52 protein-coding genes and 1 riboswitch (2 of these 53 running past the window's edge) are annotated in these 57,671 nt (G+C 70.9%); of the genes, 37 read left to right on the forward strand and 15 right to left on the reverse strand.

What is annotated here, in order from left to right; genetic code table 11:
• The 3 genes from glyA to gcvT all read right to left on the reverse strand — a co-directional run.
• Window positions 1-377, reverse strand: the 5' portion of a protein-coding gene (glyA, locus tag OO67_RS08665; protein ID WP_033298488.1) for a serine hydroxymethyltransferase. Its footprint begins 883 nt before the window's first position; the window shows 377 of its 1,260 coding nt (coding positions 1-377); the start codon lies at window positions 375-377; its stop codon lies beyond the left edge, outside the window.
• 18 nt (window positions 378-395) lie between these two features.
• On the reverse strand, window positions 396-773 hold the full coding sequence (gcvH, locus tag OO67_RS08670; protein WP_033298489.1) for a glycine cleavage system protein GcvH: 378 nt from the start codon (window positions 771-773) through the stop codon (window positions 396-398).
• Between the two features lie 90 nt (window positions 774-863).
• Window positions 864-1,991 (reverse strand): glycine cleavage system aminomethyltransferase GcvT, encoded by a 1,128-nt coding sequence (gene gcvT, locus OO67_RS08675; protein WP_033298817.1) that lies wholly within the window; start codon window positions 1,989-1,991, stop codon window positions 864-866.
• 165 nt (window positions 1,992-2,156) lie between these two features.
• Window positions 2,157-2,254, reverse strand: a riboswitch (glycine riboswitch).
• A 173-nt stretch (window positions 2,255-2,427) separates the two neighbouring features.
• Here gcvT and OO67_RS08680 point away from each other — a divergent pair.
• The 10 genes from OO67_RS08680 to OO67_RS08725 all read left to right on the forward strand — a co-directional run bounded on the left by OO67_RS08680 (window position 2,428) and on the right by OO67_RS08725 (window position 13,419).
• Window positions 2,428-3,117: an AAA family ATPase gene (locus OO67_RS08680; RefSeq protein ID WP_033298490.1), complete on the forward strand. Its 690-nt coding sequence runs from the start codon at window positions 2,428-2,430 to the stop codon at window positions 3,115-3,117.
• A gap of 225 nt (window positions 3,118-3,342) precedes the next feature.
• A complete protein-coding gene (locus OO67_RS08685) occupies window positions 3,343-4,119 on the forward strand; it encodes an enhanced serine sensitivity protein SseB (protein WP_033298492.1) in 777 nt (258 codons plus the stop codon).
• 168 nt (window positions 4,120-4,287) lie between these two features.
• Window positions 4,288-5,196 (forward strand): enhanced serine sensitivity protein SseB C-terminal domain-containing protein, encoded by a 909-nt coding sequence (locus OO67_RS08690; RefSeq protein ID WP_244300098.1) that lies wholly within the window; start codon window positions 4,288-4,290, stop codon window positions 5,194-5,196.
• 353 nt (window positions 5,197-5,549) lie between these two features.
• Window positions 5,550-6,542 (forward strand): ABC transporter permease, encoded by a 993-nt coding sequence (locus tag OO67_RS08695; RefSeq protein ID WP_033298496.1) that lies wholly within the window; start codon window positions 5,550-5,552, stop codon window positions 6,540-6,542.
• Window positions 6,543-6,586: 44 nt separating this feature from the next.
• A complete protein-coding gene (locus OO67_RS08700) occupies window positions 6,587-8,347 on the forward strand; it encodes an ABC transporter substrate-binding protein (RefSeq protein WP_033298498.1) in 1,761 nt (586 codons plus the stop codon).
• A gap of 90 nt (window positions 8,348-8,437) precedes the next feature.
• On the forward strand, window positions 8,438-9,427 hold the full coding sequence (locus OO67_RS08705; protein WP_033298499.1) for an ABC transporter permease: 990 nt from the start codon (window positions 8,438-8,440) through the stop codon (window positions 9,425-9,427).
• Window positions 9,424-10,512, forward strand: a complete 1,089-nt coding sequence (locus OO67_RS08710) for an ABC transporter ATP-binding protein (RefSeq protein ID WP_033298500.1) — start codon at window positions 9,424-9,426, stop codon at window positions 10,510-10,512. Before OO67_RS08705 ends, OO67_RS08710 begins: the two co-directional genes overlap by 4 nt.
• On the forward strand, window positions 10,509-11,801 hold the full coding sequence (locus OO67_RS08715) for an ABC transporter ATP-binding protein (RefSeq protein WP_033298501.1): 1,293 nt from the start codon (window positions 10,509-10,511) through the stop codon (window positions 11,799-11,801). The genes OO67_RS08710 and OO67_RS08715 overlap by 4 nt, the downstream gene beginning before the upstream one ends.
• Before the next feature lie 18 nt (window positions 11,802-11,819).
• Window positions 11,820-12,491, forward strand: a complete 672-nt coding sequence (locus OO67_RS08720) for a trimeric intracellular cation channel family protein (RefSeq protein WP_033298502.1) — start codon at window positions 11,820-11,822, stop codon at window positions 12,489-12,491.
• A 61-nt stretch (window positions 12,492-12,552) separates the two neighbouring features.
• The gene (locus OO67_RS08725) at window positions 12,553-13,419 is read left to right on the forward strand and encodes a thioesterase family protein (protein WP_033298503.1); all 867 of its coding nucleotides are present in this window, start codon (window positions 12,553-12,555) and stop codon (window positions 13,417-13,419) included.
• Between the two features lie 135 nt (window positions 13,420-13,554).
• Here the strand turns inward: OO67_RS08725 and OO67_RS08730 are convergent, their stop codons facing one another.
• Both OO67_RS08730 and OO67_RS08735 read right to left on the reverse strand, forming a co-directional pair.
• A complete protein-coding gene (locus OO67_RS08730) occupies window positions 13,555-14,388 on the reverse strand; it encodes an alpha/beta fold hydrolase (protein WP_033298504.1) in 834 nt (277 codons plus the stop codon).
• A gap of 10 nt (window positions 14,389-14,398) precedes the next feature.
• Window positions 14,399-15,022, reverse strand: a complete 624-nt coding sequence (locus OO67_RS08735) for a TetR family transcriptional regulator (protein WP_033298508.1) — start codon at window positions 15,020-15,022, stop codon at window positions 14,399-14,401.
• Window positions 15,023-15,126: 104 nt separating this feature from the next.
• Between OO67_RS08735 and OO67_RS38930 the strand changes: the two genes are divergently transcribed.
• Together OO67_RS38930 and OO67_RS08745 are read left to right on the forward strand one after the other, a co-directional pair.
• Window positions 15,127-15,282, forward strand: coding sequence for a hypothetical protein (locus tag OO67_RS38930; protein WP_033298509.1), 156 nt, complete (start codon window positions 15,127-15,129; stop codon window positions 15,280-15,282).
• Between the two features lie 15 nt (window positions 15,283-15,297).
• A complete protein-coding gene (locus OO67_RS08745; protein WP_033298510.1) occupies window positions 15,298-15,630 on the forward strand; it encodes a hypothetical protein in 333 nt (110 codons plus the stop codon).
• Between the two features lie 22 nt (window positions 15,631-15,652).
• Here OO67_RS08745 and OO67_RS08750 read toward each other — a convergent pair whose 3' ends face one another.
• Window positions 15,653-16,246: a TetR/AcrR family transcriptional regulator gene (locus OO67_RS08750; protein WP_033298511.1), complete on the reverse strand. Its 594-nt coding sequence runs from the start codon at window positions 16,244-16,246 to the stop codon at window positions 15,653-15,655.
• Between the two features lie 147 nt (window positions 16,247-16,393).
• On the opposite strand from OO67_RS08750, the gene OO67_RS08755 reads away from it, so the two are divergent.
• Both OO67_RS08755 and OO67_RS08760 read left to right on the forward strand, forming a co-directional pair.
• Window positions 16,394-18,211, forward strand: a complete 1,818-nt coding sequence (locus OO67_RS08755) for a serine/threonine-protein kinase (RefSeq protein ID WP_033298512.1) — start codon at window positions 16,394-16,396, stop codon at window positions 18,209-18,211.
• Between the two features lie 141 nt (window positions 18,212-18,352).
• Window positions 18,353-19,522: a cysteine desulfurase family protein gene (locus OO67_RS08760; RefSeq protein WP_033298514.1), complete on the forward strand. Its 1,170-nt coding sequence runs from the start codon at window positions 18,353-18,355 to the stop codon at window positions 19,520-19,522.
• On the opposite strand, the gene OO67_RS08765 is transcribed toward OO67_RS08760, so the two are convergent.
• A complete protein-coding gene (locus OO67_RS08765) occupies window positions 19,515-20,231 on the reverse strand; it encodes an N-acetylmuramoyl-L-alanine amidase (protein WP_033298516.1) in 717 nt (238 codons plus the stop codon). The genes OO67_RS08760 and OO67_RS08765 overlap by 8 nt on opposite strands.
• 61 nt (window positions 20,232-20,292) lie before the next feature.
• Here OO67_RS08765 and mnmA point away from each other — a divergent pair, with 61 nt between their 5' ends.
• Complete coding sequence (gene mnmA, locus OO67_RS08770) at window positions 20,293-21,426, forward strand: tRNA 2-thiouridine(34) synthase MnmA (protein WP_033298517.1); 1,134 nt, start codon at window positions 20,293-20,295, stop codon at window positions 21,424-21,426.
• Between the two features lie 119 nt (window positions 21,427-21,545).
• On the opposite strand, the gene OO67_RS08775 is transcribed toward mnmA, so the two are convergent.
• Window positions 21,546-22,376 carry an MBL fold metallo-hydrolase gene (locus tag OO67_RS08775; protein WP_033298518.1) on the reverse strand — a complete coding sequence of 277 codons (831 nt, stop codon included), beginning with the start codon at window positions 22,374-22,376 and terminating at the stop codon, window positions 21,546-21,548.
• 200 nt (window positions 22,377-22,576) lie between these two features.
• Here OO67_RS08775 and OO67_RS08780 point away from each other — a divergent pair, with 200 nt between their 5' ends.
• A complete protein-coding gene (locus OO67_RS08780) occupies window positions 22,577-22,873 on the forward strand; it encodes a hypothetical protein (protein WP_033298519.1) in 297 nt (98 codons plus the stop codon).
• Between the two features lie 58 nt (window positions 22,874-22,931).
• On the opposite strand, the gene OO67_RS08785 is transcribed toward OO67_RS08780, so the two are convergent.
• Both OO67_RS08785 and OO67_RS08790 read right to left on the reverse strand, forming a co-directional pair.
• Window positions 22,932-23,732: an alpha/beta fold hydrolase gene (locus tag OO67_RS08785; RefSeq protein WP_033298520.1), complete on the reverse strand. Its 801-nt coding sequence runs from the start codon at window positions 23,730-23,732 to the stop codon at window positions 22,932-22,934.
• 62 nt (window positions 23,733-23,794) lie between these two features.
• A complete protein-coding gene (locus OO67_RS08790; protein WP_033298521.1) occupies window positions 23,795-24,130 on the reverse strand; it encodes a DUF427 domain-containing protein in 336 nt (111 codons plus the stop codon).
• A 65-nt stretch (window positions 24,131-24,195) separates the two neighbouring features.
• On the opposite strand from OO67_RS08790, the gene OO67_RS08795 reads away from it, so the two are divergent.
• From OO67_RS08795 to OO67_RS08860, 15 genes are all read left to right on the forward strand, one after another.
• Entirely contained in the window at window positions 24,196-24,735 is a 540-nt protein-coding gene (locus OO67_RS08795; RefSeq protein ID WP_033298523.1) for an LOG family protein, read from the forward strand.
• 15 nt (window positions 24,736-24,750) lie between these two features.
• A complete protein-coding gene (locus OO67_RS08800) occupies window positions 24,751-25,440 on the forward strand; it encodes an SDR family oxidoreductase (RefSeq protein ID WP_033298525.1) in 690 nt (229 codons plus the stop codon).
• Window positions 25,441-25,472: 32 nt separating this feature from the next.
• The gene (locus OO67_RS08805) at window positions 25,473-26,498 is read left to right on the forward strand and encodes a methionine synthase (protein WP_033298526.1); all 1,026 of its coding nucleotides are present in this window, start codon (window positions 25,473-25,475) and stop codon (window positions 26,496-26,498) included.
• 47 nt (window positions 26,499-26,545) lie between these two features.
• Complete coding sequence (ligA, locus tag OO67_RS08810; protein WP_033298528.1) at window positions 26,546-28,744, forward strand: NAD-dependent DNA ligase LigA; 2,199 nt, start codon at window positions 26,546-26,548, stop codon at window positions 28,742-28,744.
• 313 nt (window positions 28,745-29,057) lie between these two features.
• Entirely contained in the window at window positions 29,058-31,202 is a 2,145-nt protein-coding gene (locus OO67_RS08815; RefSeq protein WP_033298530.1) for a putative bifunctional diguanylate cyclase/phosphodiesterase, read from the forward strand.
• A 201-nt stretch (window positions 31,203-31,403) separates the two neighbouring features.
• Window positions 31,404-31,700, forward strand: coding sequence for an Asp-tRNA(Asn)/Glu-tRNA(Gln) amidotransferase subunit GatC (gatC, locus tag OO67_RS08820; protein WP_014153935.1), 297 nt, complete (start codon window positions 31,404-31,406; stop codon window positions 31,698-31,700).
• 5 nt (window positions 31,701-31,705) lie between these two features.
• Window positions 31,706-33,208: an Asp-tRNA(Asn)/Glu-tRNA(Gln) amidotransferase subunit GatA gene (gene gatA, locus OO67_RS08825; RefSeq protein WP_033298531.1), complete on the forward strand. Its 1,503-nt coding sequence runs from the start codon at window positions 31,706-31,708 to the stop codon at window positions 33,206-33,208.
• A complete protein-coding gene (locus tag OO67_RS08830) occupies window positions 33,205-33,447 on the forward strand; it encodes a hypothetical protein (protein WP_033298532.1) in 243 nt (80 codons plus the stop codon). Before gatA ends, OO67_RS08830 begins: the two co-directional genes overlap by 4 nt.
• Before the next feature lie 16 nt (window positions 33,448-33,463).
• Window positions 33,464-34,972: an Asp-tRNA(Asn)/Glu-tRNA(Gln) amidotransferase subunit GatB gene (gatB, locus tag OO67_RS08835; protein ID WP_033298533.1), complete on the forward strand. Its 1,509-nt coding sequence runs from the start codon at window positions 33,464-33,466 to the stop codon at window positions 34,970-34,972.
• A 184-nt stretch (window positions 34,973-35,156) separates the two neighbouring features.
• Window positions 35,157-37,265 (forward strand): phosphocholine-specific phospholipase C, encoded by a 2,109-nt coding sequence (locus tag OO67_RS08840; RefSeq protein WP_033298534.1) that lies wholly within the window; start codon window positions 35,157-35,159, stop codon window positions 37,263-37,265.
• Window positions 37,266-37,553: 288 nt separating this feature from the next.
• Complete coding sequence (locus tag OO67_RS08845; RefSeq protein ID WP_033298535.1) at window positions 37,554-39,773, forward strand: MMPL family transporter; 2,220 nt, start codon at window positions 37,554-37,556, stop codon at window positions 39,771-39,773.
• Between the two features lie 28 nt (window positions 39,774-39,801).
• Window positions 39,802-40,356: a GNAT family N-acetyltransferase gene (locus OO67_RS08850; protein ID WP_033298536.1), complete on the forward strand. Its 555-nt coding sequence runs from the start codon at window positions 39,802-39,804 to the stop codon at window positions 40,354-40,356.
• A gap of 50 nt (window positions 40,357-40,406) precedes the next feature.
• On the forward strand, window positions 40,407-41,066 hold the full coding sequence (locus OO67_RS08855) for a hypothetical protein (RefSeq protein ID WP_033298537.1): 660 nt from the start codon (window positions 40,407-40,409) through the stop codon (window positions 41,064-41,066).
• A gap of 126 nt (window positions 41,067-41,192) precedes the next feature.
• Complete coding sequence (locus OO67_RS38535) at window positions 41,193-41,402, forward strand: hypothetical protein (protein WP_157841657.1); 210 nt, start codon at window positions 41,193-41,195, stop codon at window positions 41,400-41,402.
• Between the two features lie 2 nt (window positions 41,403-41,404).
• The gene (locus OO67_RS08860; RefSeq protein ID WP_051709213.1) at window positions 41,405-44,503 is read left to right on the forward strand and encodes a helix-turn-helix transcriptional regulator; all 3,099 of its coding nucleotides are present in this window, start codon (window positions 41,405-41,407) and stop codon (window positions 44,501-44,503) included.
• Window positions 44,504-44,526: 23 nt separating this feature from the next.
• Here OO67_RS08860 and OO67_RS08865 read toward each other — a convergent pair whose 3' ends face one another.
• From OO67_RS08865 to OO67_RS08875, 3 genes are all read right to left on the reverse strand, one after another.
• Window positions 44,527-44,814, reverse strand: coding sequence for a DUF6191 domain-containing protein (locus tag OO67_RS08865; protein WP_033298538.1), 288 nt, complete (start codon window positions 44,812-44,814; stop codon window positions 44,527-44,529).
• A 73-nt stretch (window positions 44,815-44,887) separates the two neighbouring features.
• Window positions 44,888-46,069 carry a PQQ-dependent sugar dehydrogenase gene (locus OO67_RS08870; protein WP_033298539.1) on the reverse strand — a complete coding sequence of 394 codons (1,182 nt, stop codon included), beginning with the start codon at window positions 46,067-46,069 and terminating at the stop codon, window positions 44,888-44,890.
• Window positions 46,070-46,262: 193 nt separating this feature from the next.
• Entirely contained in the window at window positions 46,263-47,219 is a 957-nt protein-coding gene (locus OO67_RS08875) for an aldo/keto reductase (protein ID WP_208860991.1), read from the reverse strand.
• 130 nt (window positions 47,220-47,349) lie between these two features.
• Between OO67_RS08875 and OO67_RS08880 the strand changes: the two genes are divergently transcribed.
• The 6 genes from OO67_RS08880 to serA all read left to right on the forward strand — a co-directional run bounded on the left by OO67_RS08880 (window position 47,350) and on the right by serA (window position 57,017).
• Window positions 47,350-48,300 (forward strand): 2-hydroxyacid dehydrogenase, encoded by a 951-nt coding sequence (locus tag OO67_RS08880; RefSeq protein WP_033298541.1) that lies wholly within the window; start codon window positions 47,350-47,352, stop codon window positions 48,298-48,300.
• A 267-nt stretch (window positions 48,301-48,567) separates the two neighbouring features.
• Entirely contained in the window at window positions 48,568-51,390 is a 2,823-nt protein-coding gene (locus OO67_RS08885; RefSeq protein ID WP_033298542.1) for a putative bifunctional diguanylate cyclase/phosphodiesterase, read from the forward strand.
• Between the two features lie 217 nt (window positions 51,391-51,607).
• On the forward strand, window positions 51,608-53,464 hold the full coding sequence (locus OO67_RS08890) for an acetolactate synthase large subunit (protein WP_033298544.1): 1,857 nt from the start codon (window positions 51,608-51,610) through the stop codon (window positions 53,462-53,464).
• Window positions 53,465-53,487: 23 nt separating this feature from the next.
• A complete protein-coding gene (gene ilvN, locus OO67_RS08895) occupies window positions 53,488-54,015 on the forward strand; it encodes an acetolactate synthase small subunit (protein WP_033298545.1) in 528 nt (175 codons plus the stop codon).
• Window positions 54,016-54,120: 105 nt separating this feature from the next.
• Window positions 54,121-55,122, forward strand: coding sequence for a ketol-acid reductoisomerase (ilvC, locus tag OO67_RS08900; RefSeq protein ID WP_033298547.1), 1,002 nt, complete (start codon window positions 54,121-54,123; stop codon window positions 55,120-55,122).
• A gap of 302 nt (window positions 55,123-55,424) precedes the next feature.
• Window positions 55,425-57,017, forward strand: coding sequence for a phosphoglycerate dehydrogenase (gene serA, locus OO67_RS08905; protein ID WP_033298548.1), 1,593 nt, complete (start codon window positions 55,425-55,427; stop codon window positions 57,015-57,017).
• A gap of 97 nt (window positions 57,018-57,114) precedes the next feature.
• Here serA and OO67_RS08910 read toward each other — a convergent pair whose 3' ends face one another.
• Together OO67_RS08910 and OO67_RS08915 are read right to left on the reverse strand one after the other, a co-directional pair.
• On the reverse strand, window positions 57,115-57,468 hold the full coding sequence (locus tag OO67_RS08910) for a hypothetical protein (RefSeq protein ID WP_033298549.1): 354 nt from the start codon (window positions 57,466-57,468) through the stop codon (window positions 57,115-57,117).
• 96 nt (window positions 57,469-57,564) lie between these two features.
• Window positions 57,565-57,671, reverse strand: the 3' end of a protein-coding gene (locus OO67_RS08915) for a PucR family transcriptional regulator (RefSeq protein ID WP_033298551.1). 1,033 nt of this gene lie beyond the right edge of the window; only the last 107 of its 1,140 coding nucleotides appear in the window; its start codon lies beyond the right edge, outside the window; its stop codon occupies window positions 57,565-57,567.

The following is a 57,671-nucleotide window of genomic DNA, read 5'->3' on the forward strand; positions in this document are numbered from 1 at the left end:
TGACCGCCGTGGGCAAGGTTCAGACCCATGATCGTGTCGCCCGGCTTCAGCAGCGCGAACATCGCGGCGGCGTTCGCCTGGGCACCCGAGTGCGGCTGGACGTTCGCGGCCTCGGCGCCGAACAGCGCCTTGATGCGGTCGATCGCGATCTGCTCGACCACGTCGACGTGCTCACAGCCACCGTAGTAGCGGCGGCCGGGGTAGCCCTCGGCGTACTTGTTGGTGAGGACGGAGCCCTGCGCCTCCATGACCGCGACCGGAGCGAAGTTCTCCGAGGCGATCATCTCGAGGGTGGACTGCTGGCGGTGGAGCTCGGCGTCGACGGCGGCGGCGACGTCCGGGTCCAGCTCGTGGAGGGAGGAGTTGAGAAGCGACATCAGTGGGTCCCTAAGGTCTCAGTTGCCGGAGAACGCGGTGTACTCGTCGGCGGAGAGAAGGTCGTTCGGCTCCTCCGCGACGCGCACCTTGAACAGCCAGCCGCCCTCGAAGGGGGCGGAGTTCACCAGCGACGGGTCGTCCACGACGTCCTGGTTGGCCGCGGTCACCTCGCCGGTCACCGGCGAGTACAGGTCGCTGACCGACTTGGTCGACTCCAGCTCACCGCAGGTCTCGCCCGCGGTCACCGTGTCACCGACCTCCGGGAGCTGGGCGTAGACGACGTCACCGAGCGCGTTGGCCGCGTACTCGGTGATACCGACCGTGGCCACGCCGTCCTCGAGGGCCGACAGCCACTCGTGCTCCTTGCTGTACCGCAGCTGCTGGGGGTTGCTCATGACCTGAATTCTCCTGTACGCGGGGGAGTGCTGATGAACGGTGGTCTTACGGTGTGAGACACGAATGCGTCACGTGCGCGGAGCGCGGTGTCACTTACGGCGCTTGTAGAAGGGCAGCGCCACGACCTCGTACGGCTCGTGCGTGCCCCGGATGTCGACCCCGACGCCCTCGGTGCCGGGCGCGGCGTGCGCCGCGTCCACGTAGGCCATGGCGACCGGCTTGCCCAGGGTGGGGGACGGCGCACCCGAGGTGACCTCCCCGACGACCTCGCCGCCGACGACGACGGGGTAACCGGCGCGCGGCACCCGGCGGCCCTCGGCGACCAGGCCGACGAGCTTGCGCGGCGGTGCGGTCTCCGCCCTCTCGGCCGCGGCCGACAGCGCCTCGCGGCCGACGAAGTCGCCTTCCTTCTCGAACTTCACGACCCTCCCGAGGCCCGCGTCGAAGGGCGTCAGCGCGGTGGTCAGCTCGTGCCCGTACAGCGGCATGCCCGCCTCCAGGCGGAGCGTGTCGCGGCAGGAGAGCCCGCAGGGGATCAGGCCGTACGGCGCGCCGGCCTCGGTGAGGGCCTTCCACAGCCGCTCGGCGTGGGCGGGGGCCACGAAGAGCTCGAAGCCGTCCTCGCCGGTGTAGCCCGTACGGGCGATGAGCGCGGGGACACCGGCGACCGTTCCGGGGAGTCCGGCGTAGTACTTCAGCCCGTCCAGGTCGGCGTCCGTGACCGACTTCAGTACGGCCGGGGAGTCGGGTCCCTGGACGGCCAGCAGCGCGTACGCGTCGCGGTCGTCCCGCACCTCGGTGTCGAAGTTCCCGGCGCGCTCGGTGAGGGTGTCCAGGACGAGCTGGGCGTTGCCCGCGTTGGCGACGACCAGGTACTCCGTCTCGCCCAGGCGGTAGACGATCAGGTCGTCCAGGATCCCGCCGTCCTCCGCGACGATCATCGTGTAACGGGCCCGGCCCACGCCCACCGTGGCGATGTTGCCGACCAGTGCGTGGTTCAGGAAGGCCGCCGCCTGCGGGCCGGTGACGGTGATCTCACCCATGTGCGACAGGTCGAACAGGCCGGCCCGGGTGCGTACGGCGTTGTGCTCGTCGCGCTCGCTGGCGTACCGCAGCGGCATGTCCCAGCCGGCGAAGTCGGTCATGGTCGCGCCCAGCGACCGGTGCAGGGCGTCGAGGGCGGTGCGACGGGGGGCGGCGCTCGGGGCAGTGCTCATGGACATGGCTCCAGGGCATGACGACAGGGGGTGGTTCCCTCCCCATCTGTCATCGGAACCTGAGAGGTTCGCCGAAAGCCCCTGAAAGGGTCCTGACGGGTGGCCCCGTCAGGGTCGGCTTGCACCTTGGGTGGGGCCGCGCAGCGGCCCGCTTTTCAGATCTGCCTCATCCACGCGGTACGGGGCCTGAGAGATTCAAGGGAGGAACTTGCTCCTTCGGCGCCCGGCGCACACGGTGACCGGGACTCTCCCGCGCGGATTCAAACGGCCGGTATGCAGTTGGCGGGGTCATCATCGCACGCATTGAGGGAGAGTGGGGCGTCCCGGTCCTGACCGGTACCGGTCCCGACACGTACGGGTGGAAGCGGTTGTGCCGCATTACCTTTTCTTTACACTTCTTGAGCAGGTCAGTGGGTGACTCGGCAGGGGGAAGGCGATGACGTTGCAGCGCTACGCGACTACCGCGGGGGCGGCACGCGGTGCGATGCCCCAGCAGTCGGGCGTGCCCGCCCGGGAGCTGACGGGCGGGCATGCTCCGATGGTGCGTGATCTGCGGGGCGGGGGCGGTCGCGGGCCGGACGGCCTGGACTTCGCGGCGGGTGATGTGGTGGTGGTCTCGGGGCTGCCGGGCAGCGGGAAGTCGACGCTGATCCGGCGGGCGGTCCACGAGCACGCGATCGACTCCCAGGACACGAGGGACCGCTGGGCGGCCGCTCTGCCCGGATTACTCCCGTACGCCCTCTACCGCCCTCTGGTGCGCGCCGCGCACTACGCCGGGCTGTGGAGGGCCCTGCGGTCGGGCGGGTCCGTCGTCGTCCACGACTGCGGCACGCAGGCCTGGGTGCGGCGCTGGCTCGCACGTGAGGCCCGGCGCCGGGGCAGCGCCCTGCACCTCGTCCTGCTCGACGTCACCCCCCAGGTCGCCAGGCAGGGGCAGCGGGAGCGGGGTCGCGGGGTGTCCGGATACGCGTTCGCCCGGCACCGCCGCGCGGTGGGCCGGCTGCTGCGCGACACCGAGAGCGGCCTGCTGCCGCCGGGGTGCGCCTCGGCGGTGCTGCTCGACCGGGAGACGGCGGCGGCGATCGGCCGGATCTCGTTCCCGGAGGCGCGGCCCCCGCAGGAGTAGGCCCCGCGCGGCCTGCTCCGGCAGGAGCCCCGCGCGCGGGTCTCCGGCACGCCGCCGGCCTGGCCCGACGCGTCACCGTTCGCATACGCACAGTTCGCAGGCCTCCCGGGGGCTGTCCGGAATCTGGACGGTGCGGTGGGCCCGGCGCCCGCTGCACTGCGCTCGTGGGGTGTGCCGGTCTAAGGTTTCAGCCGCACAGCATGGCGAGAAAGGGATACAGACACCGTGGACATTCCGGCTCAGGGCCAGGCTCCGTCGCACCCGTCGCAGGGATGGCCGGCCAACGAGCTCGAAGAAGTGCTCAGCGCCTCGCTCGGCGTGCCCGGGGCGGGCGGCAGGCTGGTCGAGGTGCTCGGGCGCAGTCTGGTGTGGGTGCCCCTGCCGAACGGCGGCGGGCCCGACAGCGCCGACCTCGACCTGCCGACGATCGACATCGACGGCGGCGCGTACGTCCCCGTGTTCAGCTCGGAAGCCCAGTTCCTCGAGGTCGTCGGCTCCCGCCTCTCGTTCACCGTCGCGCCCGCACGGGACTTCGCCCGTGGGCTTCCCCCGCAGGTAGGTGTGGCGGTGAACCCGGGCGGTGCCGTCGGAGTGCCCCTGCCTCCGCCCGCGGTCGCCGAGCTCTGCAGGGCCGGCCGCACCCCGCTGGACGGCCCCGCGAGCGGCGGCAGGGTGCGGCTGTACGAGCCGGACTGGAAGGAGGAGCCCGTCGACTTCCTCTCCGCGGTGTCCGCCGAATTCCGGGAGACCGGTGTGGTGAGCACCGCGCGCAGGGTGCTGGCCAGCATCGAGGGTGACAGCCCCGTCCTCTTCGTCGGCGTCGAGTTCGCCGTGTGGGACGCCGTGGCGCAGAGCGTCCCACTGGACGCGCTGGGCCGCGCCCTCGGCCGGGTCCAGGTGCCCTGGCCGGTCAATCTCGTCCTGCTCGACATCGCGCAGGACCCGGTGGGCGACTGGATGCTGGAGAGGGTCCGCCCGTTCTACCGGCGTGAGGGGTACTGAGAGCGGAAGCCCCGGCAGCCACGTGGCGCCGAGCCGGTGTCGGGGGCGGCGCATAAGCTGGTTGGATGACGAGGCCGCCCCGTGTGCCCGGGAGTGGCACCACAGCACCGTGAGCATGCGGGAACAGCGGATCGAAGAGGGGCGGGACCCAGGGTGAGTGCGTCAGGCATGGGGGCGGCCGACGGGGTATCCCCTGCTCATGGGGGTCCCCCCGCTCATGGGGGTCCCCCCGCTCATGGGGGTCCCCCCGCTCGAGCGGAGTCGAGAGTGGGGGAGGATTCGAGAGTGGGGGAGGATTCGAGAGCTTGGGGGACGGTCGAGCACACGCTTCGCCAAGTGACCCCCGGGCGCCTCGACGCGTACGAGGCGCTGTTGCGGTCCCTGGCGGACGGCCAGGTCTGGATGCTGCTCTGGCACGGCACGGCGGGCTCCCCCGACGCCCAGTACGGCAACATGGAGGTCGACGGCGCGGGCTACGCCCCGTGCGTGACCTCGGCCCAGGAGCTCTCGGCCAGTGGCTGGAACAGGGCCCATGAGGTGACCACGGGGCGCGACGTCGCCCGCGCCCTCTTCCCCGACCGCTGGGGCATCTGGCTCAATCCGCACGCCCCCGGCGGCGGCGTGGGCATCCCCTGGCTGGACCTGCGCCGCATCGCCACCGGCCTCGACCGGATGCCCGCGGGGCCGCTGCGGCTCTCCGAACCCGCCGTCGAGATCCCGCAGTTCTACGCCCTGCTGTCGCAGAACGCCCACCGCACCCCCGCCGTCCGCGCACTGCGCCGCGCCTGGGTGCAGCCCGCGCTCGGCGTTCCGTACCTCGCGATCGGGCTCGACCTCTACGACACGGGCCGGCCGTCCGTCGACGCCGTCCGCGCGATGATGCAGCAGTCGATCGGCGTGGTTCCCGACGGGCTGCCCGTCTCCACGGTCTCGCTGTCCGACGAGTACGACCCCGTGGCGATGTGGCTGAACGCCAACTCCCGGCCTTTCTACGACCGCGAGGCGCACGCCCCCGCCCCCGCGGTGCCGGGTTACGGCTACCCGCCGACGACCGGCCCCACCCCGCACGCATACTGAGGGGGCGTCAGCGCGCGCCCTGGGGGAGGGCGGTTGATGGCGATGTCAACGCTGTTGGGTGCCTTGCCCGTTATAGCGGATTAGTGCCCGAGAGGTCCGCTCAGAAAGCACAGCTGTCCGGATAGCGGAAGCCCGTTGGCAGCATCACGTTTATGCAAACATTCCCCGTCAGGTCTGGCGGGTGATCGCAAAGTGGTTGAAGACTCCACACAGCAGGTCCTCCATGCCCGGCGAACCCCTTGTTCAAACATGTGAGTTCGGTAGGGCATGATCACATCTGTCATATTTTGTTAGAGCCGCTACAGCGGCGGTCACAGGCCGGCCACCGTCGGCCGAGAGGGGTCTCCAGCGCAATGACGGCACCGATCGAGACCACCGGGGCGGATGCGCGGCCCGAAACGGTGCTGGAAGGCGCCGGGCGCAAGGAGATCGAGGGCCGTTCGCTCGGCCGCATCGCCTGGACGCGCTTCAAGCGGGACAAGGCCGCGATGGCCGGTGGCATCGTTGTCGTGCTGCTCATCCTCACCGCCGTACTGTCCAAGCCGCTGCAGTCGCTGCTCGGGCTGGACCCCAACGCGTTCAACCAGAGCCTGGTCGACCCGGTCATGCTGGCGCCCAAGGGCGCACTCGGCGGGATCAGCTGGGACCACCCCCTCGGAGTCGAACCGCAGACCGGACGCGACATCCTGGCGCGCATCCTCGAAGGCTCCTGGGTCTCCCTCGTGGTCGCCGTCGGCTCCACGCTGCTCTCCGTGGTCATCGGCGTCGTCATGGGCGTCGTGGCCGGGTTCTACGGCGGCTGGGTCGACAGCTTCATCAGCCGGCTGATGGACACCTTCCTGGCGTTCCCGCTGCTGCTCTTCGCGATCTCCATCTCCGCCTCCCTGCAGGGTGAGGCGTTCGGGATGGAGGGGCTCACCCTCCGGATCGCGGTCCTGATCTTCGTGATCGGCTTCTTCAGCTGGCCCTACATCGGCCGCATCGTCCGTGCGCAGACCCTGTCGCTGCGCGAGCGTGAGTTCGTCGAGGCCGCCAGGTCGCTGGGTGCACGTGGCCCGTTCATCCTCTTCCGCGAGCTGCTGCCGAACCTGATCGCGCCGATCCTCGTGTACGCGACGCTGCTGATCCCCACGAACATCCTCTTCGAGGCCTCCCTGTCGTTCCTCGGCGTCGGTATCGCACCGCCGCAGGCGTCCTGGGGCGGCATGCTCACGCAGGCGGTCGACCTCTACGAGGTGGACCCGATGTTCATGGTCATCCCCGGCATGGCGATCTTCATCACCGTGCTGGCCTTCAATCTGCTGGGGGACGGGCTGCGCGACGCACTCGACCCTCGTGGCAAGTAATCGCGGCAGCGCCGCACCGGACTAGCGAGGGGGCTTTCCTCAGCATGCAGAACAGAAAGACAGCAGCGGCCATAGCCGTGGCCGTAGCGGTGTCGCTCGGCGCGTCGGCCTGCAGCGGCGGTGACTCGGGCAGTGACGCCAACGGCGGTGGGGGCAACGCCAAGGCGGACGCGGCTCTGACGAGCATCGTCAACACGACCGACAAGAAGGGGGGGACGGTCACGTACGAGCACTCCAGTGGCCCGGACTCCCTCGACCCGGGCAACACGTACTACGGCTGGGTGCAGAACTTCTCCCGCCTGTACGCCCGTTCGCTGGTGACCTTCAAGCCGGCCGCCGGCAAGGAGAGCCTGCAGGTCGTCCCCGACCTGGCCACGAGCCTCGGCAAGGCCAGCCCGGACGCCAAGACCTGGACGTACACGATCCGCAAGGGCGTGAAGTTCGAGGACGGCACCGAGATCACCTCGAAGGACGTCAAGTACGCCGTCGAGCGCTCCAACTTCGCGCCGGAGGCCCTGTCCAACGGTCCGACGTACTTCAAGGCCTACCTCGAGGGCGGCGACAAGTACAAGGGTCCGTACAAGGACAAGTCCGCCGGGGGCCTCAAGTCCATCGAGACCCCGGACGACCACACGATCGTCTTCAAGCTGAACAAGCCGTTCGCGGACATGGACTACCTCGCCGCCTTCTCGCAGACCGCTCCGGTCCCGCAGAAGGCCGACACGGGCGCCAGCTACGTCCAGAAGATGGTCTCGTCCGGCCCGTACAAGTTCTCGGCGTACGACGAGAGCAAGGGTGCGACGCTCGTCCGGAACCCGGAGTGGGACCCGAAGACGGACCCGATCCGCAAGGCGCTGCCGGACAAGATCGAGCTGAAGCTCAACGTCAACCCCACCACGGTCGACGACCACCTGCTCAACGACGTGAGCACCGCCGACGTCGCGGGCACGGGTCTGCAGTCCAAGACGCAGCCCAAGGTCCTGGTCAAGGGCTCGGAGAAGGCGAAGACGGACAACCCGTACGCCGGCGCCCTGCAGTACATGGCGCTGAACGTCAACGTGAAGCCGTTCGACAACGTCGAGTGCCGCAAGGCCGTTCAGTACGCGGTCGACAAGCAGAGCCTGATCGACTCGATCGGTGGCTCGGTCAAGGGTGACCCGGCCAGCACGGTCATCCCGCCGACCGTCGCCGGTTACAAGAAGTTCGACCTGTACCCGTCCGCGGGCAGCAAGGGCGACGTCGCCAAGGCGAAGGAGCACCTGACCAAGTGCGGTCAGCCCAAGGGCTTCAAGACCACGCTGACGGCGCGCTCCGACCGTCCTGACGAGATCACCGCCGCCACGCAGCTCCAGGGCAGCCTGAAGGCGATCGGCATCACCGCCGAGATCAAGCAGTTCCCGTCGGACAAGTACTTCACGGACTTCGCGGGTGTCCCCGCGTGGGTCCACAAGAACAACGCCGGCATGATGATGATGCAGTGGGGTGCCGACTGGCCGACCGGCTTCGGTTTCCTCGACCAGATCGTGAACGGATCGGCCATCAAGCCGTCCGGTGGCACGAACCTGATGGAGCTCAACGACAAGGTGGTCAACGACCTCCTCGTCAAGGGCATCGGCACGGTGGACACCACGGCGCGTAACGCCGCGTGGGGCGAGGTCGACCAGAAGGTCATGGAGAACGCCTCCCTCGTTCCCCTCGTCTACCGCAAGAACCTGCTCTACCGCCCGGACTCCGCGGCGAACGTCACGGTCACCGACGCGTACCTCGGCATGTACGACTACGTGCTCATGACCTCGACCAAGTAACACCTGTTCATCAACAGCATCCCTTGAAAGGCAGGTGAAGGCGCCGGGCCGGCGGGCGTACCCCGTCCGTCCGCCCGGCGCCGCACGGCTGTGGCTGCGTACATCATCCGACGCGTATTCGCCGCGGTGTTGCTGCTGCTGGTGGTCAGCGCAGTCACGTTCGCGATCTTCTTCCTGGTGCCCCGCCTCGGCGGGCAGACCCTCGACTCGATGGCCGCCCAGTACGTCGGGAAGAGTCCCGACCCCGACGTCATCGCGGCGGTCAAGAAGAACCTGGGGCTCGACCAGCCCCTTTACATGCAGTACTGGAACTTCGTCAAGGGCATCGTCGTAGGCGCCGAGTACCAGTTCGGCCCCGACCCGGTCACCTGCAACGCCCCGTGCTTCGGGTACTCCTTCAAGACCCACACCGAGATCTGGCCGCAGCTCGTCGACCGCGTCCCGGTCACGCTGTCGCTGGCCGTCGGTGCCGCTGTCATCTGGGTCGTCTCCGGTGTCGCGATCGGCGTCCTCTCCGCGCTCAAGCGGGGCTCGTTCTTCGACCGCCTCTCCATGGGCGTCGCCCTCGCCGGTGTGTCGCTGCCGATGTTCTTCACCGGCCTCGTCGTGCTGGCGCTGTTCGGCAACGGTGAGTACGTCCCGTTCGCGGACGATCCGATCGCCTGGGCGGGCAGTCTGGTCCTGCCCTGGTGCACTCTCGCCCTGCTCTACTCCGCGCTCTACGCCCGGCTCACCCGGGCCGGGATGCTGGAGACGATGGGCGAGGACTACATCAGAACCGCGCGGGCCAAGGGCCTCAAGGAACGCAAGGTGGTCGTCAAGCACGGTCTGCGCTCGGCGCTCACCCCGCTCGTCACCATCTTCGGCATGGACTTCGCGCTGCTGCTCGGCGGTGCGGTCATCACCGAACGCGTCTTCTCCTTCCAGGGGCTGGGTGCCTTCGCCATCCAGGGCGTCACCACCGCCGACCTGCCCAAGGTGATGGGCGTGACCCTGGTCGCCGCCTTCTTCATCGTCATCTGCAACCTGCTGGTGGACCTCGTGTACGCCGCGATCGACCCCCGGGTGAGGCTCTCATGAGCGACGCAATCAAGAAGGACTCCCCGGCGGCGGACACCGTTCCGGCACCGCGGTCCGGCGACGGCAAGGAATTCCTGTCCGTCCGCAACCTCAGCGTCCACTTCGACACCGACGACGGTCTGGTCAAGTCCGTCGACGGCGTCAGCTTCGACCTGAAGGCCGGTCAGACCCTCGGCATCGTCGGCGAGTCCGGCTCCGGCAAGTCCGTGACCTCGCTGGGGATCATGGGCCTGCACACCTCGGAGCGCGCCCGGATCGGCGGTGAGATCTGGCTCGACGGCGAGGAGCTGATCGGCGCCGGCCCCGAGCGCGTACGAGCCCTGCGCGGCCAGAAGATGGCCATGATCTTCCAGGACCCGCTGTCCGCCCTGCACCCGTACTACAGCATCGGCGCGCAGATCGTGGAGGCCCACCGGGTCCACAACAAGGTCGACAAGAAGACCGCCAAGAAGCGCGCCATCGAGATGCTGGACCGCGTCGGGATCCCCGAGCCGCACCGTCGGTACGAGGACTACCCGCACCAGTTCTCCGGCGGCATGCGCCAGCGCGCGATGATCGCGATGGCCCTGGTCAACAACCCCCAGCTGCTCATCGCCGACGAGCCGACGACCGCCCTCGACGTCACCGTCCAGGCGCAGATCCTCGACCTCATCCGCGACCTGCAGAAGGAGTTCGGCTCCGCGGTCGTCATGATCACCCACGACCTCGGTGTCGTCGCCGAGATCGCGGACAACCTGCTCGTGATGTACGCGGGACGCTGCATCGAGCGCGGCAGCGCCGAGAAGGTGTTCTACGAGCCCCAGCACCCCTACACCTGGGGCCTGCTCGGCTCGATGCCGCGCATCGACCGGGAGCAGACCGAGCGGCTCATCCCCGTCAAGGGCTCGCCGCCCAGCCTCATCAACGTCCCGTCGGGCTGCGCCTTCCACCCCCGCTGTCCGTACGCCGACGTCCCGCCGGACAACATCACCCGCACCGAGCGCCCGGAGCTGCAGCAGGTCAGCGACGGGCACTACTCCGCGTGCCACATGTCGCGTGAGCAGCGCGACCGGATCTGGACCGAAGAGATTGCGCCGAAGCTGTGACTGATCTGAACAAGAAGACTCCCGCGCCCGCCGCGGCCGGGTCGGACGGGTCCGGTTCCGAGCCGCTCCTCAAGGTCGACGGCCTGGTCAAGCACTTCCCGATCACCAAGGGCGTGCTGAAGCGCAAGGTCGGTGCGGTCCAGGCCGTGGACGGGCTCACCTTCGACGTGCGTCCCGGGGAGACCCTGGGCGTCGTCGGGGAGTCGGGCTGCGGCAAGTCGACCATGGGCCGGCTGGTGACCCGGCTCCTGGAGCCGACCGGCGGCAAGGTCGAGTTCCAGGGCCGCGACATCACGCACATGTCCGCGGGGCGGCTGCGGCCGATGCGGCGCGACATCCAGATGATCTTCCAGGACCCGTACGGCTCGCTGAACCCGCGCCACACGGTCGGCGGGATCGTCGGAACCCCGTTCCGGCTCCAGGGCGTCAAGCCCGAGGGCGGAGTGAAGGCGGAGGTCCAGCGGCTGCTGGAGCTGGTGGGGCTCAACCCCGAGCACTACAACCGCTACCCGCACGAGTTCTCGGGCGGCCAGCGCCAGCGCATCGGTATCGCGCGTGCGCTGGCGCTCAAGCCGAAGCTGGTCGTCGCGGACGAGCCGGTCTCGGCGCTGGACGTGTCGATCCAGGCTCAGGTGGTGAACCTGCTGGACGACCTCCAGGAGGAGCTCGGGCTCACCTACATGATCATCGCGCACGACCTGTCGGTCATCCGCCATGTGTCGGACCGGATCGCGGTCATGTACCTCGGCAAGATCGTCGAGCTGGCGGACCGTAAGTCGCTGTACGAGGCGCCGATGCACCCGTACACGAACGCGCTGATGTCCGCGGTGCCGGTGCCGGACCCGCGCCGTCGCGGTGCCAAGAGCGAGCGCATCCTGCTCAAGGGCGACGTGCCGTCGCCGATCTCGCCGCCGAGCGGCTGCCGCTTCCACACCCGGTGCTGGAAGGCGACGCAGATCTGCAAGACCACCGAGCCGCCGCTGCTCCAGCTGAAGACCGGGCACCAGGTGGCGTGCCACCACCCGGAGAACGGCGAGGACCAGGCGCCGGGGGACGCGCCGCTCGTGGCGGACGTCATCACCGTGAAGTCGGCGGGCACCGCGGAGCCGGCCTCCGCGTCGGAGGCGGGGAAGGCTTCCGAGCCCGCTGCCGCGTCGGAGGCGGGGAAGGCTTCCGAGCCCGCTGCCGCGTCGGAGGGGCCGGAGAAGTCTTCCGGGCCCGCCCCCGACAGCGACGGCAAGGGCGCGTCCGCACCGTCCACGGGTGCGGAGGACAAGGCGAAGGAGTAGTACCGGCACAATTGCCCGGTGCTCAACGAACTCTTCACCCCCTCCGTCCAGCATGCGCTCGACATCGTCGGAATCTTCGTCTTCGCGATCTCGGGCGCCCTGCTCGCCGTACGCAAGAACTTCGATGTCTTCGGCATCGCGGTCCTCGCCGAGGTGACAGCGCTGGGCGGGGGGATCTTCCGTGATGTGATGATCGGCGCGCTCCCGCCGGCGGCGTTCACGGATCTCGGCTACTTCGTGACCCCGCTGATCGCCGCAGGCCTGGTCTTCTTCCTGCATCCGCACGTGGAGCGGATCCAGGTCGGCGTCAACGTCTTCGACGCGGCGGGGCTGGGACTCTTCTGCGTGTCCGGCACGATCAAGGCGTACGAATACGGCCTCGGGCTCACCTCGTCCGCCGCGCTCGGGCTGGCCACCGCGGTCGGCGGCGGTGTGCTGCGCGACGTCCTGGCGAACGAGGTGCCCTCGCTGCTGCGCTGGGACCGCGACCTGTACGCCGTGCCCGCGATCGTCGGTGCGGTCATGGTGGTCCTCTGCATCCGTTTCGAGGCACTCAACGCCTACACGAGCGGCGCCGCCGCGATCACCGCGTTCGTCCTGCGGCTGTTCGCCATGCGCTTCCACTGGCGGGCCCCGCGCGCGTACAACAGGCGCTCGGCCACGGCGGAGGAGGCCCCGGCCGTCATGTGACAGCAACCATGTGGCGGCAAAAGCTACCGCTCAGTAATACGATCGGTGTACGGTGCATGCCATGGCACAGGCAGCAGCGCAGGAGTCGCGCGCAGTACAGGCGACCATCGGTGACAGTGAGTTCGACCGCGACACCGCCGTCACACTCCGGGAGGAGGGTGTCTACGACGCGGAACTCTCCGCGGGCTGGACGATCATCCACGCGGTCAACGGCGGTTACCTGCTGGCCATGCTCGGCCGTGCCCTCGGCGAGGCGCTCCCGCACTCCGACCCCTTCTCGGTCTCCGCGCACTACCTCACGGCGTCCGTCCCGGGACCCGCGGTGATCCGCACCCAGGTCGTACGCGCCGGCCGCACCCTCTCCACCGGCGAGGCCTCGCTCTTCCAGTTCGCGGAGGACGGCACGGAGATCGAACGCATCCGGGTGCTGGCCACCTACGGTGATCTCGACGGCCTTACGGACGAGATCCGTACGTCGGCCCGGCCGCCGGTCATGCCGCCCCTGGAGCAGTGCCTCGGGGCGAGCGACGGCACGGCGCCGATCCCCGGCAGCTCCGCCATCACCGAACGGCTCGACATCAAGCTCGACCCGGCGACGGTCGGATGGGCCGTCGGCGCACCGTCGGGCAAGGGCGAGATGCGGGGCTGGTTCGGGCTCGCCGACGGCCGTGACGCCGACCCGCTCTCCCTGCTGCTCACCGTGGACGCGCTGCCCCCGACCTCCTTCGAGCTGGGGCTGAAGGGCTGGACGCCCACCATCGAACTCACCACCCACATCCGCTGCCGCCCCGCCCCGGGGCCGCTGCGGGTCTCCATCACCACCCGCAACCTCGCGGGCGGATTCCTCGAGGAGGACGCGGAGGTCTGGGACAGCGCCGACCGCCTCGTGGCCCAGTCCCGCCAGCTGGCCCGAGCCCCTCGCGGCTGAAACCCGTCCTGACGGCGTGGTGAAGTCAGGCCCGCCGCTCTCCGCCCTGCCGCTCCTCGGGGCCCGCGGCCTGGTTCCGGCCGGTGATCCGGCCGGGCGCCTCGAAGCCTCCGTACGCGCCGTCCGCGGCCGCGGTCACGGAGCTGTACGCAGAAAACGGATGAGGGCCGCGGTGAGCTCGGCGGGCGCGTCCTCCTGGACGAGATGCCCGGCCCCCTCGATCAGCCGCAGCTCGGCGCCGGGGATCAGTCCGGCGAGCTCATGGCCGCGGGCGACCGGGATCCAGGTGTCCTCCGTACCCCAGCACACCAGGACGGGCAGCTCCAGCTCCCCGTAGCGGTGCTGGATCTCGTCGGTGAACCGCTGGTCGTTCTGGCTGATCTGCCGGTAGAAGGCGGGCTGCCCGGCCTCCGTGCACCAGGGGGCGACGAGCCTGTCCAGCACCGCGGGACGCAGCCCCTGGTGGCTGGCCGAGCCGACGTACTCGGTCACCAGCGCCCGGTGCAGGTCCGGCGGCAGCTCGCCGAACACGTCGGCCCGGCCGCCCAGCAGCCGGTAGGCCCGCGAGCCCCAGGGGGCCAGCGCCACCGGGTCGACGAGTGCCAGGCGCCGGTAGCGGGCGTCGTGCAGGAGATGGGCGCGCAGGGCTACGCAGCCCCCGAAGTCATGGGCCGCCACGGCCGGTTCGTCCAGGCCCCAGTGTTCGAGGAGCTCGGTGAGCACCCACGCCTGGGCGCGCAGCGTCACGTCCTGGCCGGTGTGCTGCGCGGAGGCGCCGTAGCCCGGCAGGTCCCACACGTACACGCGGTGGTCCTGCGCCAGGCCCCGGGCGACGCCGCGCCATACGTACGAGGAGAAGGGCGTGCCGTGCACCAGGACGACGGGCGGGGCCTGCTCGGGGCCGAGCACCGCCCAGCGCACCTCGCCCGAGGAACTGGTGAAGGTCCGGTCAAGGGTCCAGTCGCTCATGACGCCGACCCTACGGCCTGTCCAGCCAGTGGGCCCGGCCCAGCGTGACCAGGCGCAACCGGCGCCGCGCCACCCGGACGACCTCCTGTTCGCCCTCCGGACCGGCTTCCAGCAGCGCCGAGGCGGTGAGCACCATGTGGTCGACGTAGAGGCCTCCGAGCATCAGGAGGTCCTCCCTGTCCCAGCCCGCCGACTCGGGCTCCGCACCGAGCACTTGGGCGACCTCCAGGGCGAAGCCGCGCAACTGCGCCGCGATGGCCGCGCGGACCTGCCCGACGCCGCCGTGCTGCTCCCGGGCGATGAAGCGGAAGTGGGCGGGCTGCTCCGTGACGTGACGGGTTATCAGGTCGACGCTGCGGTCGAGCCGCTCCTCGCTGTCCCCCGTGTCGGCGAGGATCGCGCCGATCATGCCGTGCAGGCTCCCCAGGGTCTCCTCGACGAGGGCGACGCCCAGGGCCGCCGTGCCGTCGAAGTGGCGGTAGAAGGCCGTCGGGGTCACACCCACGGCCCGCGTCACCTCCCGCAGGCCCAGACTGCTCAGGCTCTGGTGCTCCAGCAGCTCAAGGGCGGCGTCGAGCAGTGCCTGGCGGGTCTTCAGCTTCTGGGCCTGGCGGATGCCGGTGGTGTGACTCATGCCATTCAGTAAACAACCGTTCTCCGAGTCCAGGAAGGGGTACAAGGTCCTAGACTCGAAGTCAGTGAACAGTCGTACTCTCAAAGCTCGCAGAAAGGCCGGACATGTTCGTCCTCGTCGCCGCCCTGCTCCTGCTGGGGGTCGTCCTCGGAGCGGTCGCGCATCTCCCGCTCCCCGTGGCCCTGACCGCCGCGGCCGTGATCGGTCTCTGGCTGGCGGTCTTCGGAGTCCGTGAACGCCTCGCCCGCCGTACCCGCTGACGAAGGAGCTACGCCATGGCACTCACCACCGCACGCACCACGGACGCGCCCCGTACGGCTCCGCGCGATTCCCGTTCCGCCGGTACTCCGTCCGGCGAGGGCCGTCCGGCCGCCCGGGAGGCGGACGGGCTCGCGGTCGCCTCGTTCGTACTGGGGCTGCTCGGCCTCCTGGTGATGAACATCCTGCTGGGGCCGGTCGCCATCGTCATGGCGGTCCTCGCCCTCGCCCGCTCCACCGCCCGCCGCGGCCGGGCCCTGCTGGGCCTGGCCCTCGGGGTCGCCGACCTGGTCGTCCTCGCGGTCCTGGTCACGGGCAACGGCACCGTCTCCTGGAGCCTGGCCGGCTGACCGCGCCCGCGGTCGTGGCGGCCTACGCGCGAACCGACCGCCAGATCCGCTCCGGCAGGAGACGTGCGGCCTCGTCGAGGCCCACGTCCTCGATGCCCGACAGTGACCGACGGGCCACGGCGACGACGGGGCCCAGGACGAGGGACTCGATCAGCGGCGGGGGCAGCGGGGCGAGTTCCCCGGAATCGACGCGGAGCCTGATCCAGCGGGCCACCTCGGAGACCCTGGCCTCCTGGGCGTCGCGGAACTCCCTCCCCCGTGCCATGCCCTTGCGGTCGGCGAGAGGGGAGTGCAGGAGCAACGCGGGGCCCGGATGCTCCTGGACGAAGGCCAGGTAGGCGCGTACAGCGGCGGCGATCCCCTCCCGGGCGGTGCCGGTCTCCTGCAGGGCCTTGGTCAGTTCGCCCAGCAGCCGGTCCAGCCAGCGGTGGCTGAGAGCGCCTATGAGGCCGTCGAGACTGCCGAAGTGGTGGTAGAGGCTGCCCAGGCTGACGCCGCTGGCCTGGAGGACGGCGTTCACCGTGAGGCCCTGTTCGCCGGACTCGGCGAACACGCGCAGCGCGGCGTCCAGGAGCAGATCGGAAGTGACTTCGCCGCGATGCTGCTTGGGGCTCATCGAGTGGCCGTCCCTGTGGTTCGTGAAGCGGGCTCTTCCGCGGTGAATTTCTAGAGTGATTTTCTAGAAGTAGCTTCCGCTCCCAGTATCCACTGGTCAGACTTCCCCTGGAACGGAACTGGCGTGTCACGGGGAGACGGTGCGGGCGTGTTGGACCTGACGGGCAGTGGGGCGAAGCCGCTGGAAGCGGACGATCCGCGGCAGATCGGCGGGATCCCGCTCGCGGGCCGGCTCGGCTCCGGCGGGATGGGCCGTGTGTACCTCGGTGTCCACGACGGACGGTACGTCGCCGTCAAGCAGGTGCTGCCCTCGGTCGCGGGGGAGGACCAGGACTTCGTCCGCCGCTTCGGGCACGAGCTGGACAACCTCTCCCGGCTGCCCGCGGAGGCCACCGCACCCCTGCTGGCCAGCGACCGCGACGCACGGCCCCCGTGGCTGGCGACCGCGTACGTTCCCGGGGTCACCCTGAGCAAGGCCCTGGAACTCAACGGGGGTCCGCTGGACGCCGGCACCCTGTGGCTGCTGCTGCGTGAGGCGGCGGCGGGGCTGGTTCCGGTGCACGAGCTGGGCATGGTGCACCGGGACCTCAAGCCGTCCAACGTGATGCTGACGGTCGAGGGCGCCACGGTCATCGACTTCGGCGTGGCCCGCGCCACCGAACAGAGTCAGCTGACCAGGAGCGGCATGGTGGTCGGCACGCCGGCCTACATGGCTCCCGAACAAGCCACGACGAAGCGGGATCTGAGCGGTGCCGCCGACGTGTTCGCCCTGGGGTCGGTCATCGCGTACGCCGCCAACGGCACGCCGCCGTTCGGCGAGGAGTCCGGCCCCGCCGTGCTGTACCGCATCGTGTACGAGGAGCCCGACCTGGAAGCGGTGCGGGAGCTGGACCCCGCACTCGCCGATGTCGTCGCGGCCTGTCTCGCCAAGGATGCAGAGGCCCGTCCCACGGCCGCCGAGCTGGTGAGGCGAGCGGAGGGGCACGGGCCGTTCACGGCTCCCTTCTGGCCGGGATCCGTCGGCGGGAACCTTGCGGAGAAGGCCGCCTTCGCGGCGCACGTCCAGGAGATCGAGCTGCCGGAACCCGAGTCCGCGGAGACGCTCCGACTCGGGCGGAAAACCCGTACGGAGACCGGTGAGCGGCGGCGGCGTACCCGCGTCTTCTTCGCGGTGATCCCGGTCGTCGTGACGGTGGGCGGGGCGACACTCGCCGTCCAGCTCCTGCCGCATACCTTCGGCGCGGACGACCACGCGGCCGCCGGCCCGTCCGTCACGGCCACCGCCCCGGCCGTGCCCGCCGCCCGCCCTTCCGGGGCGAGCCCGTCCGGGGCGAGCCCGTCCGGCTCGGCGTCTCCGGCGAAGTCACCGGCGACGTCACCGACGGGGAAGCAGGAGGACGAGGGGGCCGAGGGAGGAGACAGGACGGCCGACGGGGCTACCTCTCACGCTCCGGGAGCGGGAGGCGCGGGGGGCGGTTCTCAGGACGGCTCCGCCGGGTCCGGTGGGTCCGGTACGTCAGGCGGCTCCGGTGCGTCCGGTGGGTCCGGCGCTTCCGGAGGGTCCGGCGGCTCGGGTGACACCGGTGCCTCCGGCGGTACCACCACGCCCTCCGGGGCCCACCGCTATCGCAACGGCGGGAACGGTAAGTGCCTCGCCGCCCCGTACAGCGGCCCCGCGACCGCCGGTGACTGCGCGGGCCCGGGTGCCCACTGGAAGGTCCTGCCCCTGTCCGACGGCTCCTTCCAGCTCCAGCACGAATCGGGCAGGGCGTGCCTGAGCGCGGGCATCCTCAACGGGGGGACCCTGATGCTCTCCTGCAACGAGTCCGAACTCCGCCGCTTTCGCGCGGGGGCGGGAGGCACCCTCGTGAGCGTCCGCACCGGTGGCTGCCTCGACGCGGCGAACGGGGGCGTGACGCCGAGCCGCTGCTCGGGAAAGGCCTCCCAGCGCTGGACGGCCTTCTGACCGCGGCCGTACGACGGCGCCGGCCCGGTGTCCGGCCCGCCCTTGCGGGGGGCCGGGGCCGGTCCTCCCAGGGCTGCCGAGGGGTCGGCACCGATGCGCCCGGCACGCCCGGCGCCCCGGGCTCGTAGAATCGTCTCCACCATGGCCTACCTCGACCACGCCGCGACCACGCCGATGCTTCCGGAGGCGATCGCGGCGATGACCGCGCAGCTCGCCGTCACCGGCAACGCGTCCTCCCTGCACGCTGCCGGGCGCCGGGCCCGCCGAACCGTCGAGGAGTCCAGAGAGACCCTCGCCGACGCCCTCGGCGCGCGCCCCAGCGAGGTGGTCCTGACCTCCGGCGGTACCGAGGCCGACAACCTCGCCGTGAAGGGCCTCTACTGGGCCCGTCGCGATGCCGACCCCCGGCGTACCCGGGTCCTCGCCAGCCCCGTGGAGCACCACGCCGTCCTCGACGCCGTGGACTGGCTCGCCCAGCACGAGGGCGCCACCGTCGAATACCTCCCGGTCGACGCGTACGGACGCGTGCACCCGGACGCCCTGCGCGAGGCGCTCGTACGCGACCCCGACGACGTCGCCCTGGTCACCGTGATGTGGGCCAACAACGAGATCGGCACCATCATGCCGGTGCGTGAACTCGCCGAGGTGGCGCGCGAGTTCGACGTCCCGATGCATGCCGACGCGGTGCAGGCGTTCGGGCAGCTGGAGGTCGACTTCGCCCGCTCCGGGCTCGCCGCGATGACCGTCAGCGCGCACAAGATCGGCGGTCCGTTCGGCGTCGGAGCCCTGCTGCTCGGCCGTGACCAGACCCCCGTACCCGTCCTGCACGGCGGCGGCCAGGAGCGGCATGTGCGCTCCGGCACACTCGACGTGCCCGCCGTGGCCGCCTTCGCGGTGGCCGGACGGCACGCCGCGAAGGGACGCGAGGACTTCGCCCGTGAGGTCGGCTCGCTCCGCGACGAGCTGGCCGCTGCCGTACTGAAGGCCGTCCCCGACGCCCTCCTCGGCGGAGACCCGGCCCCCGGCGGGCGACTGCCCGCCAACGCCCACTTCACCTTCCCCGGCTGCGAGGGCGACTCCCTCCTGCTGCTGCTCGACGCCCAGGGCATCGAATGCTCCACCGGCTCGGCGTGCACCGCCGGCATCGCCCAGCCCAGCCACGTCCTGCTGGCCACCGGTACGGATCCCGAGCTGGCGCGCGGCACCCTGCGCTTCTCGCTCGGCCACACCTCGACCGGACAGGACGTGCGGAAGCTCGCGCGGGCGATCGGCCCCGCGGTGGAGCGGGCCAGGACGGCAGGGCTCAGTTAGGGCCTCTCGTACGGAAGGCCCTGGCCTGCGTCCCCCCGGCTCCCGCCGTGGACGCCGCGCGCACCAGCTTCAGGTAGCGGGGCCAGTCCCAGTGCGGTCCGGGATCGGTGTGGTCCGTGCCGGGCACCTCGACGTGCCCGATGATGTGCTCGCGGTCCACCGGGATCCCGTGCCGCTTGCATATCGCGGCCGTCAGCCGGGCGGAGGACTCGTACATCTTCGCGGTGAAGTCCTGCGGGCGGTCGACGAAGCCCTCGTGCTCGATACCGATGCTGCGTTCGTTGAACGAGCGGTTACCCGCGTGGTACGCCACGTCGAGCTCCCGGATCATCTGGGTCACACGGCCGTTCTGGCCGACGATGTAGTGCGTCGCCGCCTGGTGGGCCGGGTCCTGGAACACACGGACCGCGCTGGCGAAGCTGCCCTGGGTGACATGGATGATCACCCGGTCCACTCCGTAGTCGTCGGGGCGGTCGGCCCGTCGCCAGTTCGCCTCGGAGGCCGCGATCCAGCTCGCCGGGGCGTAGTCCAGCTCACCGGCCTTGCGGGGCTTCTCCACGCCCGGCACCCTCCACCAGACGCGCCGGATCTCCTCCGCGGTCAGCGCGGCCGTGCCCGCCGCGGCGACACCGCCGCCTATGAGCAGCGTGCGTCTGCTGATGCCGCGCGGTCCGCCCCCGGATCCGCCGGCCGTTCCTCTGGTGCCCATGTGAGCGTCAACGCTTATCCGCGCGCATTCGGTTCCCGGCGCCCCGTACTCTGGACGAGCTATGACTCAGACCTCCCAGCGCCCCCTCCGTGTGCTCGCCGCCATGTCGGGCGGAGTCGACTCCGCCGTCGCGGCGGCCCGAGCCGTCGAGGCGGGCCACGACGTGACCGGTGTGCACCTCGCTCTCTCCGCGAACCCGCAGTCCTTCCGGACCGGCGCGCGCGGCTGTTGCACCATCGAGGACTCCCGGGACGCCCGCCGCGCGGCGGACGTCATCGGCATCCCGTTCTACGTATGGGACCTGGCGGAACGCTTCCGCGAGGACGTCGTGGACGACTTCGTCGCGGAGTACGAGGCCGGGCGCACGCCCAACCCCTGCCTGCGCTGCAACGAGAAGATCAAGTTCGCCGCGCTGCTCGACAAGGCCCTGGCCCTCGGCTTCGACGCCGTGTGCACCGGCCACTACGCCACGGTCGTACTGAAGGACGACGGCACCAGGGAACTGCACCGCGCGTCCGACATGGCCAAGGACCAGAGCTACGTCCTCGGCGTCCTTGACGAGAAGCAGCTCGCCCACGCGATGTTCCCGCTCGGTGACACCCTCACCACCAAGGACGAGATCCGGGCCGAGGCCGAGCGCCGGGACCTGGCGGTCGCGAAGAAGCCGGACAGCCACGACATCTGCTTCATCGCCGACGGTGACACCCAGGGCTTCCTGGCCGGCCGCCTCGGAGGCCCGGCGGAGGGCGACATCCTCGACGAGTCGGGCGCGAAGGTCGGCACCCACGAGGGAGCCTTCGGCTTCACCATCGGCCAGCGCAAGGGGCTGCGCATCGGCCACCCCGCCCCCGACGGCAAGCCCCGCTACGTCCTGGACATCTCCCCGGTGAACAACACGGTGACGGTGGGCCCGGCCGAGGCCCTGGACGTCACGGCCCTCACCGCGATCAGGCCCCGCTGGTGCGGCACGCCCCCTGCGGGCCCCGGCACGTACACCGCCCAGCTCCGCGCCCACGGCGGCGAGACCGAGGTGACCGCGGAGTTGACCGACGGCACCCTGTCGGTCACCTTCACCGAGCCGGTCCGCGGTGTGGCCCCGGGCCAGGCGGTGGTGCTGTACGACGGCACCCGGGTCGTCGGGTCCGCCACGATCGCTACGACGGTGCGCAAGGAGAAGGCGGCGGCTCCCCGCTGACCGACGCTGACCGACGGGAGCGGCGTGTCCCCTGTGGTCGCCGCGACGGCTCCCTGCGGTCGGAGGCGGCCGGAGGCCTCACCGGGCCCGGCCCGGCGCTCCCACGGGTACGTGCTGCGTCACGCCGGGCTGGGCTGGGCGGTCGGTGCGGCCGTGGGCTCGAAGCCGGCCAGCATCTCCTCCAGGCCGCGCTGGTCCGGGCCGATGAACGGGTCGGCCCCCGGCGCGGCGGCGAGCATGTCGAGGAACTCCGGCCGGCGCCCCGTGGAGGGCGGCAGGTGGGTGCTGAGGATGCGCTCGGGCTCCATCGCGCGCAGCGGTCCGGCCGAGCCCAGGAGCACCGCGGGGTCGATCATGTGCACCCAGGGACTGTCGACCGTCGCCCACAGGAGCTGACCGGTCCGGAGATCGTCCGCCGGGACGGCCGCCACGTCGTCGCAGGTGGCGAGGTCGATGCTGGGCATGGGCGACCCGAAGCAGTCGGAGCTGAAGCAGGTGTGCGTGGCCGTGTCGAAGAACCCCACGGTCGCCGGGTTGTCGAACAGCGGCGGCCGGAAACCGACCAGTGTCCGGTCGCCCACGTCGAGGCTCTGCCCGGGATTGAGCAGGTGGACCCGGTCCGTCGGCAGCGGGCGCTCGGTCGACATGATCCCCGCCCCGAGGAAGGTGGTCACCACCCGTGCCTCGGGGGCGGCGGCGAGAAGCTCGAAGAGCGCCCCGGTGTGGTCGCGGTCCGGATGGGTCAGCCAGATCCAGCGCACGTCGGCGACGTCGACGACGGAACCGAGCGCGTCCACGAAGCCCCGGTCGGGAAGGCTGAGCCCGGTGTCGACGACGACGGGCTCGGCGGCGTGCAGCACGAAGGCGTTCACCGTCAGGAAGCCGATCCCGGGTATGGGCAGAAAGTCGTTGAGGACGGTGACGTCCCGTCCCAGCCGGTGGGTCAACATGTGACTCCTCCTCGCGCCCCCGACATCGACGGTCCGGTGTCCGCTCCGCGCTTTCACCCCTCATCCGAGTCTTCTCCCGGTCGGTGCGCATATCAAATCCTGACGGAAGTCCTGCGTCCCTCGAATGGCGTGGCCTGGGTGCGGCCCGGTCACACCGCTCCAACACTGAAGCGGCTTGCCGTCGAGAGAAAGAGGCACCCATGAGAACGATGCTGGTGATCCACATGGACACACAGAAGGCCAGCCAGATGATCGAGAACAACGAGATGGCGCAGTTCATGCGCTCCACGCTGGAGCGGCTGCGGCCGGAAGCCGCCTACTTCGGGCCGCACAGTGGAGTGCGTACCGCTTTCGTCGTCATCGACCTGGAGGACCCTTCTCAGCTCCCGAGCATCTCCGAGCCGTTCTTCGCGCGGCTCGGGGCCAGGGTCGAGATGTTCCCGGTGATGACCGCCGAGGACGTACGGACGGGGCTGGAGCGATACGCGTCATCCTGAACGTGACCCCGCGCGGTCACGTCCGACCCCTGTACGGGCGGGGCCGCGCGGGGCGGTCTCAGGACGCCTGGCGTGCGTGCACAGGCCTGCTGAAGAAGTCCGCCAGCACCGGGGCGATCACATGCGGCGCCAGCTCCCGGGTCTGGCCCGTCAGGGTGCGGTGCCTGGCCCGGGGGATCGCGGCCGCGAGTTCCAGGGTCGTCCCGCGCGCCTGCGCGGTGCTGAAACCCCCGGTCACCATCAGGGTGCGTGCGGTGACGGACGCGAATCTCGCGACGGGGACCGAGCCGTCGCCGAGCAGGGCGTCGTCGTACGCGAGGGTGTGGGCCACCGCTTCGAGGCCGGACCACAGCGGGGCCCGGCGCATGCGGGCGATCGTCTCGTCAGGGACTCCGGTCCGGGACAGGTACAGCTCGACGGCACCGCCCCGGTCACCCTCCGCCAGCAGCCGGTGCAGCAGCGCCGTGCAGCGGGATTTGTACAGGAGGCCGGTGGCACCGGGGGTGTACGGCGGATCGTAGGCCGCGAGCAGTGCCACGGGCAGCCCCGCGGCCTGCGCCTCCAAGGCCAGAGCGCCGCCCGACAGCATGCCGAACAGCGACACGCGCTCACCCGCCGCTGCCACGACCGCCGCCAGATCCTCGATCTCCCGGCGCACCGCGTACGGTCCGCCGTCACCGCTCGCCCCACGGCCCCGGCGGTCGTACGTGACGACGGTGAAGCGCGGAGCCAGCAGAGCGGCGAGCGGCGCCCCGTCGGCCGCGGTGCTCAGGGCCCCGCCGACCAGGACGACCGGCGGCCCTTCGCCGCGGCGGCGATACGCGATCGACGTGCCGTCACGCGAGAGAATCATGTCCATGTGAGGGGGGACTGCCGTGTCCGGCAGAACTCATCGCCACGCCGGAAAAATGTTTCTGACGGTCAGTCGGCGACGACGTCCGTGCGGTAGAAGCAGAAGTGGTCCTTGATCGCGGCGACTTGCTCCTTGGGCTCCGGATACGCCCAGACGAGGTCCGCCGCTCCGGGAAGCGACCAGTACGACGCGTCCCCCTTGAAGGGGCAGTGCGTTCGGGTGTCCGAGGGCGTCAGCAGGTCGGCACGGACATCCTCGGGCGGCAGGTAGTAGCGGTCGGGGCAGCCCGTCTCGCGCAGCACCAGCGGGCTGCGGCTCTCGGCGAGCACCTGCCCGTCGTGCACCGCGCGCACGTGGACGGCGGCGGGTCCGACGGTGATCGTGTGTCCTGTGAGGGAGGTCATACCTGGTTCAGCCGTGGAGGAGGCCGGTTTCTTCCCCCTCCCGGGAGCGGTCGTACGGTGTCCGCATGAACATCTGCGTCTTCCTCTCCGCCGCCGACCTCGACGACCGCTACACCGTGCCCGCCCGCGAGTTCGCCGAACTCCTGGGCAGGGGCGGACACACCCTCGTCTGGGGCGGGTCGGAGAGCGGGCTGATGAAGGTCGTCGCCGACGGTGCCCAGGAGGCGGGCGGCCGGCTCGTCGGCGTCTCGGTGGAATTCATGGCCGCGCTGGCCAGGGCGGGCGCGGACGAGATGTTCGTCGCCAAGGACCTGGCCGAGCGCAAGGCGCTGCTCCTGGAGAAGGCCGACGCGGTCGTCATCATGGTCGGAGGCATGGGGACGCTCGACGAGGCCACGGAGATCCTGGAACTCAAGAAGCACGGCAAGCACACCAAGCCCGTGGTCCTGCTGAACACCGCAGGCTTCTACGACGGCCTGCGTCAGCAGTTCCAGCGCATGGACGAGGAGGGCTTCCTGCCCCTTCCCCTCACCGACCTCGTCTTCTTCGCCGAGGACGCGGTCGGCGCGCTCGCCTACCTGGAGGAGTCGGCCGGCCTGCAGTGATGCGAGCATGAGGGCATGCCTACTCATCTCATCACCGGCGCCGGCTCCGGCATCGGCGCGGCCGTCGCCCGCCGCCTCCTGGAGCGCGGCGACGAACTCGTGCTGCTGGCCCGGGACGCGGGACGCGCCAAGGAACTGGCCGCGCTCCACCCCGGCGCCCGCACCCTCGTCGGCGACCTCGGCAATCCCGACCGGCTCTCCTGGGCCTTCGGGCAGCAGCCGATGCCCGAGCGCCTCGACTCGCTGCTGCACATCGCGGGCGTCGTCGAACTCGGCACGGTCGGCGACCTCACCCCCAAGGCCTGGCACTTCCAGCTCAACGCCAACCTGGTCTCCCCGGCCGAGCTGACGCGTCTGCTCCTGCCGCAACTGCGCGTCACCCAGGGCCACGTCGTCTTCGTGAACTCCGGTGCCGGGCTCGCGGCGCACGCCGAATGGGGCGCGTACGCCGCGAGCAAGCACGGGCTCAAGGCGCTCGCGGACTCGCTGCGCCACGAGGAGCACGGCAACGGCGTCAGGGTCACCTCCGTGTACCCGGGCCGCACCGCCAGCCCCATGCAGGCCAAGGTCCACCAGCAGGAGGGCAAGGAGTACGACGCCGCGCGCTGGATCGACCCGGAGTCGGTGGCCACCACGATCCTGCTGGCGCTCGATCTGCCACGGGACGCCGAGATCAACGACCTGACGGTCCGCCCCGGCCGCTGAGAGCCCGCGCCCGGGGCCCGTAGGCTTTCCGCGTGAGCGAGAAGAGCGGGTTCAGCGCGAGTGCAGCCACCGGGATCGGTTCCATGCCGGGGGGAGACGCCCGGGAGGCGGCCAGAACCGTCACCGGGTCCTTCGCCGACGGCCAGGGCATGCCGTATCTGGCGGAGCTGCCCGCGAGGGGCCCCGGCGCGGACATGACCGGGCGGACGATCGGTCTGCTCGTCGAGATGTACGGCCACGTCGAACCAAGCGGCTGGCGCGTCAGCGACCGGCCCGGCCGCGACACCCGCCGGGCCCGCTCCTGGCTCGGCGAGGACCTCGACGCGCTGGAGGAGTTCACCCAGGGCTACGAGGGGCTGCTCAAGGTCCAGGCCGTCGGCCCGTGGACCCTCGCCGCAGGCCTGGAACTGCGGGGTGGGGAGGCCATGCTCGGCGACCCCGGGGCCTGCCGTGACCTGGCGGGCTCGCTGGCCGAGGGCCTGCGCGCCCACCTCGCGGAGGTGCGCCGCAGGATCCCCGGAGCCGAGGTGGTCCTCCAGCTCGACGAGCCCTCCCTGACCGCGGTCCTGCTGGGGCGGGTCAGGTCGGCGAGCGGCTACCGCACCTACCGCGCCGTGGACCGCCAGGTGGTCGAGGGCACGCTGCGCGAGCTGCTCGCGGTCAACGGCGGAGGGCCCACGGTGGTCCACTCGTGCGCCCCCGAGGTGCCGTTCGCCCTGCTGCGCCGGGCCGGGGCGGGCGCGGTCTCCTTCGACTTCTCCCTGCTCACCGAGCGTGAGGAGGAGGCGATCGGGGAAGCCGTCGAGGGCGGTACCCAGCTCCTCCTCGGCGTGGTTCCCGGACTCGAAGCCGCCTCGACCCCATTGTCGGACCCGGGCGGTAGCGTCAAGGAGGTCAGGACGTTGTGGAGCAGGCTGGGACTGAACCCGGGGACTCTGAGCGAGTCCGTGGTGATCACCCCGTCCTGCGGGCTGGCGGGAGCGTCGCCCGCGTACGCGCGCGCCGCGCTCGCCCACTGCGCCCGGGCCGCCAGGTCGCTCGCGGACAACCCTGAGTGACGGGTCGAAGAGGTCGAGAAGGCAACGGGGCGACGGAGGAACAGGCGATGGCCGGCGAACAGCAGGCGCAGCAGCTGACCGGTGTGCCGGCGGAGGTGCAGGAACATCACGCACTCCTCGCCGAGCAGATCGAGGAGCACCGCTTCCGGTACTACGTGAAGGACCAGCCGGTCATCGACGACGCCGGGTTCGACCGGCTGATGCGGGCGCTGGAGGCCATCGAGGACGAGCACCCCGAGCTGCGCACACCGGACTCGCCGACCCAGAAGGTGGCGGGCCCCTACACCACGGAATTCACCTCCGTCGAGCACCGGGAGCGCCTGCTCTCCCTGGACAACGCCTTCGACGACGCGGAGCTCGCGGCCTGGGCCGAGCGTGTGGCCAAGGACGTGGGCGGGGGCGGGTACCACTTCCTGTGCGAGCTCAAGGTGGACGGCCTCGCGGTCAACCTCACCTACGAGCACGGCAGGCTGACCCGCGCGGCGACCCGTGGCGACGGCCGTACGGGGGAGGACATCACCCCCAACGTCCGTACGATCGCCGACATCCCGCTCCGGCTCAAGGGCGACCGCATCCCCGCGCTCGTCGAGATCCGCGGCGAGGTCTTCTTCCCCATGGAGGCCTTCGAGGGGCTCAACGCCCGGCTGGTCGAAGCGGGCGACAAGCCGTTCGCCAACCCGCGCAACGCGGCTGCCGGGTCCCTGCGGCAGAAGGACCCGAAGGTCACCGCCACCCGCCCGCTCCACATGGTGGTCCACGGCATCGGCGCCCGTGAGGGCTTCGACATCGACCGGCTCTCCCAGGCCTACGACCTGCTGAGGGAATGGGGCCTGCCGACCGCCAAGCACAACAAGGTGGTCGAGTCCCTGGACGAGGCGCGGGAGTTCATCGCCTACTTCGGAGAGAACCGCCAGTCCGTCGAGCACGAGATCGACGGCGTCGTCATCAAGCTCGACGAGATCCCGCTCCAGGGCAGGCTGGGCTCCACCTCGCGTGCGCCCCGCTGGGCGATCGCCTGGAAGTACGCGCCGCAGGAGGTCAACACCAGGCTGGTCAACATCCGGGTGGGCGTCGGACGCACCGGCCGGGTCACGCCGTACGCCCAGGTCGAGCCGGTCGAGGTGGCGGGGTCGGAGGTCGAATTCGCCACCCTGCACAACCAGAACGTGGTGAAGGCCAAGGGGGTCCTCATCGGCGACACGGTGGTGCTCCGCAAGGCGGGCGACGTCATTCCGGAGATCCTCGGGCCGGTCGTCGACCTGCGCGACGGCAGCGAGCGGGAGTTCGTCATGCCGTCCGAGTGCCCCGAGTGCGGGACGCCGCTACGCCCCATGAAGGAGGCCGACATCGACCTCCGCTGCCCCAACGCCCGATCCTGCCCCGCCCAGTTGCGAGAGCGCGTGGCCTACCTCGCCGGCCGCAAGTGCCTGGACATCGACCACTTCGGCTACGTGGCCGCGGCTGCCCTGACCAAACCGCTGGAACCCGCCGAGCCGCCGCTGCTGGACGAGGGCGACCTCTTCGGGCTGACGGTGGAGCAGCTGCTGCCCATCCGGGCGTACGTCCTGGATCCGGACAGCGGCCTGCCCAAGCGCGATCCGAAGACGGGCGAGGAGAAGATCGCCACCGTATTCGCCAACCAGCAGGGCGAGCCGAAGAAGAACGCCCTCGGCATGCTGGAGGGCATCGCCGCGGCCAGAGAGGCCCCGCTCGCCCGGATCCTCACCGGGCTCTCCATCCGGCACGTCGGGCCGGTGGCGGCCGTCGAGCTGGCCCGCCAGTTCCGGTCCGTCGACCGGATCGACGAGGCGTCCGAGGAGGAGCTGGCAGCGGCGGACGGGGTGGGGCCCATCATCGCCGCCTCGGTCAAGCGGTGGTTCGCCGAGGACTGGCACCGCGAGATCCTGCGCAAGTGGCGGGAGGCCGGGGTCAGGATGGAGGACGAGGGCGCGGGAGAGGACGAGGGGCCGCGGCCGCTGGAGGGACTCACCGTCGTGGTCACCGGCACGCTGACCGCGCACACCAGGGACGGCGCCAAGGAGGCGCTCCAGAGCCGCGGGGCGAAGGTCACCGGATCCGTCTCGAAGAAGACCTCCTTCGTGGTGGTGGGCGACAACCCGGGGTCGAAGTACGACAAGGCGATGCAGCTGAAGGTGCCCGTCCTCGACGAGGACGGCTTCGCCGTGCTCCTCGAACAGGGGCCGGACGCGGCCCGGGAGGCCGCGGTCCCCGCCGAGGAGGCCTGATCGAGGCGCGATCGAGATGTGGACGACGCGTGGTCATGCGCGACGGGGGAAGTAAGCGGACGAGGCGGCGGGGAGGGGGCCGGAAAGCCCGCTCCGTCCCGCCCGCATCACCCGTTCGGCGCCTATCAGACAGTCAGGGGTGTCAGGACCGCATTCGGGCAAGAGCTGCAGAGCGCTGCCCGCGGGGGCCCTCGTCGGCCTACTGTTGAACGAGCACCTGCCGTGCCCGGCCGCGTGGTGGGATCGGGTCGTGGTGGCATGGGGGCGGGGGCCACCGCGGGACATCGGCACCGCCGGCTGTGAGAGGGACGGAATGGAACCGACCGAGAGCGCCGCGCCGGTGTCGCGGCTGCAGGGTTTCGCGGGCCTCACGTCCAAGGTGGGCGCCGTCGTCGTGGCGGTCGCAGCGGCGCAGCTCGCCACGGGGTTCTCCCGCACGGTCCACGACGGCCACGCGCTCTTCCCCGCCGGCACGGCGGGCTGGTCGCTCGCCCTGCTCACCGGGATCATCGTGGGCCATCTGGTCGCGCTCGGCCGTGACCGGTGGTGGGGCGGCACCGGTTCCGGCGCCGCCCTCACCCTCGCCGTGCTGCTGCTCCACGGCTGGGTGGCCGCCGGACTGGTCAGCCTCGTCGTCGTGGTGCTCGTGGGCACGGCCAGGCGTCACCGGTGGTGGCAGGGGCTGCTCCACGGGGCGGTGGACATACTCGGGATCGGGGCGGCCGCGCTCGTGCTGTCAGCCTTCGGCGAGGTACCGACCGTCGAGAAGCCCTGGCGGCCCCTCGACTGGGGCCTCGACGCCTTACCGAAGGTGCTGCTGGCCGCCGGCGCGTATCTCCTCGTCACCCGCGTCCTGCTCTGGTACGCCAGGGCGTCACAGAGCGGCGGGCTGCCGACCATCGCCCGCACCGCGGTGTTGCGCCAGGGCCTCGTCGCGGTCGCCCTGCTCGGCATCGCCCCGCTGATCTGTGTGGTGGCGTCGGCCAAGCCGGTGCTGCTGCCGCTCTTCGCCGTACCGCTGATCGCGCTGGACTCCACGCTCTGGATCGCCCGCGCACGGGCCGAGGAGCAGTTGAGGGACCCGCTCACCGGCCTGCCCAACCGCCAGTGGCTCCTGGAGAGGACGTGGACGGCGCTGGAGGAGGCCGACGGCACCGCCACCAGATCCGCCCTCGTCCTCATCGACCTCGACCGCTTCCGGGCCGTCAACGACACCCTCGGCCATCTCGCCGGGGACCGTCTCCTGCTCCAGATAGCGGAGCGGCTGCGGCTCGCCCTGCCACGCGGTGCGGAGGCCGCGCGGCTCGGCGGCGACGAGTTCGCCGTGCTGCTGCCGACGGCGGACTCGATCACCAGCGCCCAGCGCATCGCCCGCAATCTGGTCGCCGAACTCTCCTCGCCCCTCGACCTCGACGGGCTCACGCTGGTGCTGGAGGCGAGCGCGGGGGTCGCCGTCCACCCCGACCACGCCCTGGACGCCGAAGGGCTGCTCAGGCGGGCGGACGTGGCCATGTACCAGGCCAAGCGTGACCGTACGGGTGTGGAGGTCTACGAGTCCAAGCGGGACAGCAACACCCCGGACCGGCTCGGTCTGCTGGGCGATCTCCGCCGGGCGCTGGACGCCCGCGAGGTGGAACTCCACTACCAGCCCAAGGTCCGGTTCGACGGCCAGGTGGCCGGCCTCGAAGCGCTGGTGCGCTGGGTGCATCCGGAGCGCGGGCGGGTCCCCCCGGACGAGTTCATCGCGATCGCGGAGTCCTCCGGACTGATGCCCCACCTCACCGAGTACGTGCTGGAGACCGCACTGGCCCAGGTGGCCCGGTGGCGGGCGCAGGGGCTGTTCGTCCCCGTCGCGGTCAACGTCTCGCCGCGCGACGTCCACACACCGGGTTTCGCGGGCAGCGTCGCGGCACGGCTCGCCCGGCACGGCGTCCCCGCCGGCGCCCTGCAACTGGAGATAACCGAGCACGTCCTGCTGGAGGACCCCCAGCGGGCCGCCGACACCCTTGCGGGGCTGACCGGGCACGGGGTGAAGATGTCCCTCGACGACTTCGGCACCGGCTACTCATCCCTCGTCCACCTGCGGAAACTGCCGGTCAGCGAGCTCAAGATCGACCGGTCGTTCGTGGCGCGGCTGGCCGTGGACCACGAGGACGCGGAGATCGTCCGCTGCACCATCGACCTGGCCCACTCGCTCGGGCTGATCGTCGTCGCCGAGGGAGTCGAGGACGACGAGACCTGGGAGCGGCTGCGGGACCTCCACTGCGACGCGGTGCAGGGGTGGCTCGTCGCCGCCGCGATGCCGCCGCAGGAGACGACGGCGTGGCTGCGGGCCCGGGGCGAGCACGGATGGCGCCGGCCGGCGGAGCGGGAGGCCGAGGCGGCGCCGGCGGTGGCACCAGAGCCGGCGCCGAGGTCCGCGGGGCGCGCGCTGAATCCCGGCACGGCCACGGCCTGAGGCCGGGGCGGACCGGGGCCGGTTCCCCGGTGGAGGTCCGCCGCGGTTCGAGGGAAGAGCCGCCGCGGTTCGGGGTGGAGGTCCGCCCGGTGGCCGTTTTGTCCTCAATGGGCGGCCGGGCTCGATCCGCTCGCCGCAGAGGTGTCCTGCGACCCCATAGGATTGGGCCAAAACCACACACCAAACCCTGAGGATCGCTGCATGCCTGGCATCACGCGCGAGGAGGTCGCCCACCTCGCCCGGCTGGCGCGTCTGGAGCTGAAGGGCGAAGAGCTCGAGCACTTCGCCGGTCAGCTCGACGACATCATCGGCGCGGTCGCCCGCGTCTCCGAGGTCGCCGACCAAGACGTACCGCCGACCTCCCACCCGCTGCCGCTGACCAACGTCATGCGCGCGGACGAGGTCCGTCCGTCGCTCACCCCCGAGCAGGCGCTCTCCGGCGCCCCGGCCCAGGAGCAGCAGCGTTTCAAGGTGCCGCAGATCCTGGGGGAGGACTAACAGCCATGACGGACATCAGCACCATCATCAAGCTCACCGCGGCCCAGATCGCCGCGAAGATCGCCTCCGGCGAGCTGACGGCCGTCGAGGTCACCGAGGCCCACCTGGCCCGGATCGACGCCATCGACGAGAAGGTCCACGCCTTCCTGCACATCGACCGCGAGGGCGCGCTCGCGCAGGCCCGCGCCGTCGACGCCAAGCGTGAGGCGGGTGAGAAGCTCGGCCCGCTGGCCGGCGTCCCGCTCGCGCTCAAGGACATCTTCACCACGCAGGACATGCCGACCACCGTCGGTTCGAAGATCCTCGAGGGCTGGGTCCCGCCGTACGACGCGACCCTCACGAAGAAGCTGAAGGCGGCCGACGTCGTCATCCTCGGCAAGACCAACATGGACGAGTTCGCCATGGGGTCCTCCACCGAGAACAGCGCGTACGGCCCGACCGGCAACCCCTGGGACCTCACCCGTATCCCTGGCGGTTCCGGCGGCGGCTCCTCCGCCGCGCTGGCCTCATTCGAGGCGCCGCTCGCCATCGGCACGGACACCGGTGGCTCCATCCGCCAGCCCGCCGCCGTCACCGGCACCGTCGGAGTCAAGCCCACCTACGGCGGCGTCTCCCGCTACGGCATGGTCGCCTTCTCGTCCTCCCTCGACCAGGGCGGCCCCTGCGCCCGCACGGTCCTGGACGCGGCGCTGCTGCACGAGGTCATCGGCGGACACGACCCGCTCGACTCCACGTCCATCGACGCGCCGGTGCCGCCGGTCGTCGAGGCCGCGCGCAACGGATCCGTTCAGGGCATGCGCGTCGGTGTGGTCAAGCAGTTCTCCGGCGAGGGCTACCAGGCCGGTGTCGTCCAGCGCTTCAACGAGTCGGTCGAGCTGCTGAAGTCGCTCGGCGCCACCATCGTCGAGCTGGACTGCCCGTCCTTCGACCTCGCTCTTTCGGCGTACTACCTGATCGCGCCGTCCGAGTGCTCCTCGAATTTGGCGCGCTTCGACGCCATGCGTTACGGCCTGCGGGTCGGCGACGACGGCACGCGCTCTGCCGAGGACGTCACCGCCCTCACCCGTGAGGCCGGCTTCGGCGACGAGGTCAAGCGCCGCATCATCCTCGGCACGTACGCGCTCAGCTCCGGCTACTACGACGCGTACTACGGCTCGGCACAGAAGGTCCGCACCCTCATCACCCAGGACTTCGAGAAGGCGTTCGAGCAGGTGGACGTCATCGTCTCGCCGACGACCCCGACCACCGCCTTCCCGATCGGCGAGCGCGCCGACGACCCGATGGCGATGTACCTCGCGGACCTGTGCACCATCCCGACCAACCTCGCCGGCAACTCCGCCATGTCGCTTCCGTGCGGCCTGGCCCCGGAGGACGGCCTGCCGGTCGGGCTGCAGATCATCGCCCCCGCCATGAAGGACGACCGGCTGTACAAGGTCGGAGCAGCCGTCGAGGCCGCTTTCGTGGAAAAGTGGGGGCACCCGCTGCTTGAGGAGGCTCCGTCACTATGAGCGCAATGGCTAAGAAGGCCAAGAACTTCAAGAAGTCCAAGTCCGGTGTGTACGTGTCCCTGGGCACCACCGCCTTCGGCGCCCTGAGCGTCGTCAAGCAGGCGAGGATGGCCCGCCAGGACAACGACATGCTGCGGCTGGCCGACGCCGCCGTATCCGCCGCCGCGATCGTGACCGGACTCGCGATCCTCTACCGCGAGCTCAAGCGTCTCGGCGACGACGACGTCCTGCTGGGCTGAGAGGGAAAGTTTCATCGTGACTGTCATCGACCTGGAGTCGTACGAGGATGCCCTCGCGACGTACGACCCCGTCATGGGCCTCGAGGTCCATGTGGAGCTCGGCACCAAGACCAAGATGTTCTGCGGGTGCTCCACGGAGCTCAAGCAGGACGCGAACTCGCAGACCTGTCCGGTCTGTCTCGGGCTGCCGGGCGCGCTTCCGGTCGTCAACGAGATCGGCGTCGAGTCCGCCATCAAGATCGGCCTCGCGCTGAACTGCGAGATCGCCGAGTGGTGCCGCTTCGCCCGGAAGAACTACTTCTATCCGGACATGCCGAAGAACTTCCAGACCTCGCAGTACGACGAGCCGATCGCCTTCAACGGCTACCTGGACGTCCAGCTGGAGGACGGGGAGATCTTCCGCGTACAGATCGAGCGCGCCCACATGGAGGAGGACACCGGCAAGTCGACGCACGTCGGCGGTGCCACCGGCCGCATCCACGGCGCCTCCCACTCGCTGCTCGACTACAACCGTGCGGGCATCCCGCTCATCGAGATCGTCACCAAGCCGATCGAGGGAGCCGGCGCACGCGCCCCCGAGGTCGCCAAGGCGTACGTCGCCGAGCTCCGCGAGCTCATCAAGGCGCTCGGTGTCTCGGAGGCCCGGATGGAGATGGGCCAGATGCGCTGCGACGTCAACCTGTCGCTGCGGCCCCACGGCACCGAGAAGTTCGGCACGCGCTCCGAGACGAAGAACGTCAACTCGCTGCGCTCCGTCGAGCGCGCCGCCCGCTTCGAGATCCAGCGTCACGCGGCGGTGCTGAACAGCGGCGGGACGATCGTGCAGGAGACCCGGCACTTCCACGAGGAGGACGGCTCCACCACGGCCGGCCGCATCAAGGACAACGCCGAGGACTACCGCTACTTCCCCGAGCCGGACCTGGTGCCGGTCGCCCCTTCCCGCGACTGGGCCGAGGAGCTCCGCAAGGGGCTTCCCGAGCTGCCCCGGCTGCGCCGCAAGCGGCTGAAGGAGGAGTGGGGTGTCAACGAGCACGACATGCAGTCCATCCTCAACGCGGGCGCGGTCGACCTGATCGTCGCCACGACCGACGCGGGGGCCCCCTCCGACCAGGCCCGCAAGTGGTGGATGGGCGAGCTCGCCCGCAACGCCAACGAGACCGGCCGCAGCCTGGACGAGCTGCCGGTCACCCCGGCGCAGGTCGCCCGGGTGGCTGAGCTCGTCGCCTCCGGCGACCTCAACGACAAGCTGGCGCGCCAGGTCCTCGAGGGCGTCCTCGCGGGCGAGGGCGACCCGGACACCGTCGTCGAGAAGCGCGGCCTGAAGGTCGTCTCCGACGAGGGCGCGCTGGGCACCGCCGTCGACGAGGCCATCGCGGCCAACGCGGCGATCGCGGACAAGATCCGTGGCGGCAAGGTCGCCGCGGCCGGCGCCCTGGTGGGCGCGGTCATGAAGGCGACACGCGGCCAGGCGGACGCGGCGCGTGTGCGTGAGCTGATCCTGGAGAAGCTCGGCGTCGAGGGCTGACCCGGGCGACACGGCGAAGGGGCGGAGCATCCACCGGGTGCTCCGCCCCTTCGGCGTGCGGGCCCCCGGGCCAGAGCTCTCGGGGGTACCTGTCGGACATTCACCACCGGGCCGTACGGATGCCTTCCCGCCGCCACCTCAGTCTTCTACCTTCCGGGCGTACCAGCGGATTCAGGAGGCTCAATTGGCTACGGACATTTCACGGCGACGTCTCTTCGCGCTCGGCGGTGGCGCATTCGGGGCCGCTGCCGCGGGCTCGCTGCTTCCGCCGTCGCTCCAGGCCGCGATGGCCGCGCAGCCACGGCCCACGCAGGGGTCCGGTGGTCTCGCCGACATCAGGCACGTGGTGATCCTCATGCAGGAGAACCGTTCCTTCGACCACTACTTCGGGATGCTGCGGGGCGTGCGCGGATTCGGCGACCGCAACGCGATCGAACTGCCGTCCGGCAGGCCGGTCTTCGAGCAGCCGGGGCCGCTGGGCACTCCGGTCCTGCCGTTCCCCGTGCGGGAGGCGGCGACCGCGCAGAAGAAGGACCTGCAGTACATCGGGGCGCTCGACCACTCCTGGAGCGGTGGCGGCAAGGCCTGGGCCGGGGGGTGGATGAACGGCTGGGTCTCCGCGAAGACCGCCGCCACGATGGCGTACTACGACCGTCGTGACATACCGCTGCACTACGAACTCGCCGACACCTTCACGGTCTGCGACGCCTACCACTCCTCCGTCCACACCTCGACCAGCCCCAACCGCAACCACCTGTGGAGCGGGAAGACCGGCTTCGAGGCGGACGGGAAGCGGGCGGTGGGCAACGACGCGTACGACGAGGGCACACATCCCGGGTACGACTGGGGCACGTACGCGGAGCGCCTGGAGAAGGCCGGGCACAGCTGGCGTACGTACACCGAGTGGGAGAACTTCACCGACAACCAGATCGAGTTCTTCAGCACCTTCAAGGCGCTGGCCCGCAGGGCGCTGGTCAGGACCGGCGGGCACACGTACATGGAGTCGTTCTACGCGGCCGTGCGGGAAGCGGGCGCGGGGCCGGAGCGGGAGCGGCTGCTCGGACTGCTGGAGGAGGGCGTCGCCCTACTGGCCCCTGCCGAGCGGAGCCTCTTCGAGCGCGGTCTGCGCCGGGTGGAGACGGGGACGCTGGCCGACGAGTTCGCCGCGGACGTCGCGGCCGGCACCCTGCCCGAGGTCTCCTACCTGGTGCCGTCCGCAGTGGACTCCGAGCATCCGAGCGTCTCGTCCCCGGCCCACAGTGCGACGATCGTCTACAAGGTTCTCGACGCCCTGGGCCGGCACCCGGATGTGTGGCGGCACACCGCCGTCATCGTCAACTACGACGAGAACGACGGCTTCTTCGACCACGTGCCACCGCCGGTCCCGCCCGCGGAGGACACCGAGGAGCGGTGGGAGGGCAAGCCCACCGGTCTCGGTGTGCGGGTGCCGCTCCTGGTGGTCTCGCCGTGGACGGTCGGCGGATACGTCTGTTCCGAGGTCTTCGACCACACGTCGGTGATCCGCCTGCTGGAGCGCTGGACGGGGGTGCGGGAGCCGAACATCGGTGACTGGCGGCGCACGGTCACCGGCGACCTCACCTCGGCCTTCGACTTCCGGCGGGCGCAGCGGCGGCCGGAGACGGCACCCCCGGGCGCCGTCCCGCCCTTCGGCGGGCGCTGGCAGCCGCGGCCGCCCCTCGACCAGCACATGCCCGTCCAGGAACCCGGTGTCCGTCCGGCCCGGCCGCTGCCGTACCAGCCCGACGCGCAGGCGGTGAAGGCGGACGGAGGGCTTCGGGTGACCCTCAGCAACACCGGACGTTCCTCTACGCACTTCGCGCTGTACCCGTACGGGGCGGAGCCCCGTGACCCGCAGCACCGCGACGTCAGGAAGAGGGCGCAGCTGACCGTGCCCCTGGACGGCGAGGCCTACCGGTTCACGGTCACCGGGCCCAACGGCTTCCGGAGGGAGTTCGAGGGAACCGCGGACAGCTCGGCGGAACTCGCCTCCCGGATCGACGCCGAAGAGCGCGACCTGCACCTCACCCTGCGCAACACCGGCCGCCGGACACTGACCTTCACCGTCCGGCCGCTGGCCTACGTCGACGAGGACGACCTGCGGGACTGGACCCGGACGATCCAGGTGAAGCCGGGGCGCAGCCGTACGGTCGTGCACTCGGCGGCCGACGCCCACGGCTGGTACGACCTCGACGTGACAGCCGCCGGGGAGGGCACCTTCCGGCGCCGGCTGATGGGCCACATCGAGAACGGGAGGGCGAGCGTCTCCGGCTGACGGGGGGTACGGGCGGGGCCGACGGAGGCGGCACGAGATGACGGAGGGGGACGGGCCTGGCGGACGTGCCGGCGGGGGTGTGGCGGACGGGGGAGGGACGTGCCGGCGGACTGGGGACAGCGCTGAGACGCCGACCGTCGGCAAGGCGAAATCAAGCCATGTGACCATCACCACGAAAGCGGTACATGGCCGGAAATGGCTGACAGAGTGAGCCCTTCAGGTCATGCGACTTTGTGGGATGTTCCTGTCAAATCCCCCCACGGTCCACGAACCCCAGGAGCACGTCCGTTGGCCGCCATCGCACGCTGGTGTCTCAGACACCGCCTCGCCGCCGTACTCATCTGGATGTTCGCCCTGGGGGGTGCGGCCACGGCGGCCGGGTTCGCGGGTTCCGCGTACTCCAACGACTACGAGGTGCCGGGCACCGAGTCGGGTCGCGCGGGCGAGCTCCTGCAGGCCGGCTTCGAGGACCTCGGCGGCGACACCGGCACCGTCGTCTGGCACACCCCCGGGTCCTCCGTCCGCGACGCCGACGTCGAGCGGACGATGACCAGGACCCTGCAGTCGATCGCCACCCTGCCCGGTGTCGGGGACGTCACCAGCCCCTACCCTCCGGCGGCTCAGGGACAGATCAGCGCGGACGGCCGCACCGCCTACGCGACGGTCACCTTCGACCACCGGGCCGGCGAGATCCCGCCGGAACGGGCGCGAGCCGTCGTCGACACCGCGAACGAGGCCGCGGGCGAAGGGCTGCAGGTCGAGCTCGGCGGCACCGCCGTAGCGCTGACCGAAGCGCCCACCCTCCATCTGAGCGAGGCCATCGGAGTGGTCGTCGCCGCGGTCGTCCTCTTCCTCGCCTTCGGCTCGCTCGCCGCGAGTCTGCTGCCCATCGCCACGGCCCTCGTCTCCGTCGGTACGGCGTACGCGGGCATCGTCCTGCTCGGGCACGTCATGACCGTCGCCGACTTCGCGCCGATGCTGGGCATGCTCATCGGTCTCGGCGTCGGCATCGACTACGCCCTCTTCATCGTCACCCGGCACCGGCGAGGACTGCGGCGCGGCCTGTCCGTGCACGACGCGGCGCAGAACGCCGTCGCGACGACGGGGCGCGCCGTCGTCTTCGCCGGGGCCACCGTCTGCGTCGCCCTGCTGGGCATGCTCGTCCTTCGGCTCGGCTTCCTCAACGGTGTCGCGATCGCCGCCTCCCTCACCGTGGTGCTGACCGTCGCCGCCTCCGTGACCCTGCTGCCCGCACTGCTCTCCTTCATCGGCATGCGTGCCCTGAGCCGGCGTGAACGCGGGCGGCTCGCCGAGTACGGGCCGCAGAGCGAACGGCCCACCGGCTTCGCCGCCCGCTGGTCGGCCTTCGTCGAGCGGCGCCCCCGGCTGCTGGGAGCGGTCGCCGCCGCCGTCATGGCGGTGCTCGCCGTGCCCACCTTCTCCCTGCACCTGGGGACGTCCGACCAGGGCAACAATCCCGCCACCGCCACCACCCGTCAGGCGTACGACCTCCTCGCCGACGGGTTCGGCGCCGGGGTCAACGGGCCGCTGACACTGGCCGCCCGTCTCGACGGAGCCGATGACCGGCTCGCCCTGGACGGACTGCCGGCAGTGCTGCGGGAGACCGACGGCGTCGCCTCGGTGAGCCCGGTGACCTACAACGGCAGCGGCGACACCGCGTTCCTCACCGTCGTTCCCGAGTACGCCCCACAGTCGCAGCGGACCAGCGAACTCGTCGACCGGCTGCGTCACGACGTCCTGCCGCCGACGACGGACGGCACCTCGCTCCGGATCCACGTGGGCGGGGTGACGGCCGGTTACGACGACTTCGCCGAGATCATCATCGGCAAGCTGCCGCTCTTCGTCGGGGTGGTCGTCGGCCTCGGCTGCCTGCTCCTGCTGCTGGCCTTCCGTTCCCTCGCCGTCCCCGCCAAGGCCGCCGTGATGAACGTGGCCGCCGTGGCCGCCTCCTTCGGTGTCGTCGTCGCGGTGTTCCAGTGGGGGTGGGGGAGCGAGCTGCTGGGGCTCGGGAGCGCGGGCCCCATCGAGCCCTTCCTTCCGGTGATCATGGTCTCGGTGCTCTTCGGGCTGTCGATGGACTACCAGGTCTTCCTCGTCGGCCGGATGTACGAGGAATGGCTGGAGACCGGGGACAACCGCCGGTCGGTGCGGGTGGGCCTCGCCGAGACGGGCCGGGTGATCAACTCGGCCGCAGTGATCATGATCTCGGTCTTTCTCGCCTTCGTCCTCAGCGGCGACCGCGTCATCGCGATGTTCGGCATCGCGCTGGCCGCAGCGGTCGCCCTCGACGCCTTCGTCCTGCGCACCCTGCTGGTGCCCGCACTGATGCACATGCTCGGGGGCGCGAACTGGTGGCTGCCCGCCCGGCTGGACCGCTTGCTCCCGCACATCAGTATCGAACCGCCGGACCGCACGGCGCCGCATGCGAAGATCCCGGGTGAGCGCACGGGCGACGCGGACCGGACCGCGGGCCGGCGCGTTCACTGAGACGTCACGAGGACCGAGGAGAATCGCTGTGTTCACGGTGTCACTGGGGGATGACGGGGCGGAGCTCCGTCCGCTCGAACCCTGGCAGGCGGAGGAATTCCTGGCCCACATGGACCGGGCGCGCGGGCTCGTCGACCCCTGGATCCCGTTCGCCGCGGCTGCCACCGACCTCATCTCCGCACGCGCGCTGCTCCAGCGGTACGCGGACAAGCAGGCGGCCGACACCGGCCGGCTCTACGGCATCTGGCTGGACGGCACGCTGGTCGGAGGGGTCCTGTTCCGGATATTCGAGGCGGGGACGGGGAAGTGCGAGATCGGCTGCTGGCTGGAGCCGGCCGGGCAGGGGCGGGGCCTCGTCAACCGTGCGTCGAAGGTGTTGATCGACTGGGCCTTCGACGTACGGGGGATGCACCGGGTGGAGTGGATCGCCTCCGCCGCCAACACCCGCAGCGTCGCCGCGGCCGAGCGGCTCGGGATGACGAGGGAGGGAGTGCTGCGGGAGGCCTACCTGCACCGCGGCAGGCGGCACGACGAGGAGATCTGGGCCGTCCTGGCCTCCGAATGGCGCAAGGGACGGAGCTGAGGCGCCCAGTGTTAAGGAGGTTCTCATACGGGACCCCTAGCGTGCGGCGCATGAACACCTCCCCCTCCACTCCGACCACTGACGACACCGAGGAGAAGAAGACGGCGGACGCGACCGCCGCCGCACCGGACCTGACCAAGAAGGCCGGCTCCACGGAAGACGCCGTTCCGGCCGACGCGGCACACGGCGTGCCCGCGTCGGACGTGACCGCCATGGACGTGGCCGCGACCGACGCGGCCGCGGAGGACGGCCTCGAGGTCGAGCTGGAGCCCGACCCCTACGACGAGGCCGAAGCCGCCGCGGCCGCCGGGGTCGGTACCGGAGCCGCGGCCGTCGTGGCCGCCGCACTCGGCATCGTCTCGCTCTCGGGCGCGTGGACCGGCCGCGTCGCCGCCGAGCGCGAGACCCTGATCGGCCAGATCAAGACCTCCGGCGGCGGCGGCAGCGCCGCCCAGCAGATCTCCGAGCTCTACGGCGACGCCTGGCACAGCACGGCCCTCGTCAACGGGCTCTTCGCGCTGCTCGCCCTGATCGTCGGCGTCTTCGTCCTGGTCCGGCCCGCCTTCGGTACCCCCTCCCTCCGTCCGATGGCCGGCTGGGTCCGCTCCGTCGCCACGGCCGGCATCGCGCTCGGCGTGCTCGGCCTGCTGATCTCCGTGGGCATGTACCTCGACCTCTTCGTCGCACTGCCGTCCGCCGCCGGCGGCTGAGGCCCCGGCGGCAGCCGCGTAAGGCATCCGAAGCCCGGGCCTAAGGCACCCCGCCCGCGCAGATGCGGCACTCGCCCGATGCGGCGGCACCCCCTTGCGGACGAGAGTGGGGACACGGCAGAAGCCGTGCCACCACTCTCGTTCCGCACCAGGGAGAAGACGATGTACGAGTACGAACTCCACCAGCTCACCGTCGCCGAGCTGATTCGCAGGGCCGATCAGCAGCGCACCGTCCGTCAGGCTGTGCTCGCCCGCCGCGCCGCCCGCCGTGCTGGACACCACGACACCGAAGGGCGGGTGGGGAGGAACCGGAGCTGGTTCGTCCGCGCCGCGTAGCGATGGACGGCCGGCGAAAATCGGTCGCGGGGGTGCCGTACGCGTATGCGATGCTCAGCGACGTGGAGACCAACACCGTCAGCCCCGTCTTCGTCGGCCGTGCCGGTGAACTCGCCGCGCTCACCGAGACGCTGGCTCGCGCCGCTGCCGGAGAACCACAGGCCCTGCTCCTCGGTGGCGAAGCGGGCGTGGGCAAGACCCGGCTGGTCGAGGAGTTCATCACGGCGGCCCGCCGACGCGGGGCCGTCGTGGCCGTCGGCGGGTGCGTGGAGATCGGGGCCGACGGCCTGCCCTACGCCCCGTTCGCCACGGCGCTCCGCGCCCTGCGCCGTGCGATGCCGGAGGAACTGACCGAGGCGCTGGCCGGGCAGGAGGGCGAGCTCGCCCGCCTGCTGCCCGAACTGGGCGAGGCCGACAGGGCGCCCAACGACGAGCACGGCACCGCACGGCTCTTCGAACTCGCCGCCCGGCTGCTGGAACGCCTCTCGGCCGCTCGCACGGTCGTCCTCGTCCTGGAGGACCTGCACTGGGCCGACGCCTCCACGCGTCACCTGCTCGCCTACCTCTTCCGCACGCTGCGCAGCGGGCGCCTCGTCGTCATCGGTACGTACCGCGCCGACGACGTCCACCGCCGCCACCCCCTGCGCCCGCTCCTTGCCGAGCTCGACCGGCTCCGCACCGTCCGCCGTATCGAGCTCGACCGCTTCAGCCGAGCCGAGGTCGGCCGGCAGCTCGCCGGAATCCTCGCGGCGGTACCCGACCCCGCGCTGGTCGACGACATCTTCGAGCGGTCCGACGGCAACGCCTTCTTCGTCGAGGAACTCGCCCGCAGCCTGGAGTGCTGCGGCGACAGCTCCGGGCTCTCCGACTCGCTGCGTGATCTCCTCCTCGTACGTGTCGAGGCGTTGCCCGAGGACGCCCAGCGGGTTGCCCGGATCATCGCCGAGGGGGGCTCCACGGTCGAACACCCGCTCCTCGCCGCCGTCGCGGGCCTCGCCGAGGACGACCTCGACGAAGCCCTGCGTGCGGCGGTCGGAGCCAACCTGCTGCTGCCCGCCCCGGACACCGAGGGATACCGCTTCCGGCACTCCCTCGTCCGCGAGGCCGTCAGCGACGACCTGCTTCCGGGCGAACGCACGCGCCTCAACCGCCGCTACGCCGAGGCGCTGGAGAACGACCCGTCACTCGTGCGCACCGACGAGCGCGCCGCACGGCTCGCCAGCTACTGGTACGCCGCGCACGACGCGGTCAAGGCGTTGCCCGCGGTGCTCCAGGCATCGGTGGAGGCCCGGCGCCGCTTCGCGTACAGCGAGCAACTCAGGCTGCTGGAGAGAGCGATGGAACTCTGGGACGACGTTCCCGACACGGTGCGCGCCACCCTGCGGCCGCTCGACCACGCCGAGGCCTACCCGGGGTGCGGCTGCGCACCGGACGCGGACCCGCTGCGCTACCTCGACCTGATGGCCGAGGCCACGGTGGCCGCCCGCTTCGGCGGAGACCGCGAACGGGCCCTGGCCATCGCGAAGAAGGCCCTGCGCATCCTGGACAAGGACAGGGATCCGCTGCGCGCGGCGTGGTACTGGGTGCAGCGTTCCCTGCTGATGCAGAGCCTCTCCCGCGGCGACGGCCGGCAGGAACTGGCCACCGCCGAGGACCTGGTGCGGGGCCTTCAGCCGTCCGCTGTCCACGCCGACGTCCTGGCGGCGGTCGCCAGCTGGGGTGCCCTGCACAGGCCCGGGCCCGAGACACTGGTAGCGGCCGACAGGGCCGTGGAGTACGCCCGGCTCGTCGGCGAGGAGTCCATCGAACTGCACGCCAGGCTCACGCGCGGCTGGCTCACGATCGACGCGGGCGAGGTGGAGGAAGGCGTCGCCGAGATGTACGCCGTCCGGGACCGGTCGGAGGAACTGCACCTGGTGGGCGTCATGAGCCGTGCCGCCATCAATCTGCCCTCCTCGCTCGAATCCACCGGCCGCTCCCTGGAAGCGGTGAAGGCAGCCGACCACGGCATCGAGATCTGCCACGGCCACGGGCTCCCCGAGTCGGAAGCCTGGGTACGCGCCAACCAGGCGCAGTCCTACTTCTCGCTCGGGCGGTGGGAGGAGAGCCGGGCGGCGGCGGACGCGGCGGCCCCACTGGCCCGGTCCCGTAAGGCGAACGGGCTCGTAGCCGCCCGCCGCACGGATCTGGCCCTGGCCCGCGGTGACTTCGAGGAGGCCGGGGAGCAACTGGCACTGAACCGCCGCCATCTCGGCCTCCACGACCCGCAGCCGCAGCACCTGATCTGTCCGGTCCGGCACGCCATGACCCTCGCGGCACAGCAAGGCCGGCTCCCCGAGGCGCGGGCCATGTTCGAGGCACAGTCCGACCTCGGGCTGCCGCCGGGAACCCAGCGGTACTCCTTGCCGCTGCTCCACGCCGCCGCCGCGATCGAGGCCGACGCACGGGGTCTGCCCGCCACGGATCCCGGACGGCCGGCGGTCCTCGACCGGATCCGGGGCCACCTCAAGCGGCTGCCGATGCTGGTGCCCGTCTGGGCCGCCTACGGCGTGCTGATCGAGGCGGATCTTGCCAGGGCGGAAGGCGCTGACACCCCGGACCACTGGTGCCGGGCCGCCACGGCCTTCGCTCCGCTCCGGCGCCCCTACGAGCTGGCCCAGATACGCCACCACTGGGCGGAAGCGATACTCACCGCCTCCGGCGACCGGACGCCGGCGGCGGGACTTCTGCGCGATGCCCACACGGTGGCGGCACGGCTCGGCGCGCGTCCGCTCGCGGAAAGCATCGAGCTGCTGGCAGGCCGGGCACGGATCCCGCTCGCCGGGCCGGGCGGCGCGTCCGAGGACGCAGCCGCTCGGCCCGCCGCGGAACCCGCCCCCGCGGTGGACGTGATCGTGTCGTTCGGGCTCACCTCGCGGGAACAGGAGGTGCACCGGCTGGTCGCGGCGGGATACACGAACCGCCGGATCGCGGAAGAGCTGTACATCTCGCCGAAGACCGCCAGCGTGCACGTGTCCAATATCCTGGCCAAGCTGAGCGTCTCCAGCCGTGGCGAGGCGGCCGCCCTGGCACACCGGTTCCGGCTGTACACGGCGGGGTGAGACCGGGGCCCGGGGCCCCGCTCTCAAGCGCCGGTCCGGTCCTGATCCGGCCGGTCCCGATCCGGTAGGTCCCGGCTGTCGCCGGGCGGAGTGCGATCCGCGCGGCCGTCGCCGCCCTGCCTCGTCCCACCGTCAGGCCGGCCGGCCTCGGGCGGTGGGCGGAGGAGCGTCACCTTGCCGGAGGTGAGGTCTATCGGGCCCCGAGCCGGGTCGCCGATGCCCAGGTCCACCCGGCTGAGCTCAAGCCGCTTCTGCTCCTCGGCCGTGTGCTTACGGCCCGGCGCGAACAGTTCCTCGAAGAAGCTGAACACCCGCTGTGCTCCCTCCGGCATCCCACCCGCCGGTGTCGGTACCGCCGGCCGGCCTGACGCGCCCCGGTCGCCGCTACCGCACCTTCAGGAGCAGGATGCGGTCGTCACCCGACTTCACGGTGCCACGGCCGTCCGTGTTGCTCGTGACCAGCCACAGCTTGTCGCCACCTGCGGCGAGCACCGTGCGCAGACGGCCGTACTTCCCCTCCAGGAACGCCTGGGGGTCGGCAAGTGGTTCCCCGTCCGCCTTGTCCGACAGGGGGATGCGCCAGAGTCGCTCGCCCCGCAGCCCCGCCATCCAGATCGATCCCTCGGCATACGCGATCCCGCTCGGCGAAGCCTCGGAGGTCTTCCACTGGGCCACCGGATCGACGAAGCCGGACTTCTTCTCCTTGCCCTCCGCCTCGGGCCAGCCGTAGTTTCTGCCCGGCTCGATCAGATTCAGCTCGTCCCAGGTGTTCTGGCCGAATTCCGCCGCCCAGAGCCGCTTCCCGCCGTCCCAGGCCAGGCCCTGTACATTGCGGTGCCCGTACGAATAGACCAGCGAGTCGGCCTCGGGATTGCCGTGCACCGGCTCGCCGTCAGGTGTCATCCGCAGGATCTTTCCCGAGGGGGACGAGGTGTCCTGGGACAGACCCGTGTCACCCGTCTCGCCCGTACCCACGTAGAGCATGCGGTCGGGCCCGAACGCGATCCGCCCCCCGTTGTGGACGGAGCCCTTCGGGATCCCCCGAAGGACGGTGTCCGGTGCGCCCAGCTGCTGGCCTGCGGGCTTCTTCTCGTCGTACAGAAGGCGGGCGACGCGGTTGTCGGACTCGGTGGTGAAGTACGCGTAGATCAGATGGTCCGCGCCGAAGGTCGGGGCGACGGCGAGGCCCAGCAGACCGCCCTCACCCGCCGGAGCGACCCCCGGCACCGAGCCCAGCAGTGTCTTCCTGCCGCTCTCCCCGTCGATCCTCGTGATCGTCGCTTCGTCACGTGAGGCGACCAGCAAGTCACCGCCGGGCAGCGCCGCGAGGCCCCACGGAGACGCGAGGCCGTCCGTGAGCGTCTTCACCACCTCGACGGAGCCCTTGGCCGGGGGCAGGTCCGCCGACGGGCTCGCCGAGGCCGGGGGCGCGGACGTGGCGCTCGCCGGGGGAGAGGAGGCATCCTCACCGGCCGCCGGGCCGTCATCGGACGAACAGGCGGACAGCAGGAGGGAAGCCGAGGCGAGCAGGGCCACGACCCCCTTGCGCAGCACGGGAGTTTGCACAGCACCGATCCTTTCGACGGTCGCACGACTACTGTTCTTACACCGACGCCCCGCCTCGGGTTCCCGATCTTCGCCAATTCTCCCGCCGCGGAGCCGGTCCCACGACGCGAGTGGCCGGTACCACGGCCCGCGGATCAGTCCCGCGACCCTGCCCGCAGGCCCCGGGACCCGAGGAGCAGTCCCGACCCGAGGATCAGTCCCACGACCCGCGGGCCCGCGGCAGCCCCGCGATCTCGGCCATATCCCGGTCCGTGAGCGCCAGTCCTCCCGCTCCCGCGTTCTCCACGGCCCACCGCTCCCGCTTGGCGCCGGGCACGGGCACCACATGGCGGCCCTGCCGCAGAACCCACGCGAGAGCGACCTGCGCCGGAGTGGCGCCGTGCCGCTCCGCGATCCTGCGCAGCCCCGCCACCACCGGCTGGTTGGCCGCCATCATCTCCGCGGTGAAACGGGGGTGCCTCGCCCGGGGGTCATCCGGCTCGAAACCCTGGCCGGGTTTGAGCGTGCCCGTCAGGTAACCGCTGCCCAGCGGCATCGCCGCCAGCACCCCCACCCCCCGGGCCGCGCACCACGGCAGCAGGTCCTCCAGTGCCTGGGGCGACCACACGGAGAGCTCCGCCTGGACCGCGCTGACGGGGAAGACCTGCTGCATCCGCTCCAACTGCCGGATGGTCCCGTCATGCATCCGGGCCCCGGGCCCGCGGCCGGCCCTGGCTCCCACCGCGCACAGTCCGAGTGCCCGCACCTTGCCCGCCGTCACCAGGTCCGCCATCGCGCCCCAGGTCTCCTCGACCGGCACCTCGGGATCCGCCCGGTGCAGCTGGTAGAGATCGATCACGTCGGTCTGCAGCCGTCGCAGCGAGGCGTCGCAGGCCCTGCGCACGTAACCGGGGCGCCCGTTGGCCACGATGTGCTGATCGCCCACCAGGAGGCCGCACTTGGTGGAGAGGAAGGCCTCGGACCGGCGGCCCTTGAGCGCCCGCCCGACGAGCAGCTCGTTGGTGAAGGGTCCGTACATGTCGGCCGTGTCGAGCAGTTGGACGCCCGCGTCCAGCGCGGCGTGCACGGTCCGCACCGAGCGGTCACCGCGCTGCTGCGACGTGCTGTACGCCCAGTTCATCGGCATACAGCCCAGCCCGACCGCACCCACGGCGAGCGCCGCCGCACCGATAGTCCTGCGCTCCAACTCCCCGAACCCTCCCTCGGTCCCGTGATCACGGGACCACCAGCACCCCAAAGTAACCTCTGCGCTCACGAGCCCTTCGCATAGCCTCCTGACCATGACTCCTACATCTGCTGCCGACGTGTGGCTGCCGTTCGACGCCGATGAGATCGACGGCCTCCCCGAGGGTCTCAACTACCGCTTCTGGGACGGCGGCCGGGACTACCCGGCGGACCCCTCCGACTGCGTGTTCTATGTAGTTCCGTACATGAAGGGCCCGGAGGTCGCGGTCCGCCCGCTCAAGGGGATGCACTCGGTCCAGGTCGTCCAGACCCTCTCGGCGGGCATCGACCACGTGGAGCCCGGGCTGGGTCTGCTGCCCGCCGGGGTGCGGCTGTGCAACGCCAAGGGTGTGCACGAGGCCTCGACGGCCGAACTCGCGCTCGCCCTGGTCCTCGCCTCGCTCCGAGGGTTCCCCGGCTTCGTGCAGGGCCAGGACAAGGAGGAGTGGCGGTCGGGCTTCTATCCGGCGCTCGCCGACAAGTCCGTTCTCGTGGTGGGCTACGGATCGATCGGCGCGGCCATCGAGGACAGGCTCGCGCCCTTCGAGTGCGCGCGGGTGGTGCGCGTCGCGCGCTCCGCACGGGCAACCGCGCGCGGCCCCGTACACGCGATCGAAGAGCTTCCCACGCTGCTCCCCGAGGCCGACATCGTCATCCTGTCCACTCCGCTGAACCCTTCCACGCAAGGGCTGGTGGGCCCCGCCTTCCTCGCCGCGATGCGGGACGGCGCACTGCTCGTCAACGTCGCACGGGGTGCCGTGGTCGACACGGAGGCTCTGCTGACCGAACTGGAGTCCGGGCGACTGCGCGCCGCGCTCGACGTGACCGACCCCGAACCACTGCCCGCCGGGCACCCTCTCTGGCATGCTCCCCACACACTGATCACCCCTCATGTGGGCGGCAGCACATCGGCGTTCCTTCCCAGGGCGAAGCGCCTGATGGCCGGACAGCTCGCCCGCTTCGCCGCGGGGGAGCCGGTCGACAACCTCGTACTCACCACCGGTTGAACACGCTCCGGAGCGGATCGGCCGCTCCGCGTCGCGACAACGCCCCACTTCGTCACGGAGAGTAGAGAGGCTATGTCCCTGAGTGACGGCTCTGGTGTATCGTCCACAAGAGGGCTGCGCCGTGGCAGGGGCGGCGCCGGGGAGGAAGCGGAACGCGAGGGGGCGACAGGCGATGTTCGGCCAGTGGAGAGATGATCCGACGCGTCAGGGCGGGCAGGAGCGGCCGGCGGCGGCGAGAGCGCCAGGATCTGCCCGTGGAGCTCTCCGGTGAGCGCCCTCGGGGCCCTGCTCTCCCGGCAGCCGGCCTCCGGACGGCCTGCGGGGCTGCGCTCCCAGCTCGTCCTCGCCGCCGTCTGCGCCGGATACGCGGTGGGTGCCGCCTTCGGCTGGGGGTCTCCCGGAGTCGCCCTGTTCATGGGTGACTTCGGCCTCAGTGTCGCCGCTCTGATCGCCGCGGTGTCGTGCTTCCTCTACGCCCGCTCCAGCGGCAGCCGGTTCCGGCCCGCCTGGCTGCTGTTCTCGGTCTCCTCGGCCATGGCCGCCGGGGGCAACGCCGTCTGGGGCTGGTACGAGGTGGTGCTGGGGCGCTCGGTTCCCACCCCCTCCCTCGCGGACGTCTTCTTCCTCTGCTTCGCGCCGCCCGCCATCGTCGGGTTGCTCGTCCTGGCCAAGCGGCCCGTCACGCGGGCGGGCTGGGTCTGCCTGGTGCTGGACGCGTGGCTGATCGGAGGATCCCTGCTGACGCTCTCGTGGAGCCTCGCTCTGGCCCACACCGCGCACGTCGCGGGGGAGAGCGTGGCACGGGCGGCACTCTCACTGGCCTACCCGCTGCTCGACATCGTGCTGGTCTCCATGGTCCTCGCGCTGCACTTCAGGCGGGTCAACGCGAACCGCTCCGCCGTGCACACGGCGATCGCCGGCCTCGCCCTGACCGTGCTGTGCGATGCCCTGTTCACGGCCCCGCTGCTCCGCTCGGCCTACCACTCGGGCCAACTGCTGGACGCCGGCTGGTTCGCCGGTTCACTGATCCTCGCGTACGCGCCCTGGGGTGCACGCCGCGCCCAGGACAACGCTGTCGAAGTCCACTGCCCGGAGCCCCGCGCCGCGAGCCGTCCGATCGCCGGGTCCCTCGCCGCGCTCACGCCCTACCTCGCCGCGGCGGTCTGCACCCTCGGCATCCTGTACAACGTGGTGGAGGGCCGCAGGGTCGACCGCGTCGTGGTCCTCACCGGCTGCACGGTCGTGCTCGCCCTGGTTCTCCGGCAGGCCATCGTGCTCCTCGAAAACATCGCGCTCACCCAGGAACTGGCCCAGAAGGAGAATCACTTCCGCTCCCTGGTGCAGGGGTCCAGCGACGTCATCATGATCGCCGAACCCAGCGGCGTGCTCCGTTACGTCAGTCCCGCGGCGGCAGGGGTCTACCGGCGTGAGGCCGAGGACCTCATGGGTGCGGAGCTGTCGTCGATCATCCATCCCGACGACCTCGGGGGAGTGGTCCACGAGCTGCGGCGGTTCCTCGCCGCGCCGCCCCGCGAGGAGCCCACCACCCGGATCGAGTGCCGCTTCAGATCGGGCACGGGCGACTGGCTCCATGTCGAGTCCACCGTCAACCGCCACCAGGGAGGCCTGCTCCTCAACAGCCGGGACGTGACCGAGCGGGTCAGGCTGCAGGCCCAGCTGCAGCACAACGCCGAACACGATCCGCTCACCGACCTGCCCAACCGTGCCCTTTTCACCACCAGGGTCGGTCAGGCACTCGGCGGGCGCCGGGCCGGGGACCCGGGTACCGCCGTGCTCTTCATCGACCTCGACGGTTTCAAGGCGGTCAACGACTCCATCGGCCACCAGGCGGGCGACGAGCTCCTGATCCAGGCAGGACGCCGCCTCCAGGAGTCCGTGCGCACCTCGGACACCGCGGCACGCCTCGGAGGCGACGAGTTCGCCGCGCTCATCGTCGGTGACGGCACCCGTGACCAGGCCGCCAGGGAGTACCAGGTCCACGAGATCGCGGACCGGCTGCGCCTCAGGCTCTCCCAGCCGTACCGGATCGGCACCGGCGAGGTCCGGGTGGCGGCGTCCATCGGGGTCGCCTTCGCCGAGCCCTCCATCACGCCCAAGGACCTCATGCGCAACGCCGACCTCGCCATGTACCGGGCGAAGGCGGGCGGCAAGGACCGGGTGGAGCTGTACGCCCCCCAGATGCAGGCCGACGTCGTGCGCCGCTCGGAGCTGGCGGCACGACTCCGCACGGCCCTGCGCGACGGTGAGTTCGCCCTGCTCCACCAGCCCGTCGTCCACCTGGCCAGCGGCACGGTCGCCGCTGTCGCCGCCCAGGCCCGCTGGCGCTCCGCCCAGGGCATCCTTTTCACCCCCGCCGAGTTCCTCCGGGTCTCCGAGGAGAGCGAGCGCGCCGCCGAGCTCGGCACCTGGATGCTGGAGGAGGCCGTCGAGCAGGCCGCCGACCGGTACAGGGCCGGACACCCGGTCTCCGTATCCGTCCGGGTGTCCGCCGCCCGGCTCCTGGACCGTGCCATGCCTCCCGGGTCCGTCGAGGCGCTCCTGACCCGGCACGGGCTGCCCTCCGGCGCCCTGATGATCGAGGTGGCCGACAGCGACCCGCGCGTCTCCTTCGACGAGCTGGAGCAGCGACTGGTCGCACTGCGCCGTCTCGGCGTGCGGATCGCTCTCGACGGCTTCGGCAGCGGGTACGCCGCGGTCAACGCCCTGCGCCGGCTCCCCATCGACGTACTCAAGCTGGACCGGTGCCTGGTGGAGGGGGTCGTGGAGTCGGCGAGGCTGCACAAGATCACCAGTGGGCTGCTGCGCATCGCGGGGGATCTGGGGATGCAGTCCGTGGCCGACGGCGTGGACGTGCCCGAGCAGGTGCGTGCGCTGCGCGCCATGGGGTGCACGCACGGCCAGGGAATGGCCTTCGCCGGGCCCCTGGACGAGTACCGGCTGCGGCACACCCTGGTCCGGGGGAAGTACCCCGTCCCGGGTGCCGGCCCGGCCGCTCAGCCGGTGCTCGCGGGCAGTGCGTTCCCGATGCAGGGGCGCTCACATGATGAGACTCCCGTCCCACCCACTTGACACCGCACGTGTGCCGGAGAGAGGGTCAATGCCATGCGCACCCGAATTCTCGTACTTGGAAAGCGCGTCGGCTGAAGCAGGGTCACTCATGGACACCTTGCAGACCGCACCGGCGCGCTCCCCTCGCTTGCCTCACGGCACGAGGGGTTTTTTGTTGCACCGGGACCTCTCAAAACCCCGCAAAAACACCGCATAAACCCTCAGCTTCGAGAAGAGAATGCCGATGACCGAGCAGGCCACCGGGGCCCAGCACCCGCAGCCGCGGGCCCGTAACGGCGGACCGTCCTCCGCCTCCGTTGAGCACCTCACGGGCGCGCAGTCCCTCATCCGCTCTCTCGAGGAAGTCGGCGCCGACACCGTATTCGGACTCCCCGGCGGCTGCATCCTGCCGGCCTACGACCCGCTGATGGACTCCACCCGGGTCCGCCACATCCTGGTCCGCCACGAGCAGGGTGCCGGTCACGCGGCCACCGGCTACGCGCAGGCCACCGGCAAGGTCGGGGTCTGCATGGTCACCTCGGGGCCCGGTGCCACCAATCTGGTCACCCCGATCGCCGACGCGGCCATGGACTCCGTGCCGCTGGTCGCGATCACCGGCCAGGTGGCCTCCGCGGCCATCGGTACGGACGCCTTCCAGGAAGCCGACATCTGCGGCATCACCATGCCGATCACGAAGCACAACTTCCTGGTCACCCGCGCCGAGGACATCGCGCACACGGTCGCCGAGGCGTTCCACATCGCCTCCACCGGCCGGCCGGGACCCGTCCTCGTCGACATCGCCAAGGACGCGCTGCAGTCGAAGACGACCTTCAGCTGGCCGCCGACGATGGACCTGCCCGGCTACCGCCCGGTCACCAAGCCGCACGCCAAGCAGATCCGCGAGGCCGCCAAGCTCATCACGCAGGCCAAGCGTCCCGTGCTCTACGTCGGCGGCGGCGTCATGAAGGCCGGCGCCACCGCCGAGCTGAAGGTCCTGGCAGAGCTCACCGGAGCGCCCGTCACCACCACCCTGATGGCGCTCGGCTCCTTCCCCGACAGCCACCCGCTGCACGTGGGAATGCCCGGCATGCACGGTTCGGTCACCGCCGTCACCGCGCTGCAGAAGGCCGACCTGATCGTCGCGCTCGGGGCCAGGTTCGACGACCGCGTCACCGGCAAGCTGGACAGCTTCGCGCCGTACGCCAAGATCGTCCACGCGGACATCGACCCGGCCGAGATCGGCAAGAACCGCGCCGCCGACGTCCCGATCGTCGGTGACGCCCGCGAGGTCATCGCCGACCTCGTCCAGGCGGTCCAGGCGGAACACACCGAGGGCAACACCGGTGACTACGGCGCCTGGTGGAAGGACCTCAACCGCTGGCGCGAGACCTACCCGGTCGGCTACGACCTGCCGGAGGACGGCAGCCTCTCGCCGCAGCAGGTCATCCAGCGCATCGGCGAACTCGCCCCCGAGGGAACGATCTTCGCTGCGGGCGTCGGCCAGCACCAGATGTGGGCCTCGCACTTCATCCAGTACGAACAGCCCGCCACCTGGCTCAACTCCGGCGGTGCCGGAACCATGGGGTACGCCGTCCCGGCCGCCATGGGCGCCAAGGCGGGCATGCCCGACCGTGCCGTCTGGGCGATCGACGGCGACGGCTGCTTCCAGATGACCAACCAGGAACTCACCACCTGCGCGCTCAACAACATCCCGATCAAGGTCGCGATCATCAACAACGGCGCCCTCGGGATGGTCCGCCAGTGGCAGACCCTGTTCTACAACCAGCGGTACTCCAACACCGTGCTGCACTCCGGCGCGGACACGGACGGCAACGCCGCCAAGGGCACCCGCGTGCCGGACTTCGTCAAGCTGTCCGAGGCGATGGGCTGCTACGCGATCCGCTGCGAGGACCCGGCCGACCTGGACAAGGTCATCGCCGAGGCCAACGCGATCAACGACCGCCCGGTCGTCATCGACTTCATCGTCCACGAGGACGCCATGGTGTGGCCGATGGTCGCCGCCGGCACCTCGAACGACGAGGTCATGGCGGCGCGCGGTGTCCGCCCCGACTTCGGCGACAACGAAGACGACTGAGAGACAGAGAGAGACCGACTCCAATGTCCAGTAAGCACACGCTCTCCGTCCTGGTCGAGAACAAGCCGGGTGTCCTCGCCCGGATCACGGCCCTGTTCTCCCGGCGCGGCTTCAACATCGACTCGCTCGCGGTCGGTACCACCGAACATCCCGACATCTCACGCATCACCATTGTCGTGAACGTCGAGGGCCTGCCCCTGGAGCAGGTGACCAAGCAGCTCAACAAGCTGGTCAACGTCCTGAAGATCGTCGAACTCGAGCCCACCGCAGCGATCCAGCGGGAGCTCGTCCTGGTGAAGGTCCGCGCCGACAACGAGACCCGGTCCCAGATCGTCGAGATCGTCCAGCTGTTCCGAGCCAAGACCGTGGACGTCTCCCCGGAGGCCGTCACGATCGAGGCGACAGGGGGCGCAGAAAAGCTGGAGGCCATGCTCAAGATGCTGGAGCAGTTCGGCATCAAGGAGCTCGTCCAGTCCGGCACCATCGCCATAGGGCGCGGCGCGCGCTCGATCACCGACCGTTCCCTGCGCGCACTCGACCGTACGGCGTAACCCCTTCCGGCCATCTCGCCGCTCGTATGGCGAGACCCGGCAACGTACCCCACGCACCCCGCCGTACGGTGGGACGCAACACCTGCACACCAAGGAGAAGACCCAGTGGCCGAGCTGTTCTACGACGACGATGCCGACCTGTCCATCATCCAGGGCCGTAAGGTCGCGGTCCTTGGTTACGGCAGCCAGGGGCACGCCCACGCGCTGTCGCTGCGTGACTCGGGTGTCGACGTCCGCGTCGGTCTGCACGAGGGTTCGAAGTCCAAGGCCAAGGCCGAGGAGCAGGGCCTGCGCGTGGTGACCCCGTCCGAGGCCGCCGCCGAGGCCGACGTCATCATGATCCTCGTCCCGGACCCGATCCAGGCCAAGGTCTACGAGGAGTCCGTCAAGGACAACCTCAAGGACGGCGACGCGCTGTTCTTCGGCCACGGCCTGAACATCCGCTTCGACTTCATCAAGCCGCCGGCCAACGTCGACGTCTGCATGGTCGCCCCGAAGGGCCCGGGTCACCTGGTCCGCCGCCAGTACGAGGAGGGCCGCGGCGTCCCGTGCATCGTGGCCGTCGAGCAGGACGCGACGGGCAAGGGCCTCGAGCTCGCCCTCTCCTACGCCAAGGGGATCGGCGGCACGCGCGCCGGCGTCATCAAGACGACCTTCACCGAGGAGACCGAGACCGACCTGTTCGGTGAGCAGGCCGTCCTCTGCGGTGGTACCGCCGCCCTGGTGAAGGCCGGTTTCGAGACGCTGACCGAGGCCGGTTACCAGCCGGAGATCGCGTACTTCGAGTGCCTCCACGAGCTGAAGCTCATCGTGGACCTCATGTACGAGGGCGGCCTGGAGAAGATGCGCTGGTCCATCTCGGAGACCGCCGAGTGGGGCGACTACGTCACCGGCCCGCGCATCATCACGGACGACACCAAGGCCGAGATGAAGAAGGTCCTCGCCGAGATCCAGGACGGCACCTTCGCCAAGAACTGGATGGCCGAGTACCACAACGGTCTGCCCAAGTACAACGAGTACAAGAAGGCCGACAGCGAGTCCCTGCTGGAGACCACCGGCGCGGAGCTGCGCAAGCTGATGAGCTGGGTCGACAACGAGGAAGCCTGAGTTCTCACCGGGGGGCAGGTCCGCACGGACCTGCCCCCCGGCGCAAGGCCGGCCTCACACCCCGTGTCACTGCGGGGAGAGGCGGGTGGCAGGAGGGCGGCACCGTACGTCTGTACAGACCGTCCACCCCGTGCGGGTGATCCTTCCACCAGGGCGCATTGCGTGCCCGGCCGCATGACTACACTCTCAACAACACATACACGCGTCAGGGCCCACAGTGTCGTGCGTCTTCCACGCGGCTAGCCCCTCCACCGCCTGCGGCCGTCGGGACGGCCGTCCGCACTGGACTTGTGAGGACACACGTGAGCTCGAAACCTGTCGTACTCATCGCCGAAGAGCTGTCGCCCGCCACGGTTGACGCCCTGGGTCCGGACTTCGAGATCCGGCACTGCAACGGCGCGGACCGCGCTGCACTCCTCCCCGCGATCGCCGACGTGGACGCGATCCTGGTGCGCTCCGCCACCAAGGTCGACGCCGAGGCCATCGCCGCGGCCAAGCAGCTCAAGGTCGTCGCCCGTGCCGGCGTCGGTCTGGACAACGTCGACGTCTCCTCGGCCACCAAGGCCGGCGTGATGGTCGTCAACGCGCCGACGTCCAACATCGTCACCGCCGCCGAGCTGGCCTGCGGTCTGCTCGTCGCCACCGCGCGCAACATCCCCCAGGCCAACACCGCCCTGAAGAACGGCGAGTGGAAGCGCTCCAAGTACACGGGTGTCGAGCTCAGCGAGAAGGTCCTCGGCGTCGTCGGCCTCGGCCGTATCGGTGTGCTGGTCGCGCAGCGCATGTCGGCCTTCGGCATGAAGATCGTCGCGTACGACCCCTACGTACAGCCCGCGCGCGCCGCCCAGATGGGCGTCAAGCTCCTCACGCTGGACGAGCTGCTCGAGGTCTCCGACTTCATCACGGTGCACCTCCCCAAGACCCCCGAGACGCTCGGCCTGATCGGCGACGACGCGCTGCACAAGGTGAAGCCCTCGGTGCGCATCGTCAACGCCGCGCGCGGCGGCATCGTCGACGAGGACGCGCTGGCCTCCGCCCTCAAGGAGGGCCGGGTCGCCGGTGCCGGTCTGGACGTCTACACCAAGGAGCCCTGCACGGACTCCCCGCTGTTCCAGTTCGACCAGGTCGTCTGCACCCCGCACCTCGGTGCCTCCACCGACGAGGCGCAGGAGAAGGCGGGCATCGCGGTCGCCAAGTCCGTCCGCCTCGCCCTCGCCGGTGAGCTCGTCCCCGACGCGGTCAACGTCCAGGGCGGCGTCATCGCCGAGGACGTGCGCCCCGGGCTGCCGCTCGCCGAGAAGCTCGGCCGCATCTTCACCGCGCTCGCGGGCGAGGTCGCGGCCCGTCTCGACGTCGAGGTCTACGGCGAGATCACCCAGCACGACGTGAAGGTGCTCGAACTCTCCGCGCTCAAGGGCGTCTTCGAGGACGTCGTCGACGAGACCGTCAGCTACGTCAACGCCCCGCTCTTCGCGCAGGAGCGCGGTGTCGAGGTCCGCCTCACCACCAGCTCCGAGTCGCCGGACCACCGCAACGTGGTGACCGTCCGAGGCACGCTGTCGAGCGGCGAGGAGGTCGCGGTCTCCGGCACCCTGGCCGGTCCCAAGCACCTCCAGAAGATCGTCGCGATCGGCGAGCACGACGTCGACCTGGCGCTCGCCGACCACATGGTCGTCCTGCGGTACGAGGACCGCCCCGGCGTCGTGGGCGCGGTCGGCAAGATCCTCGGGGAGGCCGGTCTGAACATCGCCGGCATGCAGGTCTCGCGGAAGGACGCCGGCGGCGAGGCGCTGGTCGTCCTCACCGTCGACGACACCATCCCGCAGTCGGTCCTCACCGAGATCGCCGAGGAGATCGGCGCCGCCTCGGCACGTTCGGTCAACCTCACGGACTGATCACCCCTCCGTACGACGACCGCGCCCGGCGGACAGATTCCGATCTGTCCGCCGGGCGCGGTCGTACGTGCTTCCCGGGGCACCGCACCCAGGGGCCTCAGCCGTCGACGTGCCCGGTGAAGAGCAGGACGAGGAACGCCGTCCAGCCGAGTGTGCTGATCAGGGCCGGGAAGGCTGCGGCAGCCACGCATCCGGCCACGGCGAGTTCCTTACGGCGGCGCCTGCGGGCCGGCGTCCGGGCGAGGAACCAGCTCGGCAGGATCAGCGCGTACGCGAGCACCAGGCCGCCGGTCAGCAGGAACGGCCGCTCGGCGAACGCGTTCTCCGCCCCTGAGGCCACGATCGCCGGCAGCGGTGCCGACAGGGTGCCCGCCAGAGGGGCGACCCACCACCGCGGGTCGGCCTCCGCGCGCGCGGAGACGAGGGCGGGGGGCCGGATGTCGTTGCTCATGGCTCCAGTTGACCGTCCGGGGCACCGCTGTCCCCTCCGCCGTCGTACTCAGCCGCTGCCCGTGGCGTACTCAACCGCGGGCGGTGCGCCCGGCGCTCACAGGCGGGCCTGCTTGAGCGCCATGTGCAGCAGCAGCCGGTCCTCGCCGTCGTTCAGGTCGAGGCCGGTGAGCTGCTGGACCCGGGCGAGACGGTAGTAGAGCG

Origin of the sequence: Streptomyces atroolivaceus (genome assembly GCF_000717025.1) — a bacterium.
GTDB classification, from domain to species: domain Bacteria; phylum Actinomycetota; class Actinomycetes; order Streptomycetales; family Streptomycetaceae; genus Streptomyces; species Streptomyces atroolivaceus.

Bases quoted from the DNA above. Each gene is read 5' to 3' on its own strand.
- gcvH (WP_033298489.1), bottom strand. From the start codon at position 773: ATGAGCAACCCCCAGCAGCTGCGGTACAGCAAGGAGCACGAGTGGCTG.
- gcvT (WP_033298817.1), bottom strand. From the start codon at position 1,991: ATGAGCACTGCCCCGAGCGCCGCCCCCCGTCGCACCGCCCTCGACGCC.
- OO67_RS08680 (WP_033298490.1), top strand. From the start codon at position 2,428: ATGACGTTGCAGCGCTACGCGACTACCGCGGGGGCGGCACGCGGTGCG.
- OO67_RS08690 (WP_244300098.1), top strand. From the start codon at position 4,288: ATGGGGGCGGCCGACGGGGTATCCCCTGCTCATGGGGGTCCCCCCGCT.
- OO67_RS08695 (WP_033298496.1), top strand. From the start codon at position 5,550: ATGACGGCACCGATCGAGACCACCGGGGCGGATGCGCGGCCCGAAACG.
- OO67_RS08700 (WP_033298498.1), top strand. From the start codon at position 6,587: ATGCAGAACAGAAAGACAGCAGCGGCCATAGCCGTGGCCGTAGCGGTG.
- OO67_RS08710 (WP_033298500.1), top strand. From the start codon at position 9,424: ATGAGCGACGCAATCAAGAAGGACTCCCCGGCGGCGGACACCGTTCCG.
- OO67_RS08725 (WP_033298503.1), top strand. From the start codon at position 12,553: ATGGCACAGGCAGCAGCGCAGGAGTCGCGCGCAGTACAGGCGACCATC.
- OO67_RS08730 (WP_033298504.1), bottom strand. From the start codon at position 14,388: ATGAGCGACTGGACCCTTGACCGGACCTTCACCAGTTCCTCGGGCGAG.
- OO67_RS08735 (WP_033298508.1), bottom strand. From the start codon at position 15,022: ATGAGTCACACCACCGGCATCCGCCAGGCCCAGAAGCTGAAGACCCGC.
- OO67_RS38930 (WP_033298509.1), top strand. From the start codon at position 15,127: ATGTTCGTCCTCGTCGCCGCCCTGCTCCTGCTGGGGGTCGTCCTCGGA.
- OO67_RS08745 (WP_033298510.1), top strand. From the start codon at position 15,298: ATGGCACTCACCACCGCACGCACCACGGACGCGCCCCGTACGGCTCCG.
- OO67_RS08750 (WP_033298511.1), bottom strand. From the start codon at position 16,246: ATGAGCCCCAAGCAGCATCGCGGCGAAGTCACTTCCGATCTGCTCCTG.
- OO67_RS08760 (WP_033298514.1), top strand. From the start codon at position 18,353: ATGGCCTACCTCGACCACGCCGCGACCACGCCGATGCTTCCGGAGGCG.
- OO67_RS08765 (WP_033298516.1), bottom strand. From the start codon at position 20,231: ATGGGCACCAGAGGAACGGCCGGCGGATCCGGGGGCGGACCGCGCGGC.
- mnmA (WP_033298517.1), top strand. From the start codon at position 20,293: ATGACTCAGACCTCCCAGCGCCCCCTCCGTGTGCTCGCCGCCATGTCG.
- OO67_RS08775 (WP_033298518.1), bottom strand. From the start codon at position 22,376: ATGTTGACCCACCGGCTGGGACGGGACGTCACCGTCCTCAACGACTTT.
- OO67_RS08780 (WP_033298519.1), top strand. From the start codon at position 22,577: ATGAGAACGATGCTGGTGATCCACATGGACACACAGAAGGCCAGCCAG.
- OO67_RS08785 (WP_033298520.1), bottom strand. From the start codon at position 23,732: ATGGACATGATTCTCTCGCGTGACGGCACGTCGATCGCGTATCGCCGC.
- OO67_RS08790 (WP_033298521.1), bottom strand. From the start codon at position 24,130: ATGACCTCCCTCACAGGACACACGATCACCGTCGGACCCGCCGCCGTC.
- OO67_RS08795 (WP_033298523.1), top strand. From the start codon at position 24,196: ATGAACATCTGCGTCTTCCTCTCCGCCGCCGACCTCGACGACCGCTAC.
- OO67_RS08800 (WP_033298525.1), top strand. From the start codon at position 24,751: ATGCCTACTCATCTCATCACCGGCGCCGGCTCCGGCATCGGCGCGGCC.
- ligA (WP_033298528.1), top strand. From the start codon at position 26,546: ATGGCCGGCGAACAGCAGGCGCAGCAGCTGACCGGTGTGCCGGCGGAG.
- OO67_RS08815 (WP_033298530.1), top strand. From the start codon at position 29,058: ATGGAACCGACCGAGAGCGCCGCGCCGGTGTCGCGGCTGCAGGGTTTC.
- gatC (WP_014153935.1), top strand. From the start codon at position 31,404: ATGCCTGGCATCACGCGCGAGGAGGTCGCCCACCTCGCCCGGCTGGCG.
- gatA (WP_033298531.1), top strand. From the start codon at position 31,706: ATGACGGACATCAGCACCATCATCAAGCTCACCGCGGCCCAGATCGCC.
- OO67_RS08830 (WP_033298532.1), top strand. From the start codon at position 33,205: ATGAGCGCAATGGCTAAGAAGGCCAAGAACTTCAAGAAGTCCAAGTCC.
- OO67_RS08855 (WP_033298537.1), top strand. From the start codon at position 40,407: ATGAACACCTCCCCCTCCACTCCGACCACTGACGACACCGAGGAGAAG.
- OO67_RS08860 (WP_051709213.1), top strand. From the start codon at position 41,405: ATGGACGGCCGGCGAAAATCGGTCGCGGGGGTGCCGTACGCGTATGCG.
- OO67_RS08880 (WP_033298541.1), top strand. From the start codon at position 47,350: ATGACTCCTACATCTGCTGCCGACGTGTGGCTGCCGTTCGACGCCGAT.
- OO67_RS08890 (WP_033298544.1), top strand. From the start codon at position 51,608: ATGCCGATGACCGAGCAGGCCACCGGGGCCCAGCACCCGCAGCCGCGG.
- ilvN (WP_033298545.1), top strand. From the start codon at position 53,488: ATGTCCAGTAAGCACACGCTCTCCGTCCTGGTCGAGAACAAGCCGGGT.
- OO67_RS08910 (WP_033298549.1), bottom strand. From the start codon at position 57,468: ATGAGCAACGACATCCGGCCCCCCGCCCTCGTCTCCGCGCGCGCGGAG.